Here is a 55,302-nt window from a genome sequence, read left to right as displayed (position 1 = left end):
CAGCCGGGCCTCTACGGCGCAGCCGCCGCCTTCGCCCAGGAGCATGCACAGTGAGCGAACCCCGTCCTTCGATCGAAGCCATCATGCGCACCGCACCCGTCATCCCGGTGCTGGTGATCGACGACGCCGCCAAGGCGCGTCCGCTTGCCGAGGCGCTGGTGAAGGGCGGCCTGCGCGTGCTCGAAGTGACCATGCGCACGCCGGCCGCGCTCGATGCGATCCGCGAGATGAAGCAGGTCCCCGGCGCGATCGTCGGCGCGGGCACGGTGGTCAACACCCAGCAGTTCGAGCAGGTGATGAAGGAGGATGCCGAGTTCATCGTCTCCCCCGGCCTCACCGAGCGCCTCGGCGATGCGATCGTGAAGAGCGGCGTGCCGTACCTGCCGGGCACCGCCAATGCCGGTGACATCATGCGCGGCCTCGATCTCGGCCTCAGCCACTTCAAGTTCTTCCCGGCCGAGACCTCGGGCGGGCTCAAGGCCCTGAAGGCGCTCGCCGCCCCCTTCTACCAGGCGAAGTTCTGCCCCACCGGCGGCATCAGCCTGGCGAGCGCGCCCGAATGGCTGGCGTTCGATCCGGTACTCTGCGTCGGCGGCAGCTGGATCGCCAGCGGCTCGCTGGAAGAGGTCGAAGCCAAGGCCCGCGAGGCCGCCGCGCTGCCGCGCTGATCCTGCTCCTTGCGCCCCTCCTCCTTGGAGGAGGGGTTTGGGGTGGAGGGATGATGGGGCGCCGCGCGGCATCGTCCCAGCCCCCCAGGAAGAGGGCGCGGTCCGACGCCCTCTCCTCCTCAGAACTTGTTGCGGCTCCCGCTCCAGTCGCCCTGGTCGCAACTGCCGCGGAAATGCTCGATCCCGTCGATCGCGATCCGCCCGGTGCGGCGGTCGATGTCGACGCGCGGCTTGTTGAGCCCGTTGAGGCGATATTGCGCGGTGATCCGGTCGCGGCGCATCTGCACGTCATACAGATCCCACCAGCCGTCCCGGCCACCGGCGTTGATCGGCGGGATCAGCTTGCCGGCCAGGCGAATGCTTCCGCGATCGCCCCGCAGCTCGACCTGCACGGTGGAGTCGAACCGCTGGGGGACGTTCTCCATCGCGCTGTACGATTCGTACCGGTGGGTGCGATCGTTCCACACATAGCCGCTGCGGAAGCTGGTGCCGGGCTTCTGCCCCTCGCCCCAGCAGATCAGCGTCAGCCGTCCGCCGCCGCCGCCATTACCGCCCTGTCCCGGCATTCCCCAGCCCGGCCCGCCGCCGCCACCGCCGTTCGGACCCTGGCCCTGCCCCGACGCCTTGAGGCACAACGAGGGCGGGCTGGTGGCGATCGCGACATAGCGCCCCTCCGCCGTGGTGATGGTCACGCAGGTGCGGGTCGCTGCATTCCACCAGTTGCTCCACTTGCGGTCCCGCCCGCTCTCCACCGACACCCAGCGATAGCCGCGCCGGCCGAGCTCGCTCTCGACCTGTCCGCCGCGCGCACCCACCAGATCGCGCAGATCGCGCGGCATTTCCTGCGACGCGGCCGGTCCCATCGCCAGCGCGGAGAGAAGGATCCCGCCGCCCAGCTTTACCAACATCCCCATTTCTTTCCCCTGACGCTTGGATACTTGCCGCAACTTCTACAGCAGCACGCCGCGCGAGCAAATCCTGTCCACATCACCGGTGTGAAGTCTTGGCGCGATGCAGCGTATCTTTGATACGCAACCTGTTCAGTCGCCCTCATACGGGCATTGACCCCGACTACCATACGAACCATATACGATCCATATCGCTTTAGGAGGGTCCGATGGGCATCGTGAAAATCGACGACGACCTGCATGAAGAGGCTCGCCGGGCCAGCGCGGTGATGTGCCGCTCGATCAACGCCCAGGCCGAGTATTGGATGAAGATCGGCATGCTGGCCGAGGCCAACCCCACCCTGCCCTTCCACGAGATTGTCCGCCGGCAGCTCGCCGAGGCGCAGGTCTCCACCCCGGCCTACGAAGCCGCCTGAGGTGATCAAGGATCCCCACGAACTCGACCTGATGCGCCAGTCCGGGCGCCTGCTCGCCCAGGTGTTCGCAATGCTCGACCGGACATCGCTCGCCGGCATGTCGACGCTGGAAATCGACACGCTGGTCGACCGCTACATCACCGAGGATCTCGGCGCCCGCCCCGCGAGCAAGGGGCAATATGGCTATGGCTTCGTGCTCAACTGCTCGCCGAACGCGGTGGTCTGCCACGGCGTGCCCGACGCCGCGACGATCGTCCGCGACGGCGACATCCTCAATCTCGACATCACGCTGGAAAAGAACGGCTTCATCGCCGATTCGAGCAAGACCTACATGGTCGGCGAGGTCTCGCCCCAGGCGCGACGGCTGGTGAAGGTGACGCAGGAAGCGCTGTGGAAGGGCATCGCCCAGGTCCGCCCCGGCGCGACCCTCGGCGACATCGGTGCCGCGATCGAGCGCCACGCCAAGCAGCACGGCTATGCCGTCGTCCGCGACTATTGCGGCCACGGCATCGGCCGCGAGATGCACGAGGAGCCCTCGGTCCTCCATTTCGGCCGCCCCGGCACCGGCATGAAATTGCGCGAGGGCATGACCTTCACCATCGAGCCGATGCTCAACCAGGGCACCCGCAAGGTCACCACGCTCGACGATGGCTGGACGGTGGTGACCAACGACCGCAAGCTCTCCGCCCAGTTCGAGCATACCGTGGCGGTGACCGCCACCGGCGTCGAGGTGCTGACGCTGCGCGACGGCGAACGCGCGCTGGCCTAGGCGGCGACCGGCGGCTGCGGTTGTGAAACGACCGCCTCGCCCCCATATGGAGTCCATCGCCGGCTTCCGATCCGTAAGCGCCGGCGGCTGGGTCCGTCATGTTCTCGCTTGCGCCGCACGGGTTTGTCCATGGACCTCGCCTATCTTCTTTCGCGCTATCAGAACTCCCTGGGCCGCGCCGCCACCGCGGCGTGCGTCGCCTCGCGCGCCGCGCACCGCGCCCTTGCCGCCGCCTATGCCGAGCGCATCCGCCAGTGGCAGCATGCCCATGGCACCTTCGATCGCGCGGTCGCCGCATGACCGGCGCGATCACCCGGCTCGAGGTCGGCGCCACATCCGACGAGGGCGACCGCCGGCGCTTCCGCGGCGCCGTGCGCACCAAGCTGGCGCCCGACGTCATCGCGCGCCAGTCCCGCGTCGCCCTGCTCGCCTTTCAGCGCTTCCCCGATCGCGAGACGGCACTCGCCTTCCTCAACAGCGTCGATGAGGCGCTGGGCGGGCGGCCGATCGACATCGCCAGCATGAGCGAAGCCGGCGCCGAGCGCATCGCCGCCGCGCTGCGCGACCAGGACCGAACCCCCATGTCCCCGGCAACGAAGATCGGCTAACGGGCGCCATGGCCGAACGCTTCGAACGACACCGCCAGCCCTGGCGCCCCGATGAGCTGCAGAAGCTCCACACCCTCGCCAAGAAGGGCATGCCGCTCCGCGCGATCGCCAAGGCGCTGACCCGCAGCGAGGAATCGGTGAAGGAACGCGCCAAGCTCGACGGGCTGTCGATCGCCAAGCTGCACTAGCGCCAGACCGGACTAGCCGCGCTTCACCCGCACCAGCGCCGCATCGAGCGCCGAGAGGAAGCGCGAGCGGTCTTCCTTGGCGAACGGCGGCGGGCCGCCGATGCTGTCGCCGCCGGCGCGCAGGTCGGCCATGATCGCCCGCACCGCCACCGCGCTGCCGATCGAGCTGGTGGTGAACGGCTTGCCGTTGGGCGCGAGCACCGCCGCCGCGCCCGCCTTGAGGCAGCGATCGGCGAGCAGGATGTCCGCCGTCACCACCACCGATCCGCCATTGCTGTGCTCGGCGATCCAGTCATCGGCGGCGTCGAACCCGTCGCTCACCACCACGCGGTGGATCAGCGGATGCTGCGGCACGCGCAGATGCGCGTTGCTCACCAGCGTCACCGGCACCTCCAGCCGCCAGGCGACCTTGTAGATCTCGTCCTTCACCGGACAGGCATCGGCATCGACGAGGATGTGCGGGGCGAGCGTCATGCCCCGCCCTGGCACAGCCGCGACGTCCGGCAAAGCCGCGACCGCGGCAATCCGGAACAAACCGGATACAAATCCGCTTTCCTACAGCAGGCCGTCGTGCCTATGCTCCGCTGCATGCCCGAGGAAGACGTCGATCCCTTCACGTTCGTGCCGGTCGCTACCGCGCCGCGCGCCGATGGCTGGAGCGCCGAGCGCCAGCGCGCCTTCATCGCCGCACTGGCAAGCCATGGCGGCGTCGCCGCAGCGGCCCGCGCCGTGGGCATGACACCGCAGAGCGCACGGCGGCTGCGCCAGCGCCCGGATGCCGCCGGGTTCAACCGCGCCTGGGACGCCGCGGTCGAGCAAGGGCGCTGCGTCGCGTTCGACGAGGCGATGCGGATCGCGCGCGAAGGCCGGCTGGTGCCGATCCTCCGGCGCGGCATGCTGGTCGGCCATCGCCGCCGCTTCGACAACCGCCTGCTGTTCGCCGCCTGCTACGGCGTGCCCGCCGCACGCTTCAGCTATGCCGAGGCGGCGGCGATCATCGAGCGCGGCTCCGATCCGGGAACGCGTTGATGTCGCTTTCCCGGAACTTTCGGAACTTTCGGGCTCAGTTCCTGGCTCCGGCCCGCAGCGCGTCGTCGTAGAAGGCGGCAAGGTCGCGGTGCATCTGGGGCAGCGTGGTCGGGTTCAGATACACCATGTGGCCCGCGTCATAATAGGTGAAGCGGATGTTCTTCTGGAGCTGCGGGTCGAGCAGCATGTGGCTGACGTCGAACTCGGCGCCGTAGAAGGGCGTGGCGAAGTCGTAATAGCCGTTGATGAACAGCACCTTCAGATAGGGGTTGGTCCGCATCGTATAGGCGAGGTCCGCGGCGCTGTTCGGCATCAGATGGGTGCCGCTTTCGTCGGGCGCGCGATGCTTCCAGTCCCAGTCCCAGCCGGGGCCGCGCGCGGTCATCCGGTACGGCATGTCGGTCTTGTAGCCGAGGACGCGGGTCGCATAGTCCTGGAAGGTCGCGACGAACGCGCCGGTGACCGCGGTCGAGGCCGGATCGTCGCTCGGGCTGTCGGCATTGGCGTCGGTGACGTTGAGGAGATAGCGCGAATCGAGCCGGCCCACCGCCACCCGGCGATCGCGCAGCAGCTCGGTCTGGAAGCGCGGCAGGGTGAGGCGCAAATCGGCGCGCAGGATATAGGCTTCGCTGATGCCGGTGTACTCCGACATCTTCTTCGCAACCGCCGCCTTCTCCTCGGCGGAGATGGTCGATCCCTTGGCAAGCGCGGCGGCATAGGGGCCGCTGGTGAAGGCGCGGACCTCGTTGATGAAGGTCGGCAGATCGGCGGGGCGGTTCTGCAGCCGGTTATGGTACCAGGCGGTGGCCGCCATGGTCGGGAACAAGGTCAGGAAATTCTGGTCATAGCCCGGCTGGCGGACGCCATAGTTCATGATCGTGGAGAACTGGACCATGCCGTTGAGGCTCAGCCCCGCCTCCTCGAGCTTGGCCGCCACGACGGGGTTGCGCAGCGTGCCATAGCTCTCGCCGAACAGGAATTTCGGGCTCGGCCAGCGATCGAACTTGCCCGTGTAGCGCAGGATGGCGCGGGCAAAGCCGTCGGCATCCTGGTCGACGCCCCAGAAGTCCTTGCCGGTCTTCTCGCCCAGCGGCCGCGACCAGCCGGCGCCGACCGCGTCGATGAAGACGAGGTCGCTCTTGTCGATCAGCGAATCGGGATTGGGGCCGAAGCCATAGGGGGCCGGGCGGATATATTCGGGGTTGGCGGTCGTGACGCGCACCGGCGCGAAGCTGCCCATGTGCAGCCAGATGGTCGGCGATCCCGGCCCGCCATTGTAGAAGAAGGTCACCGGGCGCTGCTCGCGGGCCGATCCGTCGCGGGTATAGGCGGTGTAGAAATAGGAAGCGGTCGGCTTGCCGTCGTCGTCGCGGATAGTGAGCGTGCCGGCGGTGGCCGTATAGGCGATGCGCTGCCCGCCGACGGTGACCGCGCCGTGGCTGACGGCCATGGCTTCCTCGACCGGCGGCTTGACCCAGGCGGCCTCGGCCTCGGCCTTCATCTGCTCGCGGTGATCGCCCTTGGCAGGCGCTTCCTTGGGCTTTTCCTGCGCCCAGACGGGGCTGGCGGTGGCGAGCAACAAGGTCAGCAAGGCAGCACGGCGCATTCGGCGATTCCCCCTGGAATTGGTCACAGGGGAAACTTTGTTACATGCGACCGCACCCGAAACAAGCGGGCACGGCGCCGCCTACATCTCGCCGCGGGCGCGACGGATGGCGTACCACTTGGCCACATTCGCCTGGTGCTGCTGATAGGTCTCGGCGAACACGTGGCCGCCGGTGCCGTCGGCGACGAAGTACAGCGCCTTCGACTCCGCCGGGTGCAGCACCGCGTCGATCGAGGCGCGACCCGGATTGGCGATCGGCCCCTCGGGCAGACCGCGCATCGTATAGGTGTTGTAGCCGTTTCTAGCGTGCAGCTCCGATTGGAGGATGCGGCGGCCGAGCGGCTTGCCCTTGGTAATCGGATAGATGATCGTCGGATCCGCCTGGAGCGGCATCCCCGCCTTCAGCCGGTTGGCATAGACCGCCGCGACGGTGGTGCGCTCCGCCGGCTTGGCGGTTTCCTTCTCGACGATCGAGGCGAGGATGATCGCCTCGCGCGGGGTGGTGACCACCAGCCCCTTGGCGCGTCCGGCCCATGCCCTGGCGAGATACTCGGTCATCGCCTTCTGCATCCGTGCCAGCACCGCGGCGCGGGGCTCGTCGCGGACATAGGCATAGCTGTCCGGCAATACCGATCCCTCGGCGGGGGTCTTGGCGTCACCCGACAGGCCAGGCGCCTTGGCGAGTGCCTCCGCGACGAGGATCGACGGCATGCCCTCGGGCACCGTCACCAGCCGCTGCTGGGTCTTGCCCTGCTGGAGCATCTCGAGAATGTGGCGCGCGCTGGTGCCCGGCGCGATGCGATATTCCCCCGCCCGGATCGAACCGCCATCCCCGAGCAGCTTCGCAAAGCCGAGGAAGAGCTGGCGCGAGTGGATCGCCCCCGCCTTCTCCAGCTGGCCTGCCGCGCGGGACAGCGTTGCGCCCTCGGGCACCACGACGCTCAGTTCCTTGGTCGCAGGCCCGGGGCCCGCCCACAGCCACCATGCGCCGCCGAGCGCGCAGACCGCGAGGACGGCGGCAATCAGCAGGACGCGCGGTCCCCGGCTCCGGCGCACCGGCGTGCGGCGGCGGTTTCGGGGGCGCGCGTCCTGCGGCATGGCTCAGATCGCCTTCATCACCAGGCTGGCATTGGTGCCGCCGAAGCCGAACGAGTTGTTCAGCACGGCCTTCACCTTCCGCTGCTTGGCGACATGCGGGACGAGGTCGACACCCGCGCAATTCTCGCTCGGATTGTCGAGGTTGAGCGTCGGCGGCACGATCTGGTCGCGAAGTGCCAGGATGCAGAAGATGCTCTCCACCGCACCGGCACCGCCGAGCAGGTGGCCGATCGCCGACTTGGTCGAGCTCATCGACAGGCTGCCGAGCGCATCGCCGAACAGGCGGCGCACCGCGCCGAGCTCGAGCTCGTCGCCCATCGGGGTCGAGGTGCCGTGCGCGTTGATATAGTCGATCTCGTCGAGCGCGAGGCCCGACTTGCGCACCGCCATCTGCATCGAGCGGAACGCCCCCGAGCCTTCAGGGTGCGGCGCGGTGACGTGATAGGCGTCGCCCGACAGGCCATAGCCGACCACTTCGGCATAGATCTTGGCGCCGCGGCGCTTGGCATGCTCATATTCCTCGAGCACGACCACGCCTGCGCCCTCGCCCATCACGAAGCCGTCGCGGCCCTGGTCCCAGGGGCGGCTCGCCTTGGTGGGGTCGTCGCGGAAGCCGGTGGAAAGCGCGCGCGCCTGGCCGAAGCCGGCAATGCCGATCGGGCAGACGGTGCTCTCGGCGCCGCCGGCGAGCATGATGTCGGCGTCGTCCATCGCGATCATCCGCGCGGCGTCGCCGATCGAGTGGGCGCCGGTCGAGCAGGCGGTGACTACCGCATGGTTCGGGCCCATCAAGCCGTACTTGATCGAGACCTGTCCCGAAATGAGGTTGATCAGGCGGCCATGGACGAAGTGCGGCGAGACGCGCTTCGGGCCCTTTTCGGCGAGAACGAGCGATTCGCTCTCGATGCCCGGCAGGCCGCCGATGCCCGAGCCGATCGAGCAGCCGGCGCGGAAGCGCATCTCTTCGGGCATGTCGAGCAGGCCGGCATCCTCGATCGCCTGGCCGGCGGCATCGATGCCGAAGACGATGAAGGGATCGACCTGGCGCTGGATCTTGTGATCGACGCGCCTGCCCGCATCGAAGCCATATTCATGGTCGGCAGGCTTCACTTCGCAAGCATAGTTGCTCTGGAAATCCGTCGCATCGAACTTGGTGATCGTGCCCGCGCCGGACTTGCTGGCGAGGATGTTCTTCCAGGCGGTTTCGACATCGGCCCCCAGCGGGGTGACGAGGCCCAGGCCGGTCACGACTACGCGGCGCATGGCAGTTCTCCAGTCAATCTACGTTCGGTTGTAGCGGTAATACAAAACGGCTCCCCGTCCGCATCGCCAAAGGCACGGGACGGGAAGCCGCCTAGTCGCAAATCCGGCCCATCGGGGCTGGGAAGCGCGGTTCGAGCGTCAGCCCTGCTGATGCTCGGAGATGTAGGCAACGGCGTCGCCGACGGTGCTGATCTTCTCCGCGGCGTCGTCCGGGATCTCGACCCCGAATTCTTCCTCGAAGGCCATCACCAGCTCGACGATGTCGAGGCTGTCCGCGCCGAGGTCATCGGTGAAGCTCGCGGTCGGCACCACGTCCTTGGCGTCGACGCCCAGATGGTCGACAACGAGCGCCTGCACGCGGGTGGTGATCTCTTCCTGGTTGGCCATGGTCCCTGTTTTCCTTTGTGATGGGGCTCTGAATCCGTTTTCCCGCACCTAGAATGCCGCCGTGGCGGTTGCAAGAGGGAGCCGCGCGGGCTCCCGTCCCGCTATCGGGAAAAGTCCGCGACAGCATATTCCAGCGTGTTGAGAAACGCAAAATATTGCGCGAGCAGTTGGGCATTGGCACGCGTTTGCTGCGCCTCGTCGGTCACGGCGGCGCGGATCAGATCCTGCGTCGCCTTGGGGGTCAGCGGCGCGCGGCGCACCTCCTCGGGCAGCGCCGCGAACTGCTGGTCGAGCGCGGCGGGGTCGAATCCCTTGGCCTGCACCACCCGCCGGGCGACGGGCATGCCGACTTCGGCGAGCGCGTAGACGCCCGACGCCGAGGCCGCCGCACCGCTCCACCCGCGCTCGTTGGCGCAGGCGGTGGTAGCGTCGTTGAGACCGCGGGTAACGGCAGGGTCGTAGCTCGGCCGCTGTCCCGGATTGGCAAGGTTGCGCTCGACATTGACGGCGAGTTGCGCCTTCACCGCCGCGTCGAGCTTCTGCCCGACACAGCCGATCGACGCGGGATCCGCGGGGCCCGCAAAGGCCGGGGTTGCTGCGGCAAGTGCAAGTATGGCGGCAAAAACCAGACGCATATTCTTCCTACTCCACGCCCCCCGGCTCTTGGCTCAGAGCATCGCCATCCCGCCGTTCACATGCAAGGTCTGCCCCGTCACATAGGACGCTTCCTTGCTGGCGAGATAGACGACCGCCGCGCCGATATCGTCGCCCTCGCCCAGCTTTCCGGCAGGAATGCGGCCGAGCAGCGCCTCTTTCTGCGCATCCGGCAGAACGTCCGTCATCGCCGACCGGATGAAGCCGGGTGCGACGCAGTTCACGGTGATGTTGCGGCTGGCGAGTTCCTGCCCCAGCGCCTTGGACATGCCGACCAGGCCGGCCTTGGAGGCGGCATAGTTAGCCTGGCCCGGATTACCGGTGGCGCCGACCACCGAGGTGATCGAGATCATGCGGCCGAACCGCGCCTTCATCATCGGCTTGGCGGCGGCGCGCATCAGGCGGAACGCGGCTTCCAGATTGACCTGGATCACCTGCTCCCACTCCTCGTCCTTCATCCGCATCGCGAGGTTGTCGCGGGTGACGCCGGCATTGTTGACGAGGATGTCGAGCTTTCCGCCCAGTGCTTCCACTGCCTGCGGCACCAGCGCGTCGACCGCGGCGCGGTCGGACAGGTTGCAGGCCAGCGCGACGTGCTCGCCGCCGAGGCTGGCGCGGAAGGCTTCCAGCTTCTCGGCATTCGAGCCGGACACTGCGAGCTTCGCCCCCTGCGCCGCGAGTGCCTTGGCGATCGCCGAACCGATGCCGCCCGAAGCGCCAGTGACGAGCGCGGTCATTCCGGTAAGATCAAACATGTCGGTATCTCCTCAGAGCGCCTTCACGAGCGCTTCAATGTCGTCCATCGTCACGACGCTGGTGACGGTTGCATCGGGCGTGATGCGCTTGACCATGCCGCCGAGCACCTTGCCGCCCAGCTCGACGAAATCATGCACGCCCGCATCGAACATCGCCGAAACCGATTCGCGCCAGCGCACCATGCCCGTCACCTGCTCGACCAGCAGCGTGCGGATCGTGGCGGGATCGGCGACCGGCGCGGCGGTCACATTGGCATAGACCGGGACCAGCGGCGCCTGGATCGCCACTGCGGCGAGCGCGGCTTCCATCGCATCGGCCGCAGGCTGCATCAGCGGGCAGTGGAACGGGGCCGAGACCGGCAGCAGCAGCGCACGCTTGGCGCCATGTTCCTTGGCGATCGAGACCGCACGTTCGATCGCGGCGCGGGCGCCCGAGATCACCACCTGGGTAGGGTCGTTGTCGTTGGCGACGGTGCACACCTCACCCTCGGCTGCGGCATCGGCGATCGCCTGCGCCTTGACCAGATCGGCGCCGAGCAGCGCGGCCATCGCCCCCTCGCCCACCGGCACGGCCGACTGCATCGCGTCGCCGCGCTTGCGCAGCAGCTTCGCCGTCGTCGAGAGATCCAGTGCGCCCGCGGCGCACAGCGCAGTATATTCGCCGAGCGAATGACCCGCGACGAAATCGGCCTTGTCGGCCAGGCGGATGCCGCCTTCTTTCTCCAGCACGCGCAGCACCGCGATGGCATTGGCCATGATCGCCGGCTGGGCATTGGCGGTGAGCGTCAGGTCGCTCTCGGGGCCCTCGCTCATCAGCTTGAACAGATGCTGGCCCAGCGCCTCGTCGACTTCCTGGAACACTTCGCGCGCGGCGGGGCTCGCCTCGGCCAGCGCCTTGCCCATGCCGACGGCCTGGCTGCCCTGGCCCGGGAAAATGAATGCGCGCATCTTGGCTCCTCTTTGCGAACGCTTCTATAATGGCGGCGGCCGTTAGAGCCGAACGGCAGCGCGATGCAAGTCCGGCGCGCCGAACGGGCTTGCCTTTGCCCCCGACTTGCGTGTAAGGCCAGCCGATCGGAGCGGAGCAGCAATGCGCCCGCTCCGTTTGTTTTATCGAGACGACAGCCGGAGGGGCGCCCGCATGGGGCGGCGTCAGCGATCGGCCAACATGGAAGAGAACGAATGGCTCTGTACGAGCATGTGTTCCTTGCGCGCCAGGATCTGGCACAGGCGCAAGTGGACGCGCTGGCGGAAACCGCCACCAAGATCGTCGAAGACAACAACGGCAAGGTCGTCAAGACCGAGACCTGGGGTCTTCGCAGCCTGGCCTATCGCATCGCGAAGAACCGCAAGGCGCACTATGTCATGCTCGAAATCGACGCCCCGGCCGGCGTGGTCGCCGAGCTGGAGCGCCAGACGCAGATCAACGAAGACGTGATCCGCTACATGACCGTCAAGGTTGACGGCCACGAGCAGGGCCCGTCGGTGATGATGCGCAAGGGTGACCGCGAGCGTCGTGGTCGTCGCGAGCGCGACGGCGGTTTCGACGGCGAATAAGGAGCGATAGACCATGGCACGACCGTTTTTCCGCCGCCGCAAGAGCTGCCCCTTCTCCGCGAAGGACGCGCCCCGGATCGACTACAAGGACGTCCGCCTGCTGCAGGGCTTCGTCTCCGAGCGCGGCAAGATCGTCCCCTCGCGCATCACCTCGGTGAGCGCGAAGAAGCAGCGCGAGCTGGCCCAGGCCATCAAGCGCGCCCGTCACCTGGGCCTGCTGCCCTACATCGTTAAGTAAGGAGCGGATCCATGGAAGTCATTCTGCTGGAGCGCGTTGAGAAGCTCGGCCACATCGGCGACGTGGTGAAGGTTAAGGACGGGTTCGCCCGTAACTTCCTCCTGCCGCGCAAGAAGGCGCTGCGCGCCAACGAAGCCAACCGTAAGGTCTTCGAAGCCAATCGCGAGCGCATCGAAGCCGAGAACGCGACCCGTCGCGTCGAGGCCGAGAAGGAATCGAAGACGCTCGAGGGCGTTTCGGTGACCCTGATCCGTCAGGCGTCGAACACCGGCCAGCTGTACGGCTCGGTCGCGGTGCGCGACCTGGTCGAAGTGCTGACCGCCGACGGCCACAAGGTCAACAAGGCGCAGGTCGTGCTCGACCGTCCGATCAAGGCGATCGGCGTGTACGAAGTGCGCGTCGCGCTGCACCCGGAAGTTGCGGTGACCGTCAAGGTCAACGTTGCTCGGTCGCCGGAAGAAGCCGAGATGCAGGCGCAGGGGGTCGACGTCACCTCGGCGATGTTCGAGCGCGACGAGACCGGCTTCACCGAGGACTATGATCCCAACGCCGAGCCGGGCGAGATCGCGACTGAAGCCCCTGCCGCGGAAGACGCACAGGGCTGAGGCTTTCGAGCTTGAACCAGGGCAAGGGCCGTACCGAGTAATCGGTGCGGCCCTTTCCATTTGCGCTATTGGAAACGCGCCACACCGACACCGAAATCCTCCCGCAACGGAGCGGGAACGCTTCTTTATCCTCTGGTGCGCCAAAAGGCGCGGGCGTACCGCGTGGCACCCCGAATCAGTCGGGGCATGGAGACCTGCAGTGGAGCAGCTAGCGAGCGACGGGGATACCCCCGCGCATGCGCATCAGGAGCGGTTCGGCGCTCTGGCTATCGGCGCCATTGGCGTCGTGTTCGGCGACATCGGAACGTCGCCGCTCTATTCGCTCAAGGAAAGTTTCATCGGCCACCACAAGCTGGCCCTGGATCCGGCGCACATCTACGGGGTGCTGTCGCTGATCTTCTGGACGATGACCTCGATCGTCACGATCAAATATGTCGCGCTGATCCTGCGCGCCGACAATCGCGGCGAAGGCGGCAGCCTGGCGCTGCTCGCGCTGATCACCCGCAAGATGGGCGACACCCGCTGGCGCGTCGCCATCACCCTCACCGGCGTGATCGCCACCGCGCTGTTCTATGGCGACGCGATCATCACCCCGGCCGTGTCGGTACTGTCTGCCGTCGAAGGGCTGACCACGGTCGAAGCGGGCTTCACCCCGCTGGTGCTGCCGGTGACCGTCGCCATCCTCGTCGCGCTGTTCGCCATCCAGGCGCGCGGCACGGCCAGCGTGGGCAAGCTGTTCGGGCCGGTAATGCTGGTCTATTTCGCGGTGATCGCGGTGCTCGGCGTCTCCGGCATCCTCGCCGCACCCGAAATCCTGTGGGCGCTGAACCCCTGGTATGCGGTGAAGTTCTTCACGCTCGATCCCATGCTCGCCTTCCTGGCCCTGGGCTCGGTGGTACTGGCGGTGACCGGCGCCGAGGCGCTCTATGCCGATATGGGCCATTTCGGCCGCCGCGCGATCATGGTATCGTGGCTGTACATCGCGTTCCCGTGTCTGATGCTCAACTATCTGGGCCAGTCGGCGGCGATCCTGCGCAACCCGGCGATGATCGAGAACCCGTTCTTCCTGATGGCGCCCGAATGGGGGCGCCTGCCGCTCGTCATCCTCGCCACCATGGCGACGGTGATCGCCAGCCAGGCGGTGATCTCGGGCGCCTTCTCGGTGTCGCAACAGGCGGTGCAGCTCGGCTTCCTGCCGCGGCTACGCATCCTGCACACCAGCGCCAAGGCGGCGGGGCAGATCTATGTCCCGCTGGTCAACTGGGGCCTGCTGGTGATGGTGGTGCTGCTGGCGCTCGGCTTCCGCAGCTCGAGCAACCTCGCTTCGGCATACGGCATCGCGGTGACCGGCACGATGTTCATCACTGCCTGCATGCTGGGCGTGCTGACCTTCGCCGTGTGGAAATGGCACCCGCTGCTCGCGGGTCTCGTCACCGGCATCTTCTTGCTGATCGACGGCGCCTATTTCGCCTCGAACCTCACCAAGATCCCCGATGGCGGCTGGTTCCCCCTGCTGGTGGCCGCCGTCGCGTTCATCCTGCTGACCACCTGGTCGCGCGGGCGCCGGCTGGTGCTCGCCCGGCTGCAGGAAGGGGCGATGCCGATCGCGCTGTTCATCCGCTCCGCCGCGCAATCGGCCGCGCGGGTCAAGGGCACGGCGGTGTTCCTCACCTCGACCCCGGACAGCATCCCCCCCGCCCTGCTCCACAACCTCAAGCACAACAAGGTGCTGCACGAGCGGATCGTGCTGCTCACCGTGGCGATCGAGCAGGTGCCGCACGTGCAGGGAAAGGAATGCACCTCGATGGAGGCCCTGGGTGACGGCTTCTTCCGCGTGGTGCTGCACTATGGCTTCATGGACGAGGTCGACGTGCCGATGGCACTGGCCGCCATCCAGGACTGCGGTGCGCCCTTCCGGCCGATGGAGACCAGCTACTTCCTCGCCCGCCAGACGCTGCTGCCCTCGTCGCGCCCCGGCATGGCGATCTGGCGCGAGAAACTGTTCGCCTGGATGGTGCGCAACGCCGAAAGCGCGATGGAGTTCTTCAAGCTCCCCACCAATCGTGTCGTCGAGCTGGGTAGCCAGCTGGAAATCTGAACAAAAAAAGGGGCGGCTCCCGGTGGGAGACCGCCCCAGTCCTTCGGGGTGTGCCCGTTTAGCCGGCCAGCACGGCGGTCTTGCCGCCGGCCCCCTGCAATTCTACCGGCGAACCGCCTGCCCGGCGGCGCTGGAGCCAATCCTTGAGCAGCTCCGCGCAGCTATGATCGACCGCGTCGAGCCGTGATACGTCGAGCAGCACGGACTTGCCGCCGGGCACCGACTCGAGGCGATCCGACAGCTTCGGCAACGTGAGGAACGTCGCCGAACCCGCCAGCGCGATGCGATGTTCGCCCGCTTCCTCCTGCTGATCGACCTTGAGGCCGAGGCGACGGAGGTTCGGCACCAGCTCGAGCAGCGACAGCGCGATCCCCACCAGCACGCCGGTCAGCAGATCCTCGGTGACGACGAGCAGGCAGGTCACCGCCCAGATCGCTGCGGGCAGCAGGCCATAGGTGCCGAACAGGTGGCGAACATGGCGGAGGTTGACGAGCTTGGCGCCGGTCACCACCAGCACGGCACCCAGCGCCGCCATCGGAATCTCGCGCAGCAGCCAGGGCAGCAGCGCCACGAAGCCCAGGATCCAGGCGCCGTGCAGGATCGCCGACAGCCTGGTCTGCGCACCGGCTTGGACGTTGGCCGAGCTGCGGACGATCACGCCCGTCATCGGCAGCGCCCCGGCGACGCCGCACAGCAGGTTGCCGATGCCCTGCGCGCGCAGTTCCTTGTTGTAGTTGGTCCGCACGCCGTCATGCATGCGATCGACGGCTGCGGCCGACAGCAGCGTCTCGGCGCTGGCGATGAAGGCAAGGGCGATCGCGGCGGTGATCACGCCGGGATCCATCCACTTGGCGAGGAAGCCGTTCTCCGGCAGCGCGATCGCCGAGACGATGTTCGACGGCACGGTGACGCGGGTCACATCAAGGCCGAGGCTGAACGCCACCAGCGTCGCGGCGACGACGCCGATCAGCGCGCCGGGGACAAGTTTCACGGCGGCCGGCTTGAACTTGTCCCAACCGAGCATCGTCACGATCGTCAGCAAGCCCAGTCCCAGCGCCATCTCGGCCCCAGCGAGGCTCGACGACAGGCCGAGCAGACGGCCTGGCATCGCTGCGAGGTTCGCAAGCCCGCTCGACAGCGGCTTGGCGTCGAACAGCACATGATATTGGCCGACGACGATCAGGATGCCGATGCCGGCAAGCATGCCGTGGACGACGGCCGGCGAGATCGCGCGGAACCAGCCGCCGACGCGCAGCACGCCCGCGACCACCTGGATGGCGCCGGCAAGGATCAGGATCGGGCCGAGCGCGGACAGGCCCTGCTCGCGCACCAGCTCGAACACGATGACGGCCAGCCCCGCCGCCGGGCCACTCACCTGGAGCGGCGACCCGGCGAGCATGCCGACGACCAGGCCGCCGATGATGCCGGTGACCAGCCCCTTCTCCGGCGGCACGCCCGAGGCGATGGCGATGCCCATGCACAGCGGCATCGCCACCAGGAACACGACGATCGACGCCGTGAAGTCGCGCACGAAGCTCTTGGGCTTCGGTGCTTCCGCGACCATGGTCATTCGGCTGCCTCCGCATAGACGATGTCGCGGGCGAGGCGCTGACCGGCGGGCAGCGCCACCGGCATGGCACGATCCTCGCGGATCGGCACGAAGCGACCGGTCTCGCCGTCGAGGCCGAGCACCATGCCCGCGCCGATATCGACGAACCAGCCGTGCAGCGCGATCTCGCCGCGCGCGATGCCTGCCGCGACCGAGGGGTGCGTGCGCAGATGGGCAAGCTGGACGACGACATTCTCCAGCGCAGCGGTGCGCACGGCGTCCGCGCCTTCCAGATTGTCGTAGCCGCCGTCGACAACGCACTTGGCGGCGTGGCTGTGGCGCAGCCAGGCGGTGACGTTCGGCATGCCCTCCAGCATTTCCGGGTTCATCAGCGCCTTCATCGCGCCGCAGTCCGAATGGCCGCAGACGATGATGTCGCGCACGCCCAGCGCCGCCACGGCATATTCGACGGTCGATGACACGCCGCCATTCTGAGTGGCGAAGGGCGGCACGATGTTGCCGGCATTGCGGCAGACGAACAGGTCGCCCGGATTGGCCTGAATGATCTGCTCCGGCACCACGCGCGAATCGGCGCAGGAGATCATGAGCGCCTTCGGGCTCTGTCCGTGGGTTGCGAGCTGGGAATAGAGGGCGTGCTGGTTCGGGAAGACCTGCTTCTCGAAATCGACGACGCGTCCGATCACTTCGTTCACGGCTTGGCTCCTTTGGTGCGGCCCGCAGACACGGGCATCGCTTCAGGAGGCCAAGCTAAGCAGCCGCATTTGCTGCATCGCGGCGGGTTCGTAAGGAAACGTTTCTAAGCGCTTGATCCATCGCGGGGCAGGAGGATTTCGGCGCAGAGCCCCCCGCCCGCGCGATTGGTCAGGCGGAAGCTGCCCCCTTCCGCCTCCGCCGCCCGCGCGACGATCGACAGGCCGAGGCCGAACCCCACCGTGTCGCGCGACCGCGCCGCGTCGAGCCGGACAAAGGGCTGCATCACCCGCTGCAGGTCCTCTTCGGGAATGCCGGGGCCGCGATCCTCCACCCGCACCGCCACGCCACCGGGCATGGTCGCCAGCCGGATGCAGCACTGCCCGGCATAATGCACCGCGTTGTCGACAAGATTGTTGAGCGCCCGCTTCAGCATCAGCGGGCGGACGACATGCTCGAAATGGTCCGGCCCTTCATATTCGACGTCGCGGCCATGATCGGCATTGTCGTCGGCGATCGTCGCGCAAAGCACCGCGAGGTCGACGCGGGCCGGCGTCTCCTTGTCGCCCTCGCCGCCCAGAAAGGCGAGCAGCGAAGAGATCATCGCCTCCATCTCGGTAATGTCGGTTTCCACCGCGGCGTGCACGTCCGGGTCGGCGATCGCATCCGCCCGCAGCCGCAACCGTGCGAGCGGCGTGCGCATGTCGTGCCCAACCGCAGCGAGCGCCTGGGTGCGATCGGCGATCAGCCGCTGGATGCGCGCCTGCATTCGGTTGAACGCGCTGATCACGCGGCGCAATTCCTTCGGCCCCGCCTCCTGCACCTCGACCACGCTGCCCGCGCCGAAGCGATCCGCGGCAACCGCGAGCCGGCGCATCGGCAGCAGCATACGCCGCAGCAGCACGCCGCTGATCAGGATCAGCGCCAGCGCCGGGGCAAGTGCCAGCAGCACGCGCGAGGCGCCCAGGTCCGCCGCGTGCATCTGTTCGCGCGTGCGGAAGTACATCCAGCTGCCATCGGGCATCGGCACGGCGCCGACGATCAACGCACGGCTCCCCTGCGAGGTAAGCCGCAATCGCAGCCCTTCCTGCGCCAGGCTCGGCTCCCACAGCACGACCTGCTCGTAGAGCCGATCGAGGTCGGGTTGTTCGCGCAGCGCTGGCGGAAGCGCCGGCATCCACCGCACTTCGTAGCGCGACGTGGTGAATTCGAGCGCCAGCCCCTCCCGCCGGGCCGGCGGCTGTTCGGCGAGCAGCTTGCGGGCGATCACCAGATGCTCGGCCAGCCGCCGGGCCTCGTCGTCGCGCACGGCGAACTGGCTTGCCCGTTCGTACAGCACCGTCGAAACGGCGAATTCGATCAGGATGGTCAGCAGCAGGATCGCGAAGACCTGCCCGATCAACCCGGAGGGACGTTTGAGAAATGCCCTCAACTGCGCGTCACGGGCACGTTGAGCGTGTAGCCGATGCCGCGCACGGTGACGATCGGCGCCTGATGCCCGGCATCGGAGAGCTTGCGCCGCAATCGGCTGACCAGCACGTCGATGCTGCGATCGGAGCTATCGCCCAGGCGGGTGCGCGACAGCTCGATCAGCCGCTCGCGCGAGATCACCCGGCCGGCATGGTCGCACAGCGTCACCAGCAGGTCGAACTCGGCCCCCGTCAGATCGACCACCGCGCCGGTCGGCGACAGCAGCTCGCGGCGGGGGAGATTGACGGTCCAGCCATCGAACTGGATCTGGCCCTTGGGCCGTTCGGTCGCGTCGCGCTCGCCGGCACCGCGGCGCAGCACGGCGCGCACCCGGGCCACCAGTTCGCGGGTGCCGAACGGCTTGGGGAGGTAATCGTCGGCGCCCAGTTCGAGACCGACGACGCGGTCCATCTCGCTGCCCTTGGCGGAGATGAAGATGATCGGCACCGAGCTTTTCTGGCGGATCGCCCGGCACAGATCGATCCCGCTCGTCCCCGGCAACATCACGTCGAGCAGCACGAGGTCGACCGGTCCCTGCTCCAGCGCCAGCCACATCTCCGGCGCCGAGGACGCCGGGCGCACGGTATAGCCATTTTCCTGGAGCGCCCGCGCGGTAAGCGTCCGGAGTTGGGGATCGTCCTCAACCAGCACGATCGTGGGAAGGGTCAGCGGGGGATCACCTGCATACATCGCCACGAAATCTAGGGTCCAAGCCGTGCAGGGTCAACGGCGCGAACCGCACCGGCAGGTGTGACCGGTATCACGCGGGCTTGGCCGCGTCTCGTCTACCCAGCAATTGCACCACCCGGGGGATCATCATGCAGATGCCGCGTTTCAGACATGCCCTGCGCGCAGCCCGCGGCCGCGACGACGGTGCTGGTTCGGCCTGTTCCTGCGAGAGCGTTTCGCAGGACCTTGCTCCGATTTGCACCTCCGGCGCCCTGGGCCCGCGCAACCTGCTCGCGGCGCTTGATCGCCTGTCCTCCGCCGTGATTGCCGCGACGGGGAGCCCGGCCTTTCTTTCCTCGGAACGGATCCAACTGATTGACGCGGCCCACAAGCTGGCCTGGCTGCTCGTGCGCGTGCATCGCAACGAACCCAACATCGCAAGGGCACCGGACGTGGCCGGCACCGCCCAGGCGATCGTCAGCGCCACCTACCACCTGCAAGCGGTCTCCGCCCTGGGGGACGGGGCGGATGCGATTGCCGCGCTGTTCGACCTGATTCCGCGCATCGACACGCTGCTACCGGTCGCGGCGCAGCGCACCCAATAAGGCTGGCGCCGCCGGGAGCGCGGCGCTAGAGCGACGGCGAAGGTTCTACCTTCCTGTCCCATGCCGGTGCCCTTCACGGGGCTTCCAAGGGAATGCGGTGCAGGCACTCCGGTGCTTCAGGCCGCAGCTGCCCCTGCAACTGTAGGCGGAGAGCGGCCGGGCAATGGCCATTGGGAGCGATCCCGAGAAGGCGCCCGATCCGCTGCGACCCGCGAGCCAGGAGACCTGCCGGCACGGGGAGTCGCTCACGCTCGGTCCAGGGTGCGGCCGCGGCGCGGTTTTCCGTTCGAGCGACGAAGCCGAACCGGGCACGCAGCCGTGCGTCCGGTGCGTATCTGTTGCCGGAGCCGGAAATGCCATTGCCTGACGCCACCCCAGCCCTTCCCCCGTTCGACAGCGTCGCCGCGTTCGAGGCCGCACTTGCCGCCCTGCCCGGTCCCGACCAGGCGAGCATCGATGCCGCCACCGCCCGCCAGCAGCAGCTGACCAAGCCGCCGGGCGCGCTCGGCCGGCTGGAGGATCTCGCCATCTTCCTCGCCAGCTGGCAGCGCCGCGAGCGCCCGTCGCTGGAGACGGCCAAAGCGGTGGTCTTTGCCGGCAATCACGGCGTCGCGGCACAGGGCGTGAGCGCCTTCCCGGCCGAGGTGACCGCGCAGATGGTCGCCAATTTCGCCGCCGGCGGCGCGGCGATCAACGCGCTGACCGGCGCGATCGGCATGAAGCTGGACATCCTCGCGCTCGATCTCGACCATCCCACCGCAGACTTCACCACCGCCCCGGCGATGACGGCGGACGAGTGCCTCTCCGCCCTGCGCCAGGGCGCATCGGTGGTAGCGCGCGGCACCGATCTGCTGCTGCTGGGCGAAATGGGCATCGCCAATTCCACCGCCGCGGCGGCGCTGTGCCTGCGCAGCTTCGGCGGCAATGCGATCGACTGGACCGGCCCGGGGACCGGGCTGGACGGCGCCGGCGTCACCCGCAAGGCGGAGGTCGTCGCCAAGGCGGCCGCACGCCATGCCGACGCGCCCGCGACCCCGTTCGAAACGCTGCGCCGGCTCGGCGGGCGCGAGCTGGCGGCGATTGCCGGCGCGGTGCTGGCAGCGCGCCATGCGGGCGTACCGGTGCTGCTCGACGGGTTCATCTGCTGCTCCGCCATCGCGCCGCTCGCCGCGGCGGCACCGGGCATCGTCGACCATTGCATCGCCGGCCATTGCTCGGCGGAACCCGGCCATGCCCGGCTGCTGGAGCGGCTGGGGCTCGATCCGCTGCTCCGGCTGAACCTGCGGCTGGGCGAGGCCAGCGGCGCCGCGGTGGCGGCGGCGGTGCTGCGCTCGGCACTGGCGGCGCATAACGGCATGGCGACCTTTGCCGAGGCGGGGGTTTCCGACCGCGGATGAGGAGCATGGTCCTCCACCTGCTCCGCCACGGCGTCACCGAAGCCGAGGGGCGGCTGATCGGCCGTACCGACGCGGCGCCGCGCGCGGAGGGCCTCGCCCTGTGCGCCGCGCGGGCGAGCGGATTGGCCGTGGAGGCGGTGATCCACTCCGATCTCGCCCGCACGCGCGCGCCCGCCGAGCGGATCGCTGGCGCACGGGGCCTCGCCGCACGGCCGGATGCGCGGTGGCGCGAGCTCGATTTCGGCGACTGGGACGGCCTGCCGTTCGACGCCATCGACGCGCCTGCACTCGCGGCCTTTCAGGGCGATCCCGGGTGCCATGTGCCGCCGAAGGGCGAGGCCTGGCCGGCACTGGTCGCCCGGGTCGATGCGGCACTCGCGGACATCGACCGGCCGACGCTCGTCGTCACCCATGGCGGCGCGATGCGCGCGGCGATCGCCAGCCTGTGCGCCATCGACTTCCCGCAACTATGGAATATCGCCCTGCCCCACGCCGCGCTGCTCAGCCTGCGCGTGTGGCCGGGCACGCCGCGTATCGGCCAGATCATCGGATTGGTTACATGAAAGAATTTGTCCTCGCCCTCCAGTTCCTCACCCGCCTGCCGCTGCCGGCGATAGAGGCAGACGCAGCAGCGTTCGCCCGGTCGATGCGGTGGTTTCCGGCGGCGGGGCTGGTGGTGGGTCTGGGCGTGCTGCTCGCGGCATGGCTGGGGCTGCAGCTCGATCCCTGGACCGCCGCGCTCGCCGCGCTGGCGGCATGGACGGGGATCACCGGCGCGCTGCACCTCGACGGCCTGGCCGACCTCGCCGACGCCAGCGGCGCGATCCACAAGGGGCCGGAGCGGCTGCGCGACGTGCTCGCCGACCCGCATGTCGGCAGCTTCGGGGTGGTGGCGATCGGGCTGCAGCTGATCGCCAAGCTGGTGCTGCTCCATGCGCTGCTCGGCGGCGCCGGCTGGTGGACGCTCGCGTTCGTCCCCGCCGCCGCCCGGCTGGGGCCGCTGGTGTGGAGCTGGTGGCTGCCGCCGCTGCACGAGGGGCTGGCCAGCCGCTTCAAGAACGCCATTCGCCCGGCCGACCTGATCGTCTGGGGCGTGCTGCTCGCCTTTGCCGTCGCGATCGCCGCGCCCGCGCTGATTGCGGCGCCGGTGCTCATCGCCGCCTGGGGCTGGCGGGTGCGGCGGCTGCTCGGCGGCATTTCGGGGGACGGGCACGGCGCCGGCATCGAGCTGGTCGAAACCGGCCTGCTGCTCGCACTTGTGATCGCACCGCGTCTGGCATGAGCGACCCGCTGCTCCATCATGGCGGCAATCTGGCGGCGGCCCGCGCGCGTTTCGGCGACGGAGACTGGCTCGATCTGTCGACCGGCATCAATCCCGTCGCCTGGCCGGTTCCCGAGCAGTTGCGCCCCGCCCTGGGCCCGCTGCCGACGCCGCGCGCGCTCGCCGAGATGGAAGCCGCTGCCGCGGCCCATTTCGGTGTGGCGTCGGACCATGTGTGTGCGGTGCCCGGCAGCGAGATGGGGTTGCGCCTGCTCGGCATGTTGCTGGGCGGGCGCGCCTGCCATCGCGCGCCCGGCTATCGCACCCATGGCGCAATTTTCGCGGACAGCATGCCGGTCGAGGCCGGGCAGCCGGTGCCGGGCAGCGCTACGCTGATCCTTGCCAATCCGAACAACCCGAGTGGCACCCTGTCTCCCCGCGACGAGATCGCGGCGCTGCTGGCGGATCGCACGGCTGCCGGCGGGTGGCTGGTGGTCGACGAGGCATTCGCCGACCCGCACCCGGCAGCCAGCGTCGCGCCGCTGGTGGGGGATGGTCGACGGCTGATCGTGTTTCGCTCCTTCGGCAAATTCTTCGGGTTGGCGGGGGCGCGGCTCGGCTTCGTGCTCGGCCCGCGCGCGATCCTGGCGCGCTATCGCCGCCTGCTCGGCGACTGGCCGATCGACGCGACCGCGCTCGCGATCGGTAGCGCCGCCTATCGCGACACGGCCTGGATCGAGGCCACCCGCGTGGCGCTACCCCAGCGGGCCGCAACGTTGGATGCGGTCCTCCGCCGCCATGGCCTGTCGCCCTCGGGCGCGTCGCCGTTGTTCCGGCTGGTCGAGCACGACGCAGCGCCGGCGCTGTTCGAACGGCTCGCCCGTTCGCACATCCTGGTTCGCCCCTTCGACTATGCGCCGCGCTGGCTGCGCTTCGGCGTGCCGGCCGAGCCGGAAGCGCTTGCCCGCCTAGACCGCGTGCTCGGCGATGGCTGAGCCGGTGGCGCTCGCGGCGCTGGCGCTGGAGGCGGCAATCGGCTGGCCCGCCTGGCTCTATGCACGGATCGGCCACCCGGTCGGCGTCTTCGCGCGGGTGATCGCCGCCTGCGAACAGCGCTGGAACGACGCCGACCGGCCGGAACCGACGCGGCGACTGCTGGGGATGGTCACCGTGCTGCTCCTGCTGCTCCTCGCCGGGGCCGCCGGATGGGAGATCGAGCGGGTAGCGGCGCGGCTTCCGCACGGCTGGGTTCTGGTCGCACTGGCGGCCCTTCCGGGCCTCGCCCAACGCAGCCTCTACCGCCATGTCCGTCCCGTCGCGGCGGCACTCGCGCGCGGCGATCTGGCGGCTGCACGGACGGCGGTCGGCTATATCGTGGGACGCGATACGGCGCGGCTGGATGCCCCCGGCGTCGCCCGCGCCGCGATCGAGAGCCTGGCCGAGAGCTTCTGCGACGGCATCGTCGCGCCGCTCTTCTGGCTGCTCGTCGGCGGCCTGCCGGGCTTGTGGATCTACAAGGCGATCAACACCGCCGACAGCCTGATCGGCCACCGCGAGCCGCGCTGGCGCGCCTTCGGCTGGGCGGCGGCGCGCACCGACGACCTGCTCAACCTCGCCCCCGCCCGGCTCTCGGGCGTGCTGCTCTGCCTGGCGGGCGCTCGCGGATGGCGGACGATGTGGCGCGATGCGGGCAAGCACGCCTCGCCCAATGCCGGCTGGCCCGAGGCGGCGATGGCGGGGGCGCTGGACCTGCGGCTTGCGGGACCGATCGCCTATGACGGCGTGGTCACGCCCAAGCCCTGGATCGGCGACGGCCGCGCCGATGCGGGCGCCGAGGATATCCGCCGGGGCCTCGCCCTCTATGTCCGCGCCTGCGGGCTGCTATGGCTGATCGCGGGAGGGGTCGCATGGGCGCATTGATGCTGCAGGGCACGGGATCGGACGTCGGCAAGTCGGTGCTGGTCGCCGGGCTCTGCCGCGCGCTGACCAACCGGGGCTTTCGCGTCCGCCCGTTCAAGCCGCAGAACATGTCGAACAACGCGGCGGTAACCGAGGACGGCGGCGAGATCGGCCGCGCCCAGGCACTGCAGGCGCTCGCCTGCCGGGTGGCGCCGCATACCGACATGAACCCGGTGCTGCTCAAGCCCCAGGCCGATCGCACCTCGCAGCTGGTGGTGAACGGCAAGGTGCGCGGCACGCTCCACGCCGGCAATTTCCGCGAGGCGCGCCGGCCGCTGCTCGGCGAGGTGCTGGCAAGCTATCGCCGCCTGGCCGAGCAGTGCGACCTGGTGCTGGTGGAAGGCGCCGGCTCGCCCGCCGAAATCAATTTGCGTGCCGGCGACATCGCGAACATGGGCTTCGCGCGGGCGGCCAATGTGCCCGTCGTGCTGGTCGGCGACATCGATCGCGGCGGGGTGATCGCGGCGGTGGTCGGTACCCGCGCCGTGCTCGATCCCGAGGATGCCGCGATGATCCGCGGCTTCCTGATCAACAAGTTCCGCGGCGATCCCGCGCTGTTTGCCGATGGCTATGCGCAGATCGAGGTTCGCTCGGGCTGGCGCGGCTATGGCCTGATCCCGTGGCTGCGCGACGCCGCCCGGCTGCCGAGCGAGGATGCCGTGGTGCTGGAGCGCTCCGCGAGCACGCGTGACAGCCGCACGCTGATCGCCTGCCCGATGCTGCCGCGCATCGCCAATTTCGACGATCTCGATCCGCTCAAGCTCGAACCCGGCGTCTCGCTGGCGATGATCCCGCCCGGCCAACCCCTCCCGGCCGACGCGGCGCTGGTGATCCTGCCGGGCTCCAAGGCGACCATCGCCGACCTGGCAGCGTTTCGCGAACAAGGCTGGGACATCGACCTGCTCGCCCATCATCGCCGCGGCGGCGCGGTGCTCGGCATCTGCGGCGGCTACCAGATGCTCGGCCGCACCATCGCCGATCCGGACGGCATCGAAGGCCCGCCACGCAGCGCCACCGGGATCGGGCTGCTCGACGTCGAGACGATGATGACCCGCGACAAGGCGCTGCGCCCGGCGCGCGGCCGCGCACTGGGCGCCGACATCACCGGCTATGAGATGCATATGGGCGTCACCACCGGCCCGGACACCGCCCGCCCCTTTGCGGCATTGGAGACCGGGCCGGATGGCGCGCGGGCGGCGGACGGGCGCGTGTTCGGCACCTATCTCCACGGCCTGTTCGCCAGCACCGCGCTGCGCCGCGTACTGCTCGCCCGCATCGGCATCGCCTCGAAGGGTGCCGACTATGCCGCCTCGGTCGACGCCGCGCTCGATGCCATCGCCGCCGAGTTGGAGACCCATGTCGACATCCCCGCGCTGATCGCGCTCGCCCAGGAGGCCCAGCCATGACCCGCCTGCTCGTCCTCGGTGGCGCTCGTTCGGGCAAGAGCCGCTATGCCCAGGCGCGCGCCGAGTCCCTCCCCGTTGACCTGGTCTATGTCGCCACCGCCCAGCCGCTCGATCCCGAGATGGAGGATCGCATCGCCCGCCATCGCGCCGATCGCGGGCCGCGCTGGTCGACGCTCGACGTGCCGCTGGATCTGCCCGCGGCGGTTCAGACTCAGGCCACGCCCGACCGCGTGCTGCTGGTCGACTGCCTGACGCTGTGGACCTCGAACCTGATGTTCGCCGAACGCGACCTCGATGCAGAGACGGAAGCGCTCGCCACCGCCGTCGCGCGCGCGGCCGGCCCGGTGATCCTCGTCGCCAACGAAGTCGGCCTCGGCATCGTGCCCGACAATGCCCTGGCCCGCCGCTTCCGCGACGCCGCCGGCCGAATCAATCAGGCGATCGCGGCGGCGGCAGACGAGGTGCAGTTCGTCGCGGCAGGGCTGCCGCTGCGGCTCAAGTGAAGGGCGATTGACGCAGCGCAGCATACCGGCGACGCTGCGGCCAAAGCACAAGCCCAGGGAGCGCCGCCATGCACCTCATCCTCGCCCTTCCCCTGCTGCTCGGCCTGGCGCCGGACGACACCGTGCCGCTGCCCGACCGGCTGCTCCACGAACAACTGCTGGCGCTCGACACCCATCTCGACACGCCCGAATTCTTCGAACATCCCGGCTGGGATTTCGCGCGCTGGCACGATCGCGACTTCGACGGCAGCCAGATCGACATTCCCCGGATGGAGCAGGGCGGGCTCGATGGCGGGTTCTTCGTCATCTACACGCCGCAGGGGCCGCTGACCCCGGAGGGCTATGCCGCCGCCCGCAACGCCGCGCTCACCCGCGCGACCTGGATCCAGCGCGTCGTCGCCGCGCATCCGGACAAGCTGGAGATGGCGACCACGCCCGCCGACGCGCGCCGCATCGCCGCGAGCGGCAAACGCATTGTCTTCCAGAGCATCGAGAACAGCTATCCGCTGGGCGAAGACCTCAGCCTGCTCCGCCATTTCCACGATCTGGGCGTGCGCCTGGCGGGGCCCGTCCATTTCCGCAACAACCAGTTCGCCGACAGCGCGACCGATACGCCGAAGTGGCACGGCTTCAGCCCGCTGGGGAAGCAGTGGGTGGCGGAGATGAACCGGCTGGGGATGGTGATCGACGTCAGCCATGCCTCGGACGACGTGTTCGATCAGGCACTCGCCCTCTCCAACACGCCGATCCTCGCGTCGCACTCGGGGCCGAAGGCGATCTTCGATCATCCGCGCAATCTGGACGACGATCGCATGCGCAAACTCGCTGCCGCTGGCGGGGTGCTGCAAATCAACAGCATGTATCTGGTGAAGTCGGTCCGCGATCCCGCGCAGGAGAAACTGGGCGAGCGCCAGCGCCGCTGGTGGACGCTGTCCCCTGCCGAGCAGCGCGCCCTGGTCGCCGAGAAGGCGGCGCTGCCGCAACCGACCGGCGGCGCCGATTTCGAGCTGTTCATGCGCAGCCTGCTCCACGCCCTCCAGGTGATGGGCGTCGATCATGTCGGCATCGGCGCGGACTGGGACGGCGGCGGCGGCGTGCGCGGCATGGAGGACATCACCGCGCTCCCCAAGATCACGGCCCGGCTGCGCAAGGAGGGCTATTCCGATGCGGACATCGGCAAGATCTGGGGCGGCAATGCCCTTCGGGTGCTCCAGGCCGCCGAGGACTGGGCGACAGCCCACCCCTAGGGATTTGTACCTGCATACCGTGGCAGGGGTTGACCCAGTTAGTTAGCGTACTAACTAACGCCTCCTATGGCCGATCGGCATTCCCTGGAGCGCGCGCTCGCGACGCGCATGAGCCCTGTTGCGCGCGCGTGGCAGCGGCTGGCCGACGCGACCCTGGCCTCGCTCGACATTTCCAGTTCGACGGGCTGGGCGCTCGTCTATCTTCAGCGGCTGGGTGACAGCGCCCGCCAAGCGGATCTCGCCCGCGCCGTGGGCGTGACCGAAGCCTCGCTGGTCCGCACGCTGCACGCGCTGGAGGATGCGGGCCTCGTCGTGCGGGTTCCGGACGCGCGGGATCGCCGTGCGAACCTGCTCCGCCTGACCGCAGAGGGCGTTTCGCACGCGTCACGGATCGACCGGCGCCTCGCTGCGTTGCGCAGCGAGTTGCTCGATGGGGTGAGCGACGGGGAACTGGAGACCACCTTGCGCGTGCTCGATACCCTGGCGGCGAGACTGGCCGATCGGCGGGCCCAGCCATGACCGATCGCTGGGGCATCGATGCCGCCGTCTTCTCGCTCAAGTCTTTCGCGGCGGCCATGCTCGCCATCTATCTGGCGCTGTCGATCGGGCTGGACCGGCCCTATTGGGCCTTCCTCACCGCCTATATCGTCGCCCAGCCGCTCGCCGGTGCGGTGCTGTCGAAGGCGCTGTTCCGCGTGATCGGGACGGTGGTCGGCGCCGGCGCCGCGGTGCTGATGGTTCCGCCGCTGGTCAACGCACCCGAGCTGCTCGTCCTCGCCATTTCGGGCTGGCTGGCGCTCTGCGTATTCGTGTCGCTGCTCGACCGCACGCCGCGCTCTTACATGTTCGTGCTCGCCGGCTACAGCGCCGTGCTGATCGTGCTGCCGAGCGTGGACACGCCGGGCAGCATCTTCACCGTGGCGAGCCTGCGCGTGCAGGAAATCACCCTCGGCATCCTGTGCGGCAGCCTGGTGCACGGCGTGGTCTTGCCCCGATCGGTCGCCGCTTTCCTGCTTAGCCGCGTTTCGACCATCCTCCAGGATGCCGAGCGCTGGTCGCACGATTCGCTGGCGCTGGAGCCGGTGCCGGGTGTGGATGCGGAGCGCCGCCGCCTCGCCGCCGACATCACCGAACTCCACCAGCTCTCGATCCACCTGCCCTATGAGACCGCCCGCACCGCGCCGCGCGTCCGCACTGTTCGTGCGCTGCAGGACCAGCTCTCGCTGCTGATGCCGCTCGGCGCCGCCGTCGACGACCGGACTGTCCGGCTGCAGGCCCATGGCGGGTTGCCGCCCGCGGCGGCGACGCTGCTCGTCGACACCCAGGCCTGGCTCAAGACGCTCGACCGCGACCGCGACGCACGCGCCGCCGATGCCGCAGCGCTGGAAGCCCGCTGCACCGCGCTGGAGCCGGAGGTCCACAAGGGCAGTTCGTGGCACGACTTGCTGCTGCTCAGCCTGCTCTCGCGCCTCGCCGCGCTGATCGCCGCGCACCGCGACTGTCGCGAACTGGCCGAACAGCTCGCGACGCTCGATCGTCGCCCGGTGTCGCCGCGCGTCGCCGAACTGCTCGAAGGCCGGCGCGGCCGCGAGCTGCATGTCGACTGGATCGGCGCGGCGCGCGGCGCGATCGGCGCCTTCCTCACCCTCGCCATCGGCTCGGCAATCTGGATCGCCAGCGGCTGGTCGGACGGCTCGACCGCGGTAATGCTCGCCGGCGTCTTCCTCGCGCTGTTCGCCGCCGCGCCCGATCCGCTGCTGCCGCTGCGTACCTTCTTCTGGGGCACGCTGGTCGCAACGATCCTGGGGGCGATCTATGGCTATGCGATCATGCCCCGGCTCGACGGCTTCGTGCAGCTCGCGGCGGCGATGGCGCCGCCGCTGCTGATCCTCGGCGCGATGATGCATTCGCCCAAATGGTCGGGCATTGCGCTGCCGACGCTGCTCGGGCTCGGCAGCCCGCTGCTGATCGCCAGCAAATATACGAGCGCATTCGCCAGCTTCGTCAACGGTGCGATCGCCCAGCTGATGGGCGTCGCCTTCGCCATCCTGATGGCGCGGCTGCTGCAATCCGCCGGCATCGACCAGGCGATCCGCCGGACGCTGAAGGCCGGCTGGGCAGACATCGCCGAGCGCAGCAACCTGATGACCCCGCCCGACGTGCGCGGATGGATCAACCGCATGCTGGACCGCATCGCGCTGCTCGCCCCCCGCCTCGCGCTGAGCGGACGCTCGCCCGGCAAGCCGCTATATGACGCCCTGCGCGACCTGCGCACCGGGGTTGCGATCGGCGAACTCCGCGCGCTGCGTCTCGAACTGCCGCCCGAGCGCGCCGCGCCGCTCACCGACGTGCTGCGCGACGTCGGCGACTATTACCGCCGCCTCGAACCCGAGGTGGAAAAGCCCGAGGACCCCGCCCTGCTCGCCCATATCGATACGGCGCTCCATACCATCGCCGCGGATCCCGAGCCCGGCGTGCGCCGCGCCGGCGCGCTGGGGCTGCTGAGCCTGCGCCGCAACCTCTTCCCCGATGCCGATCCGCTGCCGGAGGCCGCGCTGTGACCGGCGAAGTCTCGATCGACGGCGTATTCGTCCCCACGCTGCTCGTCCTCGGCGTCGTCGCGATGCTGCTGACGATGCTGCTCGCCCGTCTGTTCAACGCCTTCGGCCTGTACCGCTTCGTCGCGTATCGCGCGCTCGTCGATCTGTGCCTGTTCGTCCTTCTGCTCGGCCTGCTTGCCTGGGCCACGCCTTCGATCGGATTCCAGCCATGAAACGCTACCTTCCCGCCCTTGGCCGCAGCGCCGCAACGATCGTCATCGTGGTCGTCGCCGCTCTCGTCGCATTGTGGTTGTGGCAGCATTATGCGCAGAGCCCCTGGACCCGCGACGGCCGCGTGCGCGCCGATGTCGTGCGGGTGACCCCCGATATCGGCGGGCTGGTGACCGCGGTGGCAGTGCACGACAACCAGCAGGTCAAGGCGGGCGACCTGCTCTTCGTGATCGACCAGCCGCGCTATTCCCTCGCGCTCGCCCAGGCGCGGGCGAGCGTGGCAAGCGCCAAGGCGACGCTCAACCAGGCCCAGCGCGAGGCACGGCGCGATCTGGCGCTCGGCAACCTCGTCGCGGCGGAAACGCACGAGCAGAATGTCGCCCGCGTCGCCACCGCCCAGGCAGCTCTCGCCCAGGCACTTACCTCGGTGCAGAGCGCCGAGCTGAACGTGTCGCGCACGCAGGTGAAGGCGTCGGTCAACGGCACGGTGACCAATCTCGACCTGCATCCGGGCGACTATGTCGCGGCGGGCACCCAGGCGATGGCGCTGGTCGATGCCGACAGCATTCGCGTCGAGGGCTATTTCGAAGAAACCAAGCTGCCCAGCATCCGCATCGGCGCCCCGGTGACGGTGGAGCTGATGGGCGAGCCGCGGCTGCTCCACGGCGTGGTCGAGAGCATCGCGGCAGGTATCAACGACACCACCCGCAGCAACGCGGGCAATCTGCTGCCGAACGTGGACCCGACCTTTACCTGGGTGCGGCTGGCCCAGCGCATCCCGGTGCGGGTGAAGCTCACCCAAGTCCCGGCCGATCTCCGCCTGATCGCCGGCCGCACGGCGACGGTGACGATCCAGCCGGAGGCGCCCGCACAACCTGCGCCTGCACGCCCCACGGGCTCGCCGACCCCGACGCCCTCCGCACGGGCAAAGCAGTGATGCGCCGCCTCCCGCTCCTCGCCGCGCTGGCGCTGGTCGCCGGCTGCACCCGCGCCGGGCCCGACTATCATCCCCCCGTCTCCGGCCCGGCCAGCGCACCCGCAGCCACGGGCGCCTTTCTCTCGGCGCAGGACAAGGCATTCACCGACGAACCCCTGCCGGACCATTGGTGGCGGCTCTATGCCGACCCGCGGCTGGACACGCTGGTCGAGCAGGCGCTCGCCGCCAACGCCGATCTGCGCGCCGCCGATGCCAATCTCCGCCGCGCCGAAGCAGTGGTTCGCCAGACCGAGGCGAGCCGCCAGCTGACCACCGACCTGTCCGGCGGCGGCACACTGGCCCGGCCCTCCAACACGGGCACGACGTTGCCGGGAACGCTCGGCTACAATCTCGGCATCTCGGTCGGCTATCCGCTCGACGTGCGCGGCAAGATCGCGCGCGCGATCGAGGCGAGCCTTGCCGACCGCGACGCCGTCGCCGCCGCGCGCGATGCCGTGCGGGTGAGCGTCGCCGCCGCGACCGCACGTGCCTATGCGGATATCTGCGCGGCCAATTTCCGGCTGGCGACCACCCAGCGCATCGTCAGCCTGCAGCGCCAGACCTTTGCCGCCACCCAGCGGCTCCAGCGTGCCGGCCGCGGCACCGCCTTCGACGTCACCCGCGCCCAGGCGGCGGTACAGACCAGCGAAGCCAATCTGCCGATCTTCGCCGCCCAGCGCCGTGCCGGGCTCTACACGCTGGCCGCGCTGCTCGGCCGCCCCGCCGCCGACTATCCGCGCGAGATCGAAAGCTGCGCGGCACTGCCTGCCCTGCCCCGCCCGATGCCGGTGGGTGACGGGGCCGCGTTGCTTCGCCGTCGGCCGGACATCCGCCAGGCCGAGCGCACCATCGCCGGCGATACCGCGCGGATCGGCGTCGCTACCGCCGATCTCTATCCGCAGATCAGCCTTGGCGGTTCGGCCGGGCTCACCGGACCGCTCGACAATCTCGGCAGCCCTTCGTCCTTTGGCTTCAGCCTGGGGCCGCTGATCAGCTGGAGCTTCCCCAACCGCCCGGCCGTGCGCGCCCGCATCGATGCGGCAGGCGCGCAGGTCGATGCTGATCTCGCCCGGTTCGACTCCGCCGTGCTCAGTGCGCTGCGCGATACCGAAACGGCGCTGGAAACCTATGCACGGGACCGCGACCAGGCCGATGCCCTCCGCCGCGCCCGCGATAGCGCCGCCACCGCCGCCGATCAGGCCGGCCGCCTGTTTCGCTTCGGCCGCAGCGACTTCCTCTCGCTGTTGCAGGCGCAGAGCAGCCTCGCCCAGGCCGAGGCGAGCTATGCGACGGCGCAGGCGAAACTGCCCGACGACCAGATCGCGATCTTCCTCGCGCTCGGCGGCGGCTGGGAATAAGAACGTTTCCCATGACCTTCACCGATATTGCGAGCCGGACCTACAACCATAATTTCCGGCTCGACCCGATCGTCCGCAGCCTGCTCGATACCGATTTCTACAAGCTGCTGATGCTGCAGATGATCCGGCGGCGGAACCCGGACACGCAGGTCACTTTCTCGTTAATCAACCGCACCCGAACGGTGCGCCTCGCCGAGGTGATCGACGAGGCGGAGCTGCGCGCGCAGCTCGATCACGCACGCTCGCTGCGCTTCACCAAGAAGGAGCTGATCTGGCTCGCCGGCAACAGCTTCTACGGCAAGACCCAGATGTTCGCGCCGGACTTCATTGCCTGGCTCGCGGATTTTCAGCTGCCGGCCTACGAACTGGAGCGGCGCGACGGCCAGTTCGCGCTGCATTTCCACGGCCCCTGGACCCACACGAGCATGTGGGAGATCCCGGCGCTGACCATTGTCAACGAGCTCCGCTCGCGCGCGGCGATGCGCGGGCGCGACCGGTTCGCGCTCGACGTGCTCTATGCCCGCGCCAAGGCCAAGCTTTGGGACAAGGTCGAGCGGCTGCGCGCGCTCCCCGATCTGGTGCTGTCGGACTTTGGCACCCGCCGCCGCCATGGCTTTCTCTGGCAGCGCTGGTGCGTCGAGGCGCTGAAGGAAGGGCTCGGCCACCGCTTCATCGGCACTTCCAACGTGCTGCTGGCGATGGATGCGGACCTGGAAGCGATCGGCACCAACGCGCACGAACTCCCGATGGTCGAAGCCGCGCTATCGCCCGATGACGCCAGCCTTGCCGACGCGCCCTATCGCGTGCTCGAGCAGTGGCGCGCCCATTATGGCGGGAACCTGCTGATCGCGCTGCCCGATGCGTTCGGCACCACCTCGTTCCTCGCCCGCGCGCCCGACTGGGTGGCGGACTGGACGGGCTTCCGCCCGGACAGTGCACCGCCCATTCCCGGCGGCGAGCAGATCCTGCGCTGGTGGCAGGCGCATGGCCGCGACCCGCGCGAGAAGCTGCTGATCTTCTCCGACGGCATGGACGTCGAATCGATCGAGGCGACCTATCGCCACTTCAACGGCCGCGTGCGGATGAGCTTCGGCTGGGGAACCAACCTCACCAATGATTTCCGCGGCTGCGATCCGGATGGCGAGGCCGGGCTGGAGCCGATCTCTCTGGTCTGCAAGGTGGTGGCGGCGAACGGCCGGCCCGCGGTGAAGCTGTCGGACAATCCCGCCAAGGCGACCGGCGAACCGGCCGAGATCGAACGCTATCTGCGGGTGTTCGGCGATGCCGGCCGCGCCGAACACGCCGTTCAGGTCTAGCCGCGCCAGTCGACGGCATTGCCATAGGGATGGCAGACCGCGAGTACGCGGCGCTCCTCCCCGCCCGGGAACCAACTGAGCGACAGCCGAACCTCGCTACGCGTTTCGGTCCATTCGAAGCCCACCCAGGCGAGCGGACGCTCGGGCGTGGCGTACTGGCCCGCATCCCGGATCATTGCCACCACCGCAGCACGGTCGCGCGGTGGCAGATACTGGAGCACCATCGAGTGCATGACGACGCGGCACGTGCCTTCGGCCTGCGGCACGGCCAACTGGCGGGCCAGCCATTCCGAGGCGTCCCCCTGCTCTAGCTGCGGCGGATGGCGGCGTGCCATGGCCAGGGCCTGCTCCAGCCGGTGCAGGCGCAGCGGCTGATCGGCGAAGATATAGGCCATCAGCCGTTCGCAGGTCGCCGGATCACCGGCGTTCAGCGGATGAAGGTCGACGCCCTTGGCCGACACCACTTCAAGCGGGGCCGGTTGGGGTGCCGGCCCATGCCATTCGGGTGCGACCTGCACCGGCGAAGCGCGATCGCCCGCGAACACCCCGCCCAGATCGAAGCCATAGCGGCCGAGATTGAGATTGAGGCCGCAGCTCGATCCGATCTCGAGCAACTCGAACGGCAGTCCGAACCGGCTACGCACCTGCATCAGCGCCGCGACCAGCGCTCCCGAGCGGCCGACCTCGTTGGTCTGCGGTGTGCGCCGCAGAAAGCCGGCGATCAGATCGTCCTCGGCCGCCAAGGCCGCGCCGATTGCCCCGTCGAAATCGTCATGCTCGCGCCGATACAGCGCTGCCAGCGCTGGAGGATTGCCGCGCCGCGCGAGGAAATGCAGCGCCGCATTGAACCGCATCGCCAGCGCCGCCGAGGCCGGATCGCCTTCCCAATGGGTGATCACCGCCTCGCTGTGCGGCCCCCGCCCCAGTTGCCGAAGCCCGGCGGCAAGCACTTCGCCGACAAAGGGCGATCCAAGCTCGCCCGACACCCGGGCCATCCGGGCAAGTTCCGCCAATCCCGTCCGGGCCGATACCATTGTCATTATACCAATCCCGGGCAGAGGCCGATGTTTCGGGTCTTCTTGCCGGGGACCGTTCGATTCGCAATTGGATCGAACGGCCACGCCCGGTGTCGTCTTGCAGGGATCAGAAGCTCTGCCAATCGTCGTCCGCGCTGCTGTTGCGGACCAGGGCCGAGACGGCCGCGGCCGGGAGCGGCTTCACATTGCCACCGCTGAACCGCGCGGGCGCCACCCGGGCCGCCGGCGCGGCCATGCCGTTGCCGACATTGAACCGGCTCGCCTGCTCGGAAAGGACGGTGACTTCGCTCGCCAGGTTGCGAGCGGCCGCCGAGGTCTCTTCCACCATGGCCGCGTTCTGCTGCGTCGACTGGTCCATCGCGCCCAGCGCTGCGCTGATCTCGGTCACCGAGCTCGACTGCGCATGGTTGTCAGACGCCATGTTGCCGAGCAACTGGTGCACTTCACCGACGCCGCTCGAAATATCGGCAAGCGCCCCGTCAACACGCTGCACGGCCTGCACGGCGGTGACGATGTCGCTCTGCGTCGCGGTGAGCTGGTCGCGGGCACGACCGGCCTCTTCCTCGGCGCGCATCGCGAGGGCCGAGACGAGATCGGCGACCACCGCGAAGCCACGGCCCGCTTCACCGGCGCGGCCGGCTTCGACTGCGGCGTTCATCGCGAGGACGCGCGTCTGGAAAGCGATCTTGTCGAGACCTTCGATGACGCTGTCGATGCCCTTGGCGCTATCGGCAACGCGGCCCATCGCCTGCACCGCTTCGTCGGCAGTGGAGCGACCGTTGTCGACCGTCGCCATGGTGCCGTCGGCGCGCTCCACCGTGCGGCCTGCGGCAGCGGCGGTGGCCTTGAGGCGCTGGTCCATCTGGGTGACGGCCGCAGCGGTCTCTTCCAGGCTGGCGGCATTCGCTTCGGTGCGGCGGGCGAGATCCTCGCTGGCCTGGGCGATTTCGTTCGATCCGGTGCGGATCGACGCGGTTGCCTCGATCACCGAGGCAATCAGCTCGCGCAGGCTGGACAGCGCGTTGTTGAAGTTGGTCTTCACCACACTGTATTCGCCGGGGAAATTGGTGGTGATCTGTGCGGTGAGATTGCCCTGCGCCAGTTCGGCGAGATGCGTGGAAACGGTTTCGACGACCATCTTCTGCACCGCTTCGGCCTCCGCGTTGGCCGCGTCCGACGCGGCCTTGGCGACGGCTGCATCGCGGAACACCAGCACGGCGCGCGCCATGTCGCCCAGCTCGTCGCCGCGGGCGGTTGCGGGCACGTCGATATTGTTGCGGCCGGCAGCCAGGTCGGCCATCGTGCGGGTGAGCTGGCTGATCGGTCGTGCGATGATGCGGCTGAGCGTGACCGCCAGACCAATGGCGATGCCGATCAGCGCGATCGCGCCGATGATCAGCACCTGGGTGGCGCTCGCAATGGCACTTTCCTGCCGCGCGCCGTTCTTTTCGATGGCATCGGCCTGGGCGTCCTTGATCGCGCGCAGCGGCAGCACCGCGGCCGAGACCAGCACGGCTTTGCCAGCGCTGCGAACCTCCGCCTGCGCCGAATCGCGCTTCCCGGCCTTCACCTCCGAGATGAGGCGGTCGCCCCATTTTTCGCGCCAGGACAGCGTCTCGGCGCGCGACTTGCGCAGCGCCTCGAGCAGCGCCGGATCGGTCAGCAGCTTCTCGAGTTCGGCCGAGGTATCGTCATATTCGGCGCGACCTTCGTCGTACGACTTCAGATAGGTCGGGTCGGCCGTCACCAGGAAACCGCGCAGCTGGCTGTTCTGGCGCAGCAGGGCCGTTTCCAGAGTCAGCGTCTTCGCGTGGATCTGCTGGCTGAGATTGTTCTGATCGGTGACCGAGCGGATCATCGAAATGTTCATGAAGAACACGATCATCACCGTCGCTGCCGATGCACAGATCAGCAGGAACGATAGTGCGAGCTTCCTCGGAATTTTCATCGATGCAATCATTTCTGGTCTTTCCGATACCTTCTGGCGCGTCCCGATGGTCAGGCCCCGATCACGGCGTCCGCGCGCGCCGAATCGATTGCCCGGTGGGTTGGCAGCGGCCGGATCATGCCTGGTTTCGACGGTGCGTACGGCTCCAACCGGAGACGAGCTTCGCCTCCGTGCAGACGCCCGCACTCGCTAGAAACCGAACCAACATGCGCGCTCCCAATCCCGATTCCGGTCTGTGGTTGAGAGCATTATAGGAACAATCCCTTACCGACCCGTCACCATGTGCAGAAAGCGGCTATCGGGAGAAATCCTTACGCAGCCGGTGTGTCGGGGTTTCCGTCAGGACGTGGGTGGCGACACCAGCTCAATGAGCGGGCGCCGATGGCAAACATCCCTACCCAATTCATCCTGCGATATAAGCAGCCGCTCCCGCACGATTTCATCGCAGGCGGCGCATTGGTGTTCGAACAGGGGGCGGATCGACGGCGTCTCCTCCGATCCACCCGTAGAAGCGCTGCGTACGCCAGACGCTTACTTGCGATCCTTGCGACCGCCCTTCCAGTACAGCAGCCCGGCCACGATCGCGGCGGATCCGATGCCGATGGCTGCACCCATGCCGATCTGGCGGTTGCTAGGACCACGCCGCTTGGCGGCAGCGGCCTGTTCCTTCGCGATGGCGATGGCCTCACCCTCGCCGGCACCGTCATGCGGCGGCTCGGCGGTCGGATAGGGAGACTGGGAGTCGGCGGGCACGGGCGGTTTCTTGCTCATGAGATTCCTTCGATTACGCGGCCAGGGACCGCTATCGTCATGCGGCGAACCGGCACCCGCTTGCAAGGAGCAACCACTCTCCGCAATAGCAGGCAGCGATGAACCCGATCTATTCTTCGATGGGCACCACCATCTTCGAGGCCATGTCCGCACGGGCGCGAGCCCAAGGCGCGATCAACCTGGGCCAGGGCTTTGCCGATGGCCGCGGCCCGGAAACGGTGCTGGAAGCGGCGGCCCGCGCCGTGCTCGAGCAGTCGAACCAATACCCACCCATGGCGGGCCTGCCGGAGCTGCGCCAGGCGATCGCGGACCATTATGCCCGGCACCAGGCGCTGAACCTCGCGGCCGAGGAAGTGATCGTCACCTCGGGCGCGACCGAGGCGCTGGCCGCCGCGCTGCTCGCCCTGATCGAGCCCGGCGACGAAGTGCTGTGCTTTCAGCCGCTCTACGACGCGTACGTACCGCTGATCCGCCGGGCCGGCGGCATTCCCCGCTTCGTCCGTCTTCGTCCCCCTGAATGGCGGATCGAGCGCGCTGCCCTGGAAGCAGCGGTGACGCCCCGAACCCGGCTGATCCTGCTCAACAATCCGCTGAATCCCGCCGCAACGATGACCAGCGCCGAGGATCTGGCGATGCTCGCCGAATTTTGCGTTGCGCATGACCTGACCGCGATCTGCGACGAGGTTTGGGAGCAGGTGACCTTCGACGGCGCGCGCCACCTGCCCCTGCTCGGCTTTCCCGGCATGCGCGAGCGAACCGTGAAGATCGGCAGTGCCGGCAAGATCTTCGCGCTGACTGGCTTCAAGGTCGGCTGGATGTGCGCGGCTCCGCCCCTCGCCCGTGTGCTGGCCAAGGCGCACCAGTTCCTCACCTTCACGACGCCGCCCAACCTGCAATGGGCAGTGGCCGAGGGGCTGGCGACCCAGGACGGCTGGATCCATGCCGCGCGCGATCGCTTCCAGGCCGGCCGCGACCGGCTGGCGGCAGGGCTGCGCGACGCGGGCTTCGCCGTATTGTCGAGCGCCGCCACCTATTTCCTGTCGGTCGACCTCACCGCCTCGGGCATCGCGCTGGACGACGTAACCTTCAGCGAACGCCTGGTCGACGAAGCCAAGGTCGCGACGATCCCGGTCTCCGCCTTCTACGCCGAGGACCCGGTGACCAACGTCGTCCGCTTCTGCTTCGTCAAGGAAGACGACGTGCTGGACGCGGCGATAGCGCGGGTCACCGCCTGGCGCGCAGCGCTCGGCTGACGCTCAGATCCGGTCGAGCACCCCGCGCTCGGTGATATAGCCAGTCACCAGCCGCGCCGGGGTGACGTCGAAAGCGGGGTTCACTGCCGGCGAGTCCGTCACGCGGATCGTGGTGATCCGGCCCGCTGCGTCGGGGCCGGACAGCCGCGTCACTTCTTCGGCGGACCGCCCCTCGATCGGGATGTCGGCACCGCTGACAGTCGCGGGATCGAAGGTCGTGTAAGGCAGCGCCACATAAAAGGGCACGCCATTGTCGTGCGCCGCCAGCGCCTTCAGATAGGTGCCGATCTTGTTGCAGACGTCGCCATTGGCAGTCACCCGATCGGTACCGACGATCACCGCGTCGACCTGCCCCTGCATCATCAGCAGGCCGCCGGCATTGTCGGCGATCACCGTGTGCGGCACGCCGTGGTTGCGCAGCTCGAACGCGGTGAGTAGCGCGCCCTGGTTGCGCGGGCGGGTCTCGTCGACCCAGACATGCACCGGGATGCCAGCGTCATGCGCGAGATAGATCGGCGCCGTGGCCGTGCCGTAATCCACCGTCGCGAGCCAGCCGGCATTGCAATGGGTCAGGATGTTGAGCGGGCGCCCCGGGTTCTTCGCGTGCAGATCGCGCAACAGGGCCAGACCATGCTCGCCGATCGCGCGGCACAGCTCGGCATCCTCGTCGCAGATCGCGTCGGCCCGGGCGAAGGCGGCAGCGGCGCGCTCGGCCGCCGGCAGCGGCTCGACCGCCGCACGGACCTGATCGAGCGCCCAGCGCAGGTTGATCGCGGTCGGCCGGGTCTCGACCAGCGTTGCATAAGCCGCCGCGAGCCCCGCATCGCTGGCGTCGACCGCGAGACCCATCGCGAACCCATAGGCGGCGGTGGCACCGATCATCGGCGCCCCGCGCGTCCACATCTCGCGGATCGCGACCGCCGCGGCATCCAGGTCGCGCAGTTCGACCCAGCGGATCTCCCAGGGGAGCTGGCGCTGGTCGAGGATGCGGATCCCCTGCCCGTCCGTCGTCCGAGCGATCGAGCGGTTGTGCTGGCCTTCGAGGATCACAGGCGAATCTCCGCGAGCGAGTGGAGGTCGGCAGGGCCGCCGGTACGATCGATCAACAAGGCGCCCAGCCCCGCCGCGCGCGCGGCATCCACCTCGGGCTGCATATCTGACACGAACAGGATTTCCTTTGTTTCACATGCAATTGCAGCCGCAATCTTCGTGTAACTCTCAACCTCGCGCTTCGGCCCGGTGGTGGTGTCGAAATAGCCGGAAAGCATCGGCGTCAGATCGCCCGCAACCGAGTGGCCGAAGATCAGCTTCTGCGCCGCGATCGAGCCCGAGGAGTAGATGTAGATCGAGACCCCAGCCGTGTACCAGCGATGCAGCGCCTCGGGGGTATCGGGATAGACATGCCCCTTCAGCGTGCCATCGGCATAGCCCTGCGCCCAGACCAGCCCCTGCAGCGTCTTGAGCGGCGTTGCCTTGCGATCCTCCGCGATCCACTCGAGCAGCGTCGCGACCTTGTCGTCGCCCGGCACCTCAGCGAGGATCGGCGCGACCTCCTCGGAATGGTTGGCAACATAGGCTGCCAAATGCTTGGCAGCATAGGGAAACAGCACCTCCGCGACAAAGGCGATGCTGCTGGTGGTCCCCTCGATGTCGAGCAGGACGGCCTTGGGCTGGGTCATGGTGTCTCTCGATGCGTCGCGCTCAGGCGGCGACGGGCTCGTGACGCGGAAAACGGTCGGCGATCGCGTCGCCGGTGAACTGCGCGATCCAGCCGTCGGGATTGGTGAACAGGCGGATCGCGGTGAAGCGCGGGGCTGGCCCCATGTCGAACCAATGCGGCGTGCCGGCGGGCACGGAGATCAGATCCCCCTCCTCGCATAGAACGGCATAGACGCGGTTGTTGAGATGGAGTGTGAACAGCCCCTCCCCCTCGACGAAGAAGCGCACTTCGTCCTCGGCATGGCAGTGCTCGGACAGGAACTTGGTGCGAAGTACGTCCTTTTCGGGGTGATCCGGCACCATCCGGATCACGTCGACCGATCGATAGCCCTGCTCCGCCTTCAGTCGCGCAACCTCGGGCGCGAAGGCGGCCAGCACTGCGTCTTGGTCAGCATCGGCTGCGATCGGGCGCGACGGCCAGCGCTCGAAGCGCACGCCGTGAATTGCCAGTTCCTCGGCGATCGTCACCGGATCGCGGGTGTCGAGCAGCGAAGCGTTCCCGGTTTCCGCGAAGATTCGAAGCTGGCTCATCGTGCCCCTGCCTGTCTGAAGCTGGCCTCGGCGAGTTCGGCGGCGATCATCCATTCGGTCGCCTCGAGCACGCGCTCGGCCTCGTCCACGTCCTTGCCCCAGGCATAGAGCCCATGGCTGCGAATAAGATACGCCGGAATGGCGCCCGGGGCCAGCAGCGCCGGCGCAATCGCGGCCTGGATCACGTCCATGTCCTGGCTGTTGTCGACGATCGGCAGCCGCACCTCGGCTTCGTGGGTGGTGTGGCCCGGATATGCCTTGAGCATCTCGTGGCCGGCCAGCGTCCAGCCATCCGCGGCGGTCGCGCGGCTCAGGCCCACCGCATTGGGGGAATGGCCGTGGAGCACCGCCCCGGCATCCGGGAACAGCCGGTAGATCGCCAGGTGCAGATCGGTTTCCGCCGAAGGCTTGCCGGCGGTAATTGGTCGCCCGTCGAGATCGACGCGCATGATGCCGTCCGCGGTCAGGCGGCCCTTGTGCCGGCCGGAGACGGTCAGCGCGATGCTGCCATCGTCGAGCCGCGCCGAATAATTGCCCGAGGTCGCCGGTGCCCAGCCGCGCGCGTCAAGGCGCCGGCCCACCTCGATCAGCGCCGCGACAGCCTGTTCATAGGACATGGTCATGTGCCGCCTCTAGCGCTTCGCAGGCGCGGCGCGACAGGCATTTTTTCTACGCCAGAGCACAGAAGACGCGAGACCGCGGCGCCGCGCGATTCGCCTGCAACGGCACAATAGGGGAAAGGCCGGAACAACCGATCTGTCTCGAAACGGCATGACGGATCGGTGAACCGGGCAGCGCGCGCGCCGAAACGCAGCCGTCACCGGTGATGGCAAGCGCATCGTTAACGCTGCTTCTGCTATAGGGTTGCTCGGGCATGACAGAAATTTGCGGGCGCAGAACAATATCATGAAGTCTGAGGCTATGATTCAATCGCGTCGGGCGCTGCTCAAATCGGCGCTGGTGATGGCGAGCGGCGCGGCGGTTTCGGCCTGCGCCTCACGGACGATCGGCACGACGATGGCGTCTGCGGCACCCGCGCCGGTTCCGCCGCGCATCCAGCCGGCACATGCCGCGACGCTGGGAGAAGCACCCAAGGTCGCCGCACAGGCGCGGATCATGCCTGCCGGCATTCGCCCCGAGCTGTTCAAGCGCGCGACCGCGGCGCTCGACCGTCATTCGATGCGCGTGGATACGCACGACCGAATCGCGATTGCCGATTTCTCCAAATCCTCTGCCGAGGCGCGCTTCTTCCTGGTGAACATGGGCACCGGCGAGGTAGAGCCGCTGCTCGTCGCGCACGGTATCGGTTCCGATCCGGGGCACACCGGCGTGCTCCAGCGTTTTTCCAACGCGATCAATTCGGAAGCGACCTGCGAAGGCGCGTTCCTGACCGCGGATTATTATGTCGGCAAGCACGGCGATTCCCAGCGGCTGATCGGACTGGACCCGACGAACAACAATGCACTCGCCCGCGCGATCGTGATCCACTCCGCCTGGTATGCGAACCCCGACATGATCGCCAAGCACGGCAAGCTCGGCCGCAGCCAGGGCTGCTTCGCGGTCGGCGAACGCCAGCTGGCCAAGGTGTTCGAGCGGCTCGGCCCCGGCCGCATGATCTACGCGGCCAAGGCGTAACGTCCAGCTTCAAGCCCCACCACCGAAACGGTGGGGCCATGTCGCGTACGGAGCAAACCCGCGCCCGCGGGGTTGGCAGGCCATGGTCCCCGGCATAGGACAGCGCCATGGCCGAACCGCATCCGTTCTTCGCGCTCCACCGCCACGGGATGATCCGGGCGGGCGTCTGCACCCCCGTCGGCACCGTCGCCGATCCTGCCGCCAACGCGCGCGCTACCGTTGCGCTGGCCCGGCAGGGGCATGAAGCCGGCGCGGACATCCTCGTTTTTCCCGAACTCAACATCACCAGCTACGCGATCGACGATCTGCACCTGCAGGATGCCATCCTCGCTGCGACAGAGGCGGGCCTCGCTGCGGTCGTCGCGGCAAGCCGCACCCTGAAACCGGTGCTGCTGGTCGGCGCGGCCCTCCCACGCAACGGGCGGCTGTACAATTGCGCCGTCGCGATCGCCCGGGGCCGGATCCTCGGCGTCGTACCGAAGACCTATCTGCCCAACTACCGGGAATATTACGAGAAGCGCTGGTTCGCTTCGGGCGCAGGCCTGCGCGATCTGGCGATCGCCGTCGCCGGCGAGACCGTCCCGTTCGGTGCCGACCTGCTGTTCGCAGCCGAGGACCTGCTCGACTTCGTCTTCCATATCGAGATCTGCGAGGACTATTGGGCGCCCCAGCCCCCCTCCACCGAAGGCGCGATGGCGGGTGCACTGGTGCTATGCAACCTCTCCGCCTCCAACATCGTGATCGGCAAGGGCCGCGAGCGCGAACTGCTCTGCGCGTCGCAGAGCTCGCGGACGATTTCGGCCTATCTCTATTCCGCCTCGGGACCGGGCGAGAGCACGACCGACCTGGCGTGGGACGGCCAGGGGCTGATCTACGAATTCGGCGAGAAGCTGGCCGGGTCGCAGCGCTTCGAGCTGGCGGATGCGATCACCTATGCCGATCTCGATCTGGAGCGACTGCGCCAGGAGCGGCTGCGCGACGGTACCTTCAACGACAATGCCCGCAACGCAGGCCACCCCGAGATGCGCTTCCGCCGGATTGCCTTTCAGCACCAGCCGGATCTGACCGATCGCGGGCTGATCCGCCCGGTCCGCCGCTTCCCCTTCGTGCCGAACACGCCCGCGGCGCTCGAGGAGGATTGCTACGAAGCATTCAACATCCAGGTGGAGGGCCTGCGCCAGCGTCTCGCTGCGACCCGCAGCAAGTCGCTGGTCATCGGCATTTCCGGCGGGCTCGATTCGACCCATGCGCTGATCGTTGCGGCCAAGGCGATGGATCGCCTCGGCCGGCCGCGCACCGACATTCTCGGCTATACCATGCCCGGCTTCGCGACGAGCGAAGGCACCAAGTCGAACGCCTGGGCGCTGATGCGCGCGATCGGCATCACCGCCGCGGAAATCGACATCCGGCCCACCGCCCGCCAGATGCTGACCGATATCGGCCATCCGTTCGCCGGCGGCGAGCCGGTCTACGACATCACGTTCGAGAATGTGCAGGCGGGCCTGCGTACCGATTATCTGTTCCGCCTCGCCAACCAGAATCACGGCTTCGTGCTCGGCACCGGCGACCTGTCCGAATTGGCGCTGGGCTGGTGCACCTATGGCGTGGGCGACCAGATGAGCCATTACGGCGTCAATGCCGGCGTGCCCAAGACGCTGATCCAGTACCTCATCCGCTGGAGCGTCGCGAGCGGCCAGTTCGACGGCGAAGCCGCAACGGTGCTGCTCTCGATCCTCGACACCGAAATCTCGCCCGAGCTGGTGCCTGCAGGCCCCGACGGCAAGATGCAGAGCACGCAGGAGCGTATCGGGCCCTACGAACTGCACGACTTTTTCCTGCACCATGTCGCCCGCTTCGGGCTCAAGCCTTCGAAGGTGGCGTTCCTCGCCTGGCACGCCTGGAAGAATGCCGAGGCGGGGCTCTGGCCGATCGGCTTCCCGCAGGCCGGTCGCAACCAGTACGACTTGGCGACGGTCGCCAAATGGTTGGAAGCCTTCCTGTTCCGCTTCTTCCAGACCAGCCAGTTCAAGCGCTCGGCGCTTCCCAACGGTCCGAAAGTGTCGGCGGCAGCGGCACTCAGCCCGCGCGGCGACTGGCGCGCGCCATCGGACAGCGTGGCGACCGCCTGGGTCGAGGAACTACGCGCCGCCCTCCCCTGAACGCGCTCAGCGCCGCGCCGTGTCGCGCAGCTTTCGCAGAAGTTCGTGCGATTCGAACGGTTTGCGCAGCACGGTGACATTGGGTGCAGCCATCGAGTCCAGCTTGGCGGAATCCGCGAAGCCGGTGATCAAAATCACCGGCAGGCCGGAATCGAGTACCGCCACCTGCTCGGCCACCTCGCTGCCGCTGAGTTCGGGCATGGCGAAATCGACCACCAGTGCATCGAAGCGCTTGCTCTCCACCAGCGCCACGCCCGCTGCACCATCGGCCGCCTCATCGACCACGGCCCCTGCGCTGCGCAGCATCTCGGCAAGCGACGCACGGACCTGCCGGTCGTCGTCGACCAGGGCGATGCGGACATTGTCCAAGCTGATCCGCTCATCGCGGGCGGCGTCGTTTTGCACATCGCGCCGGGGTTGGATCGTCGCGAGCGGCAGCACCAGCGTGATCGCGGTGCCGCGCCCTACCTCACTGTCGATCAACAGCGTGCCGCCCGATTGGCGCATCACCCCGAAGGCCATCGAAAGCCCCATGCCGGTGCCCTTCCCCACTCCCTTGGTGGAAAAGAACGGCTCCACGGCGCGCGCCATCACTTCCGCCGGCATGCCGGTGCCGGTATCGGCGACGGTGAGCGTCACATATTCGCCCGGCGGCAGATCGGGCGCCACCTTGCCGGTCCGCAACTCCGCGGTGATCGTCAGCACCCCGCCTTCGGGCATGGCGTCCCGCGCGTTGAAGGCGAGGTTCAGGATGGCGAGCTCGAGTTGCAGCGCATCGGTCTGGACATTCCACACCGGGTCGATCCGCTCGATCCGTACGCGGCTCAGCGGGGCTACCGCGCGCTCGACCAAGCCGGCCATGCCGCCGATCAGTTCGGCCAGCCGCACCGATTTCACATCGAGCCGCTGCTTGCTGGAAAAGGCGAGCAGCTGGCCGGTGAGCTGCCGCCCGCGCTCCACCGCGTCGAGCGCGCTCGAGGTCCAGCGAATTACCCGGTCGGCATCGTCGGGCTTGCGGGCGATCAGTTCCAGATTGCCGGCGATCGCCTGCAGCAGGTTGTTGAAATCATGTGCGATACCGCCGGTGAGCTGGCCAACGGCCTCCAATTTCTGCGCCTGCAGCAGCGCTGCTTCCACCTTCTCGCGCTGGGCGATCTCGGCGTTGAGCTCGTCGAGCGCCGCATCGCGCTGGGCAACCATCGCTGCCAGTTCGCCATTGGCTTCCTTGAGCTTTTCCGCGGAGGGGAGCCGCACCAGCGCCGGCAAGCGCAGCCAAAGCAAGGCGGCGGTTGCGAGCGAGGCCGCCGCCGTCACCAGCTTGGCCACCGCCTCCAGACCATATGCGGGCAGGAACAGCGTGACGATCCCCATCACATGGGTCATCCCGCAGGCGAGGATGAAGACGGCGAAGCACCAGAACATCCAGCCGAAGCCAAGATCCTTGCGGCTGCGCACCAGCGCCACCAGCGCCAGCGGGATCGAGAAGTAGGACAGCGCTATCAGCGTGTCGGCAAGGATGTGCGTCCACAGCAACTGCGGCTGCCATAGGAGGCAATAGCCGTGCGGCGAATAATTGCCGCTCCAGAAGGCTGCAAACAGGCTCTCCATCTGTCCCCCTTGCCGCCAGCTTTCGCCGGCAGAAATTCCGGTACGCCGTAGCGCATGCGAATGAGAAGCGGAACTAAGGAAAAAACCCGGTAAGGCCCGCAAGATCGTCGCGGGAGTTGATGTTGGCGATGGGTGCCGGCCAATCGATTGCTCGTGCGCCGGCATGGGCGGCCCAGGCACGCATCGACGCGCGATGATCTCCCGCGAGATAGGAGTCGCACAGCGGCGCGAGCGTTGATGCCCACAGCCCGAGCACCGGCAGCTGGCCGACGAAGCACGACGGATCGCTCGCGGCGAGCACGGCAATCAAATCCCCAGGCAGCGCCGGGGTGTCACAGGGCGCGACCAATACACGGTCATAGCCACGGGCAGCGGCGGCATGGAGCGCCGCGTTGAGGCCCCCGAGCGGTCCCCGCCTTGCCGCGGGCCGATCCGGCACGGCGTCTGCGCCATCCCTGCCGCAGACCAGCACCGCGTCGCAATACGGCGCGAGCGCGGCGCGGACATGATCGATCAGCCGCTGCCCCTGCCATTCCGCCAGCGCCTTGTCGGATCCGAAGCGTCGTGCAGCCCCCCCGGCGAGGATCGCGCCCAGCGGCTTCATGCTACCAGCCGTAACAGCGCATCCGGGCGAACCAACGCAACGAGTGCGAGCCCGGCGTCCTTCGCACGCTCCGCCGCCAGCGCGGTCGGCGCCGATATCGCGGCGAGCAGCGGGCACCCGGCCAGGACGGCCTTCTCCACCAGCTCGAACGAGCAGCGTGCGCTGATCAGCGCGAAGCCGCCGTCCCATTCCAGCCCCTGGCGGGTCATCGCACCGATCAGCTTGTCGAACGCATTGTGCCGACCGACGTCCTCGCGGACCAGCCGGATCGCCCCCTCTGCGGAGCACAATGCGGCTGCGTGCGCCGCGCCCGTGACCCGGGTGAGCGGCTGGTGATCGCGGAGCGCGGCAGCTGCGCGGAAGAGCGCGTCCGGCCCCGCGGCACTCTTCCCCTGGACCGGTGGCAGCGGACGGAGCGCCGCCTCGAGATTGTCGATACCGCACAGCCCGCAACTCGAATCAGTGGTACGGTGGCGCACCCGCTCGATCACGGCGGCGGGATCGGTGAGCGTCACCCGCAGGATCACCCCGCGCCCGGCCGCGTGCGTCTCGACCTCCGCCACCGTCCCCAGGCGCTCGGCGGCGACGAAACCTACCGCGAAATCCGCCAGATCGGTCGGCGTCGCCATCATGACGGCATAGCCCAGGCCGTTGATTTCGATCGCGACCGGCACTTCCGCCACGAGTTCGCGTTGGAGCCGGGTCTCCGACCCGTCGGGCGTCACGCGATCGAACCACATATCCATCGGTTCAGGATAGGCGGGCGGCATCGGCGGGTATAGGGAAAAGGCAGAGTTTGAAGGAGCGTAGGCATGGCCCGGGCAAAAGACGGAACGATCCATTACTCGGGCCCGGAGGGCGGCTGGGGCTCGCTGCGCGGCATGGCGCTGGTGGCAGGTGCCGAGCGGCCCGGCCCCGATGTGCTCAAGACGCTCGCCAAGCAGAACAAGCCCGGCGGCATGATGTGCACCTCCTGCGCCTGGACCAAGCCCGCCAAGCCGCACATGTTCGAGTTCTGCGAGAACGGCGCCAAGGCGACGCTGTGGGACCTCACCTCGCGCCGCGCCACGCCCGACTTCTTCGCCCAGCACACGCTGACCGAGCTCAAGGGCTGGAGCGACTTCGACCTCGAACAGGCCGGGCGCCTAACCCACCCGATGCGCTACGACCGCGCAACGGACAAATATCTCCCCTGCACCTGGGAGGAGGCCTATCAGGCGGTCGGCAAGAAGCTGCGCGGCTATGATGCGAAGCGGACGATCTTCTATGCGTCGGGCCGGGCCAGTCTGGAGACCAGCTACGCCTGGGCACTGTTCGCACGGCTTTACGGGCACAACAACCTGCCCGACAGCTCCAACATGTGCCACGAGACCACCTCAGTCGCGCTCAAGTCGACGATCGGCGCGGCGGTGGGCACCTGCCTGCTCGAGGATTTCGAGCATTGCGACGCGATCTTCTTCTTCGGCCAGAACACCGGCACCAACAGCCCGCGGTTCATCCACACGCTGACTGCGGCCCGCAAGCGGGGCTGCAAGATCGTTACCTTCAATCCCGTGCGCGAGAAGGGCCTGCTCGAGTTCCGCAACCCGCAAAGCATCCAGATGGTGACGGGCGGCAAGGAGAAGATCTCCCACCACTATTACCAGCTGAAGCCCGGCAGCGACATCTCTGCCATGCTCGGCATCGCCAAGCATGTACTGGCCGAGGAGGATCGCCGCGGCGGCGTGCTCGACCATGCCTTCATCGCCGAGCACACCCATGGCTTCGAAGCCTTTGCGGCGAAGGTTCGCAGCACCAGCTGGGAGACGATCGAGGCGGAGACCGGCCTGCCCCGCGCCGACCTGATCGAGGCGGCCGAGGTCTATATCCATTCCGAGCGCGCCATCGGCATCTGGGGCATGGGGCTCACCCAGCATGTTGGCGGCTATGACAATGTCGCGGGCGTGGTGAACCTCATGCTGCTGCGCGGCAATATCGGGCGGCTCGGCGCGGGCGTGTCGCCGGTGCGCGGCCATTCGAACGTGCAGGGCCAGCGGACCGTCGGCATTTCGGAGAAGCCCGAACTGGTGCCGCTCGATCGCCTGTCCGAGCAGTACGGCTTCCAGCCGCCGCGCGACGAGGGCTATACCACCGTCACCGGCTGCGAGGCGATCGTTGCCGGCGAGGTGGACGCCTTCCTCGGCCTGGGCGGCAACTTCCTGCGCGCCATCCCCGATCACCGAGTGATGGAGAAGGCGTGGACGAGGATGGGCCTGACGGTCCAGATCGCCACCAAGCTCAATCGCGGCCACCTCTTCTGCGGCGAAGCCGCCTATCTGCTGCCGACCCTGGTCCGCTCCGAGCGCGACCTGCGCGACGGCACCGCGCAGGTGGTAACGATGGAAGACAGCCTGAGCTGCATCCACGGCTCGATCGGCGAGGCCAAACCCGCCTCGCCCCACCTTCAGCCCGAAATGGCGATCATCGCCGGCATCGCCGAGGCGACGCTGGATCCCAACCCCAATGTCCCCTGGTCCGCCTGGGCGAACGACTATGCGCTGGTCCGCGACGCGATCGAGGCGACCTATCCGGACAAGTTCAAGGACTTCAACCAGCGCCTGTTCACCCCTGGCGGCTTCTTCAAGGGCAACACTGCCCGGGAGCGGCAGTGGGAGACGAAGAGCGGCAAGGCCGAGTTCACCGTCCCCGAACACCTCAACGCCACGGGCTTTGCCGACGCCGATGGTGTCTATCGGTTGATGACGCTGCGCTCGAACGACCAGTTCAACACCACCGTCTATGGCTATTCGGACCGGCTGCGCGGGATCGAGGGCAAGCGCGACGTGGTCCTGATCAGCCCGAAGGAAATGACGCGCGCGGGCTTGCAGGAAGGCCAGCGCGTCGCGCTGGTCGGGGACGATTCGGACGGCGTGGACCGGGTGGTCGAGGGGCTGGAAATCGTGCCCTTCGAACTGCCGGAAGGATGCATCGCCGGCTATTATCCGGAGCTCAACCCGCTGATCGCGCTGCGCCATCACGACGGGGCATCGAAGACCCCGGCAGCGAAATCGGTGCCGGTGCGCATCCGCATCTGACACCGTTCTGCGCGCGGAGGAGACGGCCGCCGGCTCTTGTCGGCGGCCGCGCTTGTGCGTAGGCAGCGACAACGTTGACAAACGATCCGGGAGGAGAGGACGACATGAAGCGACGTACCCTTGCGCTGGCCGCACCGCTGCTGGTGCTGGCCGCCACCACCGCTATCACCGCACCGGCGGTCGCCCAGCAGGCAGCGCGGCCCTGGACCAACGCCAAGCTCTCGCCCGACGCACGCGCCAAGCTCGTCCTCGCGCAGATGACCGAGGACGAGAAGCTGACGCTCGTCTTCGGACTGTTCGGCACCGATTTCGGCCCGAAGAACTTCAAGACCCCCGCCGAGGCGCGTCCCGGTTCGGCCGGCTATATCCCGGGCATCCCGCGCCTCGGTATCCCTGCCCAGTGGCAGTCGGACGCCGGCGTCGGCGTGGCGACCCAGGGCGGTGCGGAGCACAAGCGGCTGCGCACCTCGCTCCCCTCGGGCCTGGCCACCGCAGCGACCTGGGACCCGGCGCTCGCCTTCAAGGGTGGCGCGATGATCGGAGCCGAAGCGCGCGCCTCGGGCTTCAACGTGCTGCTCGCCGGCGGCGTCAACCTGCTGCGCGAGCCGCGCAACGGCCGCAATTTCGAATATGGCGGCGAGGATCCGCTGCTCGCCGGCACGATCGTCGGTGCCGAGATCGCCGGCATCCAGTCGAACCACATCATCTCCACCGTGAAGCATTATGCGATCAACGACCAGGAGACCGATCGCTTCAAAATGAACGCGGTGCTCGATCGCACCGCCGCGCGGATGAGCGACCTGCTCGCATTCAACTTCGCGATCGAGAAGGGCACGCCCGGCTCGGTGATGTGCAGCTACAACAAGGTCGACGGACTCTATGCCTGTGAGCAGCCCTGGCTGCTGACCGATGTGCTGCGCCGCGACTGGGGCTGGCAGGGCTATGTGATGTCGGACTGGGGTGCGACCCACTCCACCGTCGCCGCCGCCAATGCCGGCCTCGAGCAGGAATCGGGCTGGCCGTTCGACGAGCAGCCCTATTTCCGCGAGCCGCTCAAGGCCGCGATCGCCAAGGGCGAGGTGAGCAAGGCCCGCCTCGACGAGATGGCGCACCGCATCCTGCGCACGATGTTCGCGCACGGCCTGTTCGAGCATCCGATCACCGCCGCCCCGCTCGACCTCGCGCCCGCGATGCTCAAGGCGCATGCCGACGTGACCCGCGCCGATGCCGAGGCGGCGATCGTGCTCCTGCAGAACAAGGGCGACGTGCTGCCGCTGGTGGGCAGCGCCAAGCGGATCGTCGTGATCGGCGGCCATGCCGACAAGGGCGTGCTCGCCGGCGGCGGCTCGTCGCTGGTCTATCCGGTCGGCGGCAATGCCGTGCCCGGGCTGGAGCCCAAGGTGTGGCCGGGCCCGGTGATGTACCACCCCTCTTCGCCGCTCGAGGCGCTGCGTCGCCAGCTGCCCAACGCCACGATCACCTATGTCGACGGCAGCGATCCGGCGGCCGCGGCGGCTGCGGCCAAGCAGGCGGACGTGGCTGTGGTGTTCGCGACGCAGTGGGCCGGCGAGGCGTTCGACGTGTCGCTGAGCCTCACCGACAATCAGGATGCGCTGATCGACGCGGTGGCCGGCGCCAACGCCAGGACCGTCGTGGTGCTGGAAACCGGCGGCCCGGTGCTCACCCCCTGGGCGGACAAGACCGCGGCGATCCTCGAGGCCTGGTACCCCGGCACCGCCGGCGGCGAAGCGATCGCCAACGTGCTGACCGGCAAGGTCAATCCCTCGGGCCACCTCCCCGTCAGCTTCCCGCGCAGCCTCTCGCAGTTGCCCAAGCCCAGCGCGCCGAACGAAGGCGAGACGCGCTATGCCGAAGGCGCCGCGGTCGGCTACAAATGGTACGACGCGAAGGGCGACAAGCCGCAGTTCGCGTTCGGCCATGGCCTGTCCTACACCCGCTTTGGCTATGCGGGCCTCAAGGCCAGCGCGCCCAAGGGCCAGGTGACGGTAAGCTTCACCGTTCGCAACACCGGCACGCGCGCCGGCGCGGACGTGGCGCAGGTCTATGTCTCGGGCGAAGGCTGGGAAGCGCCGAAGCGGCTCGGCGCATTCCAGAAGGTGGCACTGGCGCCAGGCGCCTCGAAGCCGGTGACGGTCACCGTCGATCCGCGCCTCCTCGCGACCTTCGACGGCGCAACCAACCGCTGGAAGATCGCTGGGGGCAGCTACAAGGTGCTGCTCGGTCATTCCTCGGACGACATCGCCGCGACCACCACGGTCACCGTGCCGGCGCGCACGCTGCCGGCAAGCTGGCATCCCTGATCAACTGCCCCGCACGTCGTTCCCACGGCGTGCGGGGCTCACCGCTTAGGCGATGGAAATACGCCGACCTTCCGACGCACTCCGCTGTGCGGCCTCGATCAGCCGCAGCCCCGCCAGCGCGTCTTCCGCTGCAACCGGCACCGGCGCCTCCCCCCGAATCGCGGCGGCAACGCCGGCATAGAAGCGCCGATAATCGCCGCGCTCGGACGTGATGGTCTCCCGCGTCCCGTCCGGCAGGGTCAGCACGCCGTGCTGCGCCGGATCCTCGATGCCATGACCGGGATCTCGCACTGATCCCCCTGCCCGCATCGCTGCCTCCTGCGGATCCAGCCCGTATTTGACGAAGCTGCCGCCGCGGCCATGGATGCCGAAGCGCGGCCGGGGCGCAGCGATCATCCGCGAGCTCGCCAGCACCACGCGCCGCGCCCTATAGAACAGGGTCAGCGCGAAATAGTCGTCGACCGGGCTGTTGCCGCGCTGCCCCACCACATCGGCACTGACCGCTTCGGGCATGCCGAACAGCACCAGTATCTGGTCGAGCATGTGCGGCGCGAGGTCGAGCAACTGGCCCCCGCCGGGCGCTTCCTTCCAGGCCTGCGCCAGATCGGGGCGAAAGCGATCCCAATACGCCTCGAACAGCAGGATCTCGCCCAGCCGCCCGTCCTCGATCAGGCGCCGTACCGTGAGGAAGTCGCTGTCCCAGCGGCGATTGTGAAACGGCACGACGAACCGGCCGGCGGACTGCGCCTGGGCGATCAGCGCCTCCGCCTCGCGCGCGCTGGGGGTGAGCGGCTTGTCGATCACGACATGCTTGCCGGCCGCCAGCGCAGCCTGTGCCAGCGGAAAATGGGTGGGATTGGGGGTGGAGATCACTACCAGGTCGATGACAGGATCGGCGATCAGCGCCTCGGCGTCGGTCGCCGCCACGCCCGGATAGGCCGCCTGCACGGCCTCCGCACGCGAGGTGGCGACCGCAGCCAGTTCGAGCCCCTCGACCGCTTCGATCAGCGGTGCGTGGAAGGCGGTGCCGCCAAGGCCGAAGCCGATAAGGCCGGTGCGGATCATGCAGGTCTCCCGTTGCCGTGCTGCTGTCGCCTAGCGGGCGGGGCCGTACATTCCAAGCAAGTCCGTGCGGGGAAAGGGAAACCCGTCAGTTGGGCGGCGCGTCCGCACGCAGGCGCCGGGCGGCAAGCTCCGCCAGCCGGCGAAGGTCTGCACGCTGGCGGAACGACGCCGGACCATGCGGCCGGGTGTCGATCCCGCAGAGCGCGCCGACCGGGAACGGCCCGATCCGCACCGCCACGCCGGTATAGTGTCGCGCGCGTGGCCCGCCGCACACCAACGGGTTGGCGGCGAAGCGCGGATCCGCCCGCAGGTCGGGAATGGTCAACAGCCCCTCGGTGGTAGCGATGGTATGCGAGCAGAATGCGATCGCGCGCGGCACCTCGATCGCCGGCATGCCGACGACCCCCACCATGCGCTGCACGTCGCCGTCCGTAAGCGTCAGCATCGCGATCGGCGTCCGCAATATCCGGCACGTCTCCTCGAGAACGTCGCGGAGCGCCGCGTCGTCCGCAGCAATGGGCGCGATACCCCGCACCGCCTGCTGGCGTTCGGCCTCGTCAGCCGGCCGGAAGGCGGCGGAGAAGAAGTGCAGGCTCATGCGGCACGCCGATGATCGGAGCGAATGTCGAACGCGATCCGGATGGCGTTCTTGCCGCTGCGCTTCACCTCCAGCATCGCCTCATCGGCCAGCTTGAGCAGGCGCTCGGTATCGTAGGCCGCAGCGGCATCGACCACCACCGCGCCCATGCTGCAGGTTACCGCATGGCCGGTGGCGCGCAACGCCTCGCTCAGCCGGGCATGGAGGCTCTCGGCCACCTGTTCGGGCAATGCGTCGGGTTCGATCGCGAGCAACGCACAGAATTCGTCGCCGCCTAGGCGGGCAAACAGATCGTCGGCCCGCATCCGGGCGCGCGCTTCGTCCGCGAAGCGGCGCAGCACCGCGTCGCCTGCCGCATGGCCATGCCGATCGTTGACCGCCTTGAAGCCATCCAGATCCATGTACAGTAGCAGCAGCGCGGCGCCCTGCCGCCGCCGGCTGCGGGCAACCCGCTCGATCTGGCTGCGGAACGCGCCCCCGTTCAGGGAGCGCGTGAGATAGTCGGTGGAGGCGCGCCAGCGTTCGCTGTCGATCGTATGGCGCAAGGTCGCCACCATCAGCACGATCATGATCGCGCTGGCCGCGCGCGTCGCCGTGTTCCAGATGGCAATCGCGGCCGTCAGGCCGGTCTGGTCGACCGCCGGAATATAGCCGAAGCCGTTGATCCACGATCCGATCGCCACCGAGCCGAGCACGATCGCGACGCCGACGCGTTCGCGCAGCGTCCAGGCGGCGAGGCAATCGACGAAGAGGTAGCCGATGGTGAGCGATACCGAAGGCCCTGTGAGCCAATCGGCGCACACGGCGGCGGCAAAGGCGATGCTCACCGCCAGCCACGCCTGGCGGCGATCTAACCACATCGTCCATCGAAAACTGCGCATCATCGCCTTGATCAAGGCCGACTGCGGCGGCGGTGCCTTCACGCGATCCAACT

At 68.4% G+C, this 55,302-nt stretch carries 58 protein-coding genes and 1 riboswitch (1 of these 59 only partly in view); of the genes, 32 read left to right on the top strand and 26 right to left on the bottom strand.

Annotated features, from left to right (window positions below):
• Nucleotides 1–54, top strand: the end of a protein-coding gene (locus tag QZ814_RS04640) for a glucokinase (RefSeq protein ID WP_294329913.1). The gene continues 915 nt to the left of window position 1, outside the view; the window shows 54 of its 969 coding nt (coding positions 916–969); its start codon lies off the left edge, out of view; it ends in the stop codon at nt 52–54.
• A gap of 29 nt (nt 55–83) precedes the next feature.
• Entirely contained in the window at nt 84–668 is a 585-nt protein-coding gene (gene eda, locus QZ814_RS04635) for a bifunctional 4-hydroxy-2-oxoglutarate aldolase/2-dehydro-3-deoxy-phosphogluconate aldolase (RefSeq protein WP_294329977.1), read from the top strand.
• Between the two features lie 119 nt (nt 669–787).
• On the opposite strand, the gene QZ814_RS04630 is transcribed toward eda, so the two are convergent.
• Entirely contained in the window at nt 788–1,582 is a 795-nt protein-coding gene (locus tag QZ814_RS04630; RefSeq protein WP_294329912.1) for a hypothetical protein, read from the bottom strand.
• 203 nt (nt 1,583–1,785) lie between these two features.
• Here QZ814_RS04630 and QZ814_RS04625 point away from each other — a divergent pair, with 203 nt between their 5' ends.
• From QZ814_RS04625 to QZ814_RS04605, 5 genes are all read left to right on the top strand, one after another.
• Nucleotides 1,786–1,992, top strand: a complete 207-nt coding sequence (locus tag QZ814_RS04625) for a ParD-like family protein (protein WP_294329911.1) — start codon at nt 1,786–1,788, stop codon at nt 1,990–1,992.
• A gap of 1 nt (nt 1,993) precedes the next feature.
• Nucleotides 1,994–2,761: a type I methionyl aminopeptidase gene (map, locus tag QZ814_RS04620; protein WP_294329910.1), complete on the top strand. Its 768-nt coding sequence runs from the start codon at nt 1,994–1,996 to the stop codon at nt 2,759–2,761.
• Between the two features lie 129 nt (nt 2,762–2,890).
• Nucleotides 2,891–3,061 (top strand): hypothetical protein, encoded by a 171-nt coding sequence (locus QZ814_RS04615; protein WP_294329909.1) that lies wholly within the window; start codon nt 2,891–2,893, stop codon nt 3,059–3,061.
• The gene (locus QZ814_RS04610) at nt 3,058–3,369 is read left to right on the top strand and encodes a hypothetical protein (protein ID WP_294329908.1); all 312 of its coding nucleotides are present in this window, start codon (nt 3,058–3,060) and stop codon (nt 3,367–3,369) included. The genes QZ814_RS04615 and QZ814_RS04610 overlap by 4 nt, the downstream gene beginning before the upstream one ends.
• Nucleotides 3,370–3,377: 8 nt before the next feature.
• Nucleotides 3,378–3,557: a hypothetical protein gene (locus tag QZ814_RS04605; RefSeq protein ID WP_010543827.1), complete on the top strand. Its 180-nt coding sequence runs from the start codon at nt 3,378–3,380 to the stop codon at nt 3,555–3,557.
• Between the two features lie 12 nt (nt 3,558–3,569).
• On the opposite strand, the gene QZ814_RS04600 is transcribed toward QZ814_RS04605, so the two are convergent.
• Entirely contained in the window at nt 3,570–4,031 is a 462-nt protein-coding gene (locus QZ814_RS04600; RefSeq protein ID WP_294329907.1) for a YaiI/YqxD family protein, read from the bottom strand.
• Between the two features lie 114 nt (nt 4,032–4,145).
• Here QZ814_RS04600 and QZ814_RS04595 point away from each other — a divergent pair, with 114 nt between their 5' ends.
• Complete coding sequence (locus QZ814_RS04595; protein ID WP_294329906.1) at nt 4,146–4,586, top strand: hypothetical protein; 441 nt, start codon at nt 4,146–4,148, stop codon at nt 4,584–4,586.
• A gap of 34 nt (nt 4,587–4,620) precedes the next feature.
• Here QZ814_RS04595 and QZ814_RS04590 read toward each other — a convergent pair whose 3' ends face one another.
• The 7 genes from QZ814_RS04590 to fabD form a co-directional block, all read right to left on the bottom strand.
• A complete protein-coding gene (locus QZ814_RS04590) occupies nt 4,621–6,192 on the bottom strand; it encodes a peptidase S10 (protein ID WP_294329905.1) in 1,572 nt (523 codons plus the stop codon).
• Nucleotides 6,193–6,273: 81 nt separating this feature from the next.
• Nucleotides 6,274–7,290, bottom strand: coding sequence for an endolytic transglycosylase MltG (mltG, locus tag QZ814_RS04585; protein ID WP_294329904.1), 1,017 nt, complete (start codon nt 7,288–7,290; stop codon nt 6,274–6,276).
• Nucleotides 7,291–7,293: 3 nt separating this feature from the next.
• Nucleotides 7,294–8,553, bottom strand: a complete 1,260-nt coding sequence (fabF, locus tag QZ814_RS04580; protein WP_294329903.1) for a beta-ketoacyl-ACP synthase II — start codon at nt 8,551–8,553, stop codon at nt 7,294–7,296.
• 138 nt (nt 8,554–8,691) lie between these two features.
• Nucleotides 8,692–8,940, bottom strand: coding sequence for an acyl carrier protein (locus QZ814_RS04575; protein WP_010543822.1), 249 nt, complete (start codon nt 8,938–8,940; stop codon nt 8,692–8,694).
• A gap of 101 nt (nt 8,941–9,041) precedes the next feature.
• The gene (locus QZ814_RS04570) at nt 9,042–9,575 is read right to left on the bottom strand and encodes a hypothetical protein (RefSeq protein WP_294329902.1); all 534 of its coding nucleotides are present in this window, start codon (nt 9,573–9,575) and stop codon (nt 9,042–9,044) included.
• 33 nt (nt 9,576–9,608) lie between these two features.
• The gene (gene fabG / locus QZ814_RS04565; protein ID WP_294329901.1) at nt 9,609–10,349 is read right to left on the bottom strand and encodes a 3-oxoacyl-[acyl-carrier-protein] reductase; all 741 of its coding nucleotides are present in this window, start codon (nt 10,347–10,349) and stop codon (nt 9,609–9,611) included.
• Between the two features lie 12 nt (nt 10,350–10,361).
• Entirely contained in the window at nt 10,362–11,297 is a 936-nt protein-coding gene (gene fabD / locus QZ814_RS04560) for an ACP S-malonyltransferase (RefSeq protein ID WP_294329900.1), read from the bottom strand.
• Nucleotides 11,298–11,531: 234 nt separating this feature from the next.
• Here fabD and rpsF point away from each other — a divergent pair, with 234 nt between their 5' ends.
• The 4 genes from rpsF (at nt 11,532) to QZ814_RS04540 (ending at nt 14,847) form a co-directional block, all read left to right on the top strand.
• Nucleotides 11,532–11,906, top strand: a complete 375-nt coding sequence (rpsF, locus tag QZ814_RS04555) for a 30S ribosomal protein S6 (RefSeq protein ID WP_010543817.1) — start codon at nt 11,532–11,534, stop codon at nt 11,904–11,906.
• Nucleotides 11,907–11,919: 13 nt separating this feature from the next.
• Nucleotides 11,920–12,144 (top strand): 30S ribosomal protein S18, encoded by a 225-nt coding sequence (gene rpsR / locus QZ814_RS04550; protein WP_010543816.1) that lies wholly within the window; start codon nt 11,920–11,922, stop codon nt 12,142–12,144.
• A gap of 11 nt (nt 12,145–12,155) precedes the next feature.
• A complete protein-coding gene (gene rplI, locus QZ814_RS04545) occupies nt 12,156–12,749 on the top strand; it encodes a 50S ribosomal protein L9 (protein ID WP_294329899.1) in 594 nt (197 codons plus the stop codon).
• 262 nt (nt 12,750–13,011) lie between these two features.
• Nucleotides 13,012–14,847, top strand: coding sequence for a potassium transporter Kup (locus QZ814_RS04540; protein ID WP_294329976.1), 1,836 nt, complete (start codon nt 13,012–13,014; stop codon nt 14,845–14,847).
• A gap of 58 nt (nt 14,848–14,905) precedes the next feature.
• On the opposite strand, the gene QZ814_RS04535 is transcribed toward QZ814_RS04540, so the two are convergent.
• The 4 genes from QZ814_RS04535 to QZ814_RS04520 form a co-directional block, all read right to left on the bottom strand.
• Nucleotides 14,906–16,417, bottom strand: coding sequence for a SulP family inorganic anion transporter (locus QZ814_RS04535; RefSeq protein ID WP_294329898.1), 1,512 nt, complete (start codon nt 16,415–16,417; stop codon nt 14,906–14,908).
• Nucleotides 16,414–17,109 (bottom strand): carbonic anhydrase, encoded by a 696-nt coding sequence (locus QZ814_RS04530; protein WP_294329897.1) that lies wholly within the window; start codon nt 17,107–17,109, stop codon nt 16,414–16,416. The genes QZ814_RS04535 and QZ814_RS04530 overlap by 4 nt, the downstream gene beginning before the upstream one ends.
• Before the next feature lie 104 nt (nt 17,110–17,213).
• Entirely contained in the window at nt 17,214–18,509 is a 1,296-nt protein-coding gene (locus QZ814_RS04525) for an ATP-binding protein (RefSeq protein ID WP_294329896.1), read from the bottom strand.
• 26 nt (nt 18,510–18,535) lie between these two features.
• On the bottom strand, nt 18,536–19,246 hold the full coding sequence (locus tag QZ814_RS04520; protein WP_294329975.1) for a response regulator transcription factor: 711 nt from the start codon (nt 19,244–19,246) through the stop codon (nt 18,536–18,538).
• A gap of 149 nt (nt 19,247–19,395) precedes the next feature.
• On the opposite strand from QZ814_RS04520, the gene QZ814_RS04515 reads away from it, so the two are divergent.
• The 15 genes from QZ814_RS04515 (at nt 19,396) to pncB (ending at nt 34,045) form a co-directional block, all read left to right on the top strand.
• Nucleotides 19,396–19,851 (top strand): hypothetical protein, encoded by a 456-nt coding sequence (locus tag QZ814_RS04515; RefSeq protein WP_294329895.1) that lies wholly within the window; start codon nt 19,396–19,398, stop codon nt 19,849–19,851.
• A 47-nt stretch (nt 19,852–19,898) separates the two neighbouring features.
• Nucleotides 19,899–20,099: riboswitch (cobalamin riboswitch) on the top strand.
• A 105-nt stretch (nt 20,100–20,204) separates the two neighbouring features.
• A complete protein-coding gene (gene cobT / locus QZ814_RS04510; protein WP_294329894.1) occupies nt 20,205–21,248 on the top strand; it encodes a nicotinate-nucleotide--dimethylbenzimidazole phosphoribosyltransferase in 1,044 nt (347 codons plus the stop codon).
• Nucleotides 21,245–21,811: a histidine phosphatase family protein gene (locus QZ814_RS04505; RefSeq protein ID WP_294329893.1), complete on the top strand. Its 567-nt coding sequence runs from the start codon at nt 21,245–21,247 to the stop codon at nt 21,809–21,811. The genes cobT and QZ814_RS04505 overlap by 4 nt, the downstream gene beginning before the upstream one ends.
• A complete protein-coding gene (locus QZ814_RS04500) occupies nt 21,808–22,530 on the top strand; it encodes an adenosylcobinamide-GDP ribazoletransferase (protein ID WP_294329892.1) in 723 nt (240 codons plus the stop codon). The genes QZ814_RS04505 and QZ814_RS04500 overlap by 4 nt, the downstream gene beginning before the upstream one ends.
• On the top strand, nt 22,527–23,504 hold the full coding sequence (locus QZ814_RS04495) for an aminotransferase class I/II-fold pyridoxal phosphate-dependent enzyme (RefSeq protein WP_294329891.1): 978 nt from the start codon (nt 22,527–22,529) through the stop codon (nt 23,502–23,504). The genes QZ814_RS04500 and QZ814_RS04495 overlap by 4 nt, the downstream gene beginning before the upstream one ends.
• Nucleotides 23,497–24,429, top strand: a complete 933-nt coding sequence (cbiB, locus tag QZ814_RS04490) for an adenosylcobinamide-phosphate synthase CbiB (RefSeq protein ID WP_294329890.1) — start codon at nt 23,497–23,499, stop codon at nt 24,427–24,429. The genes QZ814_RS04495 and cbiB overlap by 8 nt, the downstream gene beginning before the upstream one ends.
• Nucleotides 24,417–25,874 carry a cobyric acid synthase gene (locus QZ814_RS04485; RefSeq protein WP_294329889.1) on the top strand — a complete coding sequence of 486 codons (1,458 nt, stop codon included), beginning with the start codon at nt 24,417–24,419 and terminating at the stop codon, nt 25,872–25,874. Before cbiB ends, QZ814_RS04485 begins: the two co-directional genes overlap by 13 nt.
• A complete protein-coding gene (gene cobU, locus QZ814_RS04480; RefSeq protein ID WP_294329888.1) occupies nt 25,871–26,377 on the top strand; it encodes a bifunctional adenosylcobinamide kinase/adenosylcobinamide-phosphate guanylyltransferase in 507 nt (168 codons plus the stop codon). The genes QZ814_RS04485 and cobU overlap by 4 nt, the downstream gene beginning before the upstream one ends.
• A 68-nt stretch (nt 26,378–26,445) precedes the next feature.
• Nucleotides 26,446–27,624, top strand: a complete 1,179-nt coding sequence (locus QZ814_RS04475) for a dipeptidase (protein WP_294329887.1) — start codon at nt 26,446–26,448, stop codon at nt 27,622–27,624.
• A gap of 108 nt (nt 27,625–27,732) precedes the next feature.
• On the top strand, nt 27,733–28,143 hold the full coding sequence (locus tag QZ814_RS04470; RefSeq protein ID WP_294329886.1) for a MarR family transcriptional regulator: 411 nt from the start codon (nt 27,733–27,735) through the stop codon (nt 28,141–28,143).
• Nucleotides 28,140–30,185, top strand: coding sequence for an FUSC family protein (locus QZ814_RS04465; RefSeq protein ID WP_294329885.1), 2,046 nt, complete (start codon nt 28,140–28,142; stop codon nt 30,183–30,185). Before QZ814_RS04470 ends, QZ814_RS04465 begins: the two co-directional genes overlap by 4 nt.
• Nucleotides 30,182–30,397, top strand: coding sequence for a DUF1656 domain-containing protein (locus tag QZ814_RS04460; protein WP_294329884.1), 216 nt, complete (start codon nt 30,182–30,184; stop codon nt 30,395–30,397). Before QZ814_RS04465 ends, QZ814_RS04460 begins: the two co-directional genes overlap by 4 nt.
• Nucleotides 30,394–31,332, top strand: a complete 939-nt coding sequence (locus QZ814_RS04455) for an efflux RND transporter periplasmic adaptor subunit (RefSeq protein ID WP_294329883.1) — start codon at nt 30,394–30,396, stop codon at nt 31,330–31,332. Before QZ814_RS04460 ends, QZ814_RS04455 begins: the two co-directional genes overlap by 4 nt.
• Nucleotides 31,332–32,729, top strand: a complete 1,398-nt coding sequence (locus QZ814_RS04450) for an efflux transporter outer membrane subunit (RefSeq protein WP_294329882.1) — start codon at nt 31,332–31,334, stop codon at nt 32,727–32,729. The genes QZ814_RS04455 and QZ814_RS04450 overlap by 1 nt, the downstream gene beginning before the upstream one ends.
• Before the next feature lie 11 nt (nt 32,730–32,740).
• On the top strand, nt 32,741–34,045 hold the full coding sequence (gene pncB / locus QZ814_RS04445; protein WP_294329881.1) for a nicotinate phosphoribosyltransferase: 1,305 nt from the start codon (nt 32,741–32,743) through the stop codon (nt 34,043–34,045).
• Here pncB and QZ814_RS04440 read toward each other — a convergent pair.
• The 3 genes from QZ814_RS04440 to QZ814_RS04430 all read right to left on the bottom strand — a co-directional run bounded on the left by QZ814_RS04440 (nt 34,042) and on the right by QZ814_RS04430 (nt 37,801).
• A complete protein-coding gene (locus QZ814_RS04440; RefSeq protein ID WP_294329880.1) occupies nt 34,042–35,085 on the bottom strand; it encodes a DUF2332 family protein in 1,044 nt (347 codons plus the stop codon). The genes pncB and QZ814_RS04440 overlap by 4 nt on opposite strands.
• Nucleotides 35,086–35,188: 103 nt before the next feature.
• Nucleotides 35,189–37,042 (bottom strand): methyl-accepting chemotaxis protein, encoded by a 1,854-nt coding sequence (locus tag QZ814_RS04435; protein ID WP_294329879.1) that lies wholly within the window; start codon nt 37,040–37,042, stop codon nt 35,189–35,191.
• A gap of 519 nt (nt 37,043–37,561) precedes the next feature.
• A complete protein-coding gene (locus QZ814_RS04430) occupies nt 37,562–37,801 on the bottom strand; it encodes a hypothetical protein (protein WP_294329878.1) in 240 nt (79 codons plus the stop codon).
• A 98-nt stretch (nt 37,802–37,899) separates the two neighbouring features.
• On the opposite strand from QZ814_RS04430, the gene QZ814_RS04425 reads away from it, so the two are divergent.
• Entirely contained in the window at nt 37,900–39,054 is a 1,155-nt protein-coding gene (locus QZ814_RS04425) for an aminotransferase (protein WP_294329877.1), read from the top strand.
• 3 nt (nt 39,055–39,057) lie between these two features.
• Here the strand turns inward: QZ814_RS04425 and mtnA are convergent, their stop codons facing one another.
• Genes mtnA through QZ814_RS04405 form a run of 4 tightly spaced genes read right to left on the bottom strand, consistent with a single transcriptional unit; the run spans nt 39,058 to nt 41,927 of the window.
• Nucleotides 39,058–40,104, bottom strand: a complete 1,047-nt coding sequence (gene mtnA, locus QZ814_RS04420) for an S-methyl-5-thioribose-1-phosphate isomerase (protein WP_294329876.1) — start codon at nt 40,102–40,104, stop codon at nt 39,058–39,060.
• Nucleotides 40,101–40,733 carry an acireductone synthase gene (gene mtnC, locus QZ814_RS04415; protein ID WP_294329875.1) on the bottom strand — a complete coding sequence of 211 codons (633 nt, stop codon included), beginning with the start codon at nt 40,731–40,733 and terminating at the stop codon, nt 40,101–40,103. Before mtnC ends, mtnA begins: the two co-directional genes overlap by 4 nt.
• Before the next feature lie 22 nt (nt 40,734–40,755).
• Entirely contained in the window at nt 40,756–41,304 is a 549-nt protein-coding gene (locus QZ814_RS04410; RefSeq protein ID WP_294329874.1) for a cupin domain-containing protein, read from the bottom strand.
• The gene (locus QZ814_RS04405) at nt 41,301–41,927 is read right to left on the bottom strand and encodes a methylthioribulose 1-phosphate dehydratase (RefSeq protein ID WP_294329873.1); all 627 of its coding nucleotides are present in this window, start codon (nt 41,925–41,927) and stop codon (nt 41,301–41,303) included. The genes QZ814_RS04410 and QZ814_RS04405 overlap by 4 nt, the downstream gene beginning before the upstream one ends.
• 298 nt (nt 41,928–42,225) lie before the next feature.
• Between QZ814_RS04405 and QZ814_RS04400 the strand changes: the two genes are divergently transcribed.
• Both QZ814_RS04400 and QZ814_RS04395 read left to right on the top strand, forming a co-directional pair.
• Complete coding sequence (locus QZ814_RS04400; protein WP_294329872.1) at nt 42,226–42,939, top strand: murein L,D-transpeptidase catalytic domain family protein; 714 nt, start codon at nt 42,226–42,228, stop codon at nt 42,937–42,939.
• A gap of 107 nt (nt 42,940–43,046) precedes the next feature.
• The gene (locus tag QZ814_RS04395) at nt 43,047–45,098 is read left to right on the top strand and encodes an NAD(+) synthase (protein ID WP_294329871.1); all 2,052 of its coding nucleotides are present in this window, start codon (nt 43,047–43,049) and stop codon (nt 45,096–45,098) included.
• Nucleotides 45,099–45,104: 6 nt separating this feature from the next.
• Here QZ814_RS04395 and QZ814_RS04390 read toward each other — a convergent pair whose 3' ends face one another.
• The 3 genes from QZ814_RS04390 to fdhD form a co-directional block, all read right to left on the bottom strand.
• Entirely contained in the window at nt 45,105–46,706 is a 1,602-nt protein-coding gene (locus QZ814_RS04390; RefSeq protein ID WP_294329870.1) for a response regulator, read from the bottom strand.
• A gap of 73 nt (nt 46,707–46,779) precedes the next feature.
• Complete coding sequence (locus tag QZ814_RS04385) at nt 46,780–47,310, bottom strand: molybdenum cofactor guanylyltransferase (protein WP_294329869.1); 531 nt, start codon at nt 47,308–47,310, stop codon at nt 46,780–46,782.
• On the bottom strand, nt 47,307–48,056 hold the full coding sequence (fdhD, locus tag QZ814_RS04380) for a formate dehydrogenase accessory sulfurtransferase FdhD (protein WP_294329868.1): 750 nt from the start codon (nt 48,054–48,056) through the stop codon (nt 47,307–47,309). The genes QZ814_RS04385 and fdhD overlap by 4 nt, the downstream gene beginning before the upstream one ends.
• A gap of 66 nt (nt 48,057–48,122) precedes the next feature.
• Here fdhD and QZ814_RS04375 point away from each other — a divergent pair, with 66 nt between their 5' ends.
• Nucleotides 48,123–50,384 carry an FdhF/YdeP family oxidoreductase gene (locus QZ814_RS04375; RefSeq protein WP_294329867.1) on the top strand — a complete coding sequence of 754 codons (2,262 nt, stop codon included), beginning with the start codon at nt 48,123–48,125 and terminating at the stop codon, nt 50,382–50,384.
• Nucleotides 50,385–50,488: 104 nt separating this feature from the next.
• Nucleotides 50,489–52,705 (top strand): beta-glucosidase, encoded by a 2,217-nt coding sequence (locus QZ814_RS04370; RefSeq protein ID WP_294329866.1) that lies wholly within the window; start codon nt 50,489–50,491, stop codon nt 52,703–52,705.
• Nucleotides 52,706–52,750: 45 nt separating this feature from the next.
• Here QZ814_RS04370 and QZ814_RS04365 read toward each other — a convergent pair whose 3' ends face one another.
• The 3 genes from QZ814_RS04365 to QZ814_RS04355 all read right to left on the bottom strand — a co-directional run bounded on the left by QZ814_RS04365 (nt 52,751) and on the right by QZ814_RS04355 (nt 55,291).
• Entirely contained in the window at nt 52,751–53,770 is a 1,020-nt protein-coding gene (locus tag QZ814_RS04365; RefSeq protein WP_294329865.1) for an oxidoreductase, read from the bottom strand.
• A gap of 85 nt (nt 53,771–53,855) precedes the next feature.
• Entirely contained in the window at nt 53,856–54,368 is a 513-nt protein-coding gene (locus QZ814_RS04360) for a GAF domain-containing protein (RefSeq protein ID WP_294329864.1), read from the bottom strand.
• Entirely contained in the window at nt 54,365–55,291 is a 927-nt protein-coding gene (locus tag QZ814_RS04355) for a GGDEF domain-containing protein (protein WP_294329863.1), read from the bottom strand. Before QZ814_RS04355 ends, QZ814_RS04360 begins: the two co-directional genes overlap by 4 nt.
• Between the last annotated feature and the right edge of the window lie 11 nt (nt 55,292–55,302).

The organism is uncultured Sphingomonas sp., assembly GCF_913777625.1.
Taxonomy (GTDB): Bacteria; Pseudomonadota; Alphaproteobacteria; order Sphingomonadales; family Sphingomonadaceae; genus Sphingomonas.
This window is presented reverse-complemented; position numbering and strand designations above follow the sequence as displayed.

Bases quoted from the DNA above. Each gene is read 5' to 3' on its own strand.
- eda (WP_294329977.1), top strand. From the start codon at position 84: ATGCGCACCGCACCCGTCATCCCGGTGCTGGTGATCGACGACGCCGCC.
- QZ814_RS04630 (WP_294329912.1), bottom strand. From the start codon at position 1,582: ATGGGGATGTTGGTAAAGCTGGGCGGCGGGATCCTTCTCTCCGCGCTG.
- QZ814_RS04625 (WP_294329911.1), top strand. From the start codon at position 1,786: ATGGGCATCGTGAAAATCGACGACGACCTGCATGAAGAGGCTCGCCGG.
- QZ814_RS04615 (WP_294329909.1), top strand. From the start codon at position 2,891: ATGGACCTCGCCTATCTTCTTTCGCGCTATCAGAACTCCCTGGGCCGC.
- QZ814_RS04610 (WP_294329908.1), top strand. From the start codon at position 3,058: ATGACCGGCGCGATCACCCGGCTCGAGGTCGGCGCCACATCCGACGAG.
- QZ814_RS04605 (WP_010543827.1), top strand. From the start codon at position 3,378: ATGGCCGAACGCTTCGAACGACACCGCCAGCCCTGGCGCCCCGATGAG.
- QZ814_RS04600 (WP_294329907.1), bottom strand. From the start codon at position 4,031: ATGACGCTCGCCCCGCACATCCTCGTCGATGCCGATGCCTGTCCGGTG.
- QZ814_RS04595 (WP_294329906.1), top strand. From the start codon at position 4,146: ATGCCCGAGGAAGACGTCGATCCCTTCACGTTCGTGCCGGTCGCTACC.
- QZ814_RS04590 (WP_294329905.1), bottom strand. From the start codon at position 6,192: ATGCGCCGTGCTGCCTTGCTGACCTTGTTGCTCGCCACCGCCAGCCCC.
- mltG (WP_294329904.1), bottom strand. From the start codon at position 7,290: ATGCCGCAGGACGCGCGCCCCCGAAACCGCCGCCGCACGCCGGTGCGC.
- fabF (WP_294329903.1), bottom strand. From the start codon at position 8,553: ATGCGCCGCGTAGTCGTGACCGGCCTGGGCCTCGTCACCCCGCTGGGG.
- QZ814_RS04575 (WP_010543822.1), bottom strand. From the start codon at position 8,940: ATGGCCAACCAGGAAGAGATCACCACCCGCGTGCAGGCGCTCGTTGTC.
- QZ814_RS04570 (WP_294329902.1), bottom strand. From the start codon at position 9,575: ATGCGTCTGGTTTTTGCCGCCATACTTGCACTTGCCGCAGCAACCCCG.
- fabG (WP_294329901.1), bottom strand. From the start codon at position 10,349: ATGTTTGATCTTACCGGAATGACCGCGCTCGTCACTGGCGCTTCGGGC.
- fabD (WP_294329900.1), bottom strand. From the start codon at position 11,297: ATGCGCGCATTCATTTTCCCGGGCCAGGGCAGCCAGGCCGTCGGCATG.
- rpsF (WP_010543817.1), top strand. From the start codon at position 11,532: ATGGCTCTGTACGAGCATGTGTTCCTTGCGCGCCAGGATCTGGCACAG.
- rpsR (WP_010543816.1), top strand. From the start codon at position 11,920: ATGGCACGACCGTTTTTCCGCCGCCGCAAGAGCTGCCCCTTCTCCGCG.
- rplI (WP_294329899.1), top strand. From the start codon at position 12,156: ATGGAAGTCATTCTGCTGGAGCGCGTTGAGAAGCTCGGCCACATCGGC.
- QZ814_RS04535 (WP_294329898.1), bottom strand. From the start codon at position 16,417: ATGACCATGGTCGCGGAAGCACCGAAGCCCAAGAGCTTCGTGCGCGAC.
- QZ814_RS04515 (WP_294329895.1), top strand. From the start codon at position 19,396: ATGCAGATGCCGCGTTTCAGACATGCCCTGCGCGCAGCCCGCGGCCGC.
- cobT (WP_294329894.1), top strand. From the start codon at position 20,205: ATGCCATTGCCTGACGCCACCCCAGCCCTTCCCCCGTTCGACAGCGTC.
- QZ814_RS04505 (WP_294329893.1), top strand. From the start codon at position 21,245: ATGAGGAGCATGGTCCTCCACCTGCTCCGCCACGGCGTCACCGAAGCC.
- QZ814_RS04500 (WP_294329892.1), top strand. From the start codon at position 21,808: ATGAAAGAATTTGTCCTCGCCCTCCAGTTCCTCACCCGCCTGCCGCTG.
- QZ814_RS04495 (WP_294329891.1), top strand. From the start codon at position 22,527: ATGAGCGACCCGCTGCTCCATCATGGCGGCAATCTGGCGGCGGCCCGC.
- cbiB (WP_294329890.1), top strand. From the start codon at position 23,497: ATGGCTGAGCCGGTGGCGCTCGCGGCGCTGGCGCTGGAGGCGGCAATC.
- QZ814_RS04485 (WP_294329889.1), top strand. From the start codon at position 24,417: ATGGGCGCATTGATGCTGCAGGGCACGGGATCGGACGTCGGCAAGTCG.
- cobU (WP_294329888.1), top strand. From the start codon at position 25,871: ATGACCCGCCTGCTCGTCCTCGGTGGCGCTCGTTCGGGCAAGAGCCGC.
- QZ814_RS04475 (WP_294329887.1), top strand. From the start codon at position 26,446: ATGCACCTCATCCTCGCCCTTCCCCTGCTGCTCGGCCTGGCGCCGGAC.
- QZ814_RS04470 (WP_294329886.1), top strand. From the start codon at position 27,733: ATGAGCCCTGTTGCGCGCGCGTGGCAGCGGCTGGCCGACGCGACCCTG.
- QZ814_RS04465 (WP_294329885.1), top strand. From the start codon at position 28,140: ATGACCGATCGCTGGGGCATCGATGCCGCCGTCTTCTCGCTCAAGTCT.
- QZ814_RS04455 (WP_294329883.1), top strand. From the start codon at position 30,394: ATGAAACGCTACCTTCCCGCCCTTGGCCGCAGCGCCGCAACGATCGTC.
- QZ814_RS04450 (WP_294329882.1), top strand. From the start codon at position 31,332: ATGCGCCGCCTCCCGCTCCTCGCCGCGCTGGCGCTGGTCGCCGGCTGC.
- pncB (WP_294329881.1), top strand. From the start codon at position 32,741: ATGACCTTCACCGATATTGCGAGCCGGACCTACAACCATAATTTCCGG.
- QZ814_RS04440 (WP_294329880.1), bottom strand. From the start codon at position 35,085: ATGACAATGGTATCGGCCCGGACGGGATTGGCGGAACTTGCCCGGATG.
- QZ814_RS04435 (WP_294329879.1), bottom strand. From the start codon at position 37,042: ATGATTGCATCGATGAAAATTCCGAGGAAGCTCGCACTATCGTTCCTG.
- QZ814_RS04430 (WP_294329878.1), bottom strand. From the start codon at position 37,801: ATGAGCAAGAAACCGCCCGTGCCCGCCGACTCCCAGTCTCCCTATCCG.
- QZ814_RS04425 (WP_294329877.1), top strand. From the start codon at position 37,900: ATGAACCCGATCTATTCTTCGATGGGCACCACCATCTTCGAGGCCATG.
- mtnC (WP_294329875.1), bottom strand. From the start codon at position 40,733: ATGACCCAGCCCAAGGCCGTCCTGCTCGACATCGAGGGGACCACCAGC.
- QZ814_RS04410 (WP_294329874.1), bottom strand. From the start codon at position 41,304: ATGAGCCAGCTTCGAATCTTCGCGGAAACCGGGAACGCTTCGCTGCTC.
- QZ814_RS04405 (WP_294329873.1), bottom strand. From the start codon at position 41,927: ATGACCATGTCCTATGAACAGGCTGTCGCGGCGCTGATCGAGGTGGGC.
- QZ814_RS04400 (WP_294329872.1), top strand. From the start codon at position 42,226: ATGATTCAATCGCGTCGGGCGCTGCTCAAATCGGCGCTGGTGATGGCG.
- QZ814_RS04395 (WP_294329871.1), top strand. From the start codon at position 43,047: ATGGCCGAACCGCATCCGTTCTTCGCGCTCCACCGCCACGGGATGATC.
- QZ814_RS04390 (WP_294329870.1), bottom strand. From the start codon at position 46,706: ATGGAGAGCCTGTTTGCAGCCTTCTGGAGCGGCAATTATTCGCCGCAC.
- QZ814_RS04385 (WP_294329869.1), bottom strand. From the start codon at position 47,310: ATGAAGCCGCTGGGCGCGATCCTCGCCGGGGGGGCTGCACGACGCTTC.
- fdhD (WP_294329868.1), bottom strand. From the start codon at position 48,056: ATGGATATGTGGTTCGATCGCGTGACGCCCGACGGGTCGGAGACCCGG.
- QZ814_RS04375 (WP_294329867.1), top strand. From the start codon at position 48,123: ATGGCCCGGGCAAAAGACGGAACGATCCATTACTCGGGCCCGGAGGGC.
- QZ814_RS04370 (WP_294329866.1), top strand. From the start codon at position 50,489: ATGAAGCGACGTACCCTTGCGCTGGCCGCACCGCTGCTGGTGCTGGCC.
- QZ814_RS04365 (WP_294329865.1), bottom strand. From the start codon at position 53,770: ATGATCCGCACCGGCCTTATCGGCTTCGGCCTTGGCGGCACCGCCTTC.
- QZ814_RS04360 (WP_294329864.1), bottom strand. From the start codon at position 54,368: ATGAGCCTGCACTTCTTCTCCGCCGCCTTCCGGCCGGCTGACGAGGCC.